Raw genomic sequence first — 56,934 nt, forward strand, 5'->3', positions numbered from 1 at the left:
GCCAACACAAGCAATCCGGATGATTCGACGACGTTGACCTCGGACAACCTGGTAACGCTGACCGCGACCATCACCGACAAGGAGGGCGACAGTGCCCTGGCGACGCTGAACATCGGGCAGAACCTGGTGTTCAAGGACGACGGCCCGAGCATCACCACCACCGGCGTGGAGCCGACGCTGACGGTGGACGAGACGGTACTGGCGACCAACGATACCCAGAGCTTCGCTGCCAACTTCAATTCGGCGTTTGGCGCCGATGGGGCCGGCACCCTGACCTATGCGCTGGGCGTGGTGGCCGGGGCCTCCGGGTTGATCGACACGGCCTCGGGCCAGGCGGTGAACCTGTCGCTCAACGGCACCGTGGTCGAAGGGCGTACAGCCCTCAATAACCTGCTGGTGTTCACGGTCAGCGTCGCCACCAATGGCAGCGTCACGCTCGACCAGGCCCGCGCCGTGGTGCATGCCGACCCAAGCAATCCCGATGATTCGAGGAGTTTGACCTCGGACAACCTGGTGACGCTGACCGCGATCAAGACCGACGCAGACGGCGACAGCGCCCTGGCAACCCTGAACATCGGGCAGAACCTGGTGTTCAAGGATGACGGCCCGGCACTCAGTTTCGGCAACCTGATCGGGACCGGTAGCGTCCTGGCGCAATCCGGATTCTGGAATATGGCGACGGGAGCCGACGGGCTGGGTGCGGCCGGTCTGGACATCTCGTTGGTCAATAACCAGTTCACCCTCGTCAGGCCCGACAACACGACCACGACCGGGACCGGCACGCTCACCGAGCAGACGCCATCACCGGACGCCAATGGCGCGTACCAGTTCGCGGGAACCTTGACCGGTGATTTCGACAACAACGCTGCAACGGCGAATACCACCGTCGACTACACGCTGACCGCCTATGCCGATGGTCACTATGCACTGGATCTGGTGCAGGGCTTCAGTTCGACGATCGTGCTCAGCAGTGCCGACGGCTCGCTCGCTGCCGGCGGCCCGGATYCGGTGCGCACCTTGTTGATTCCTCAGACGAATGACCCGGCTATTCCTTCGACATCCGAGGAGATCGTGTTCTTTTCCGCGAAGGCRCTGGCCTCGACCGCGGACATCCTSAGCGGCATCGGGCTCGGAGCCCCCGACCCCACCGAAGCCGCGCTACAGACCAACCCCCTGCCGTCGTACATCGACCCTGCATCCATGAACGTCAGCACGTCCGGCATCGGCGTCGGCAACAACGTCTTCCAGGGCGATAACCTGGCGGCCATCAGCGCCGCCGATGAAAGCATGAAGGTCTTCATCGACAACTCCGTGGCGGGTTACAACACGGCGACCGAAGATCTGTACTACAGGATCTACTACGCCGATGGCACGTTTTCGAACCAGGTCGAGGTGAACACCCTGACGCCAGAGGCTGGCGGGCAGGTGTCCTTCCTCATCCAGAAGGAGGGTACGTCACTGATCGACGCTGTTCAGCTGACGATGGGCCGGGGCGATGTCAAGATCCCGGTGATCCAGTTCATTCAGCAGAGCGAGAGTCTGGCCAGCGATGTCCAGCTGGCGTTCAGCGCAACGCTGACGGACAAGGATGGGGACTCGGCGACCAGTGCGTTTGCCGCCAATTTGTTCGCCAACGACCCGACCAACGCATCCTTCGACTTCTCGCTGGCGGGCACGATCGGTAAGCAGGATGCGTTCAACATCGACCTGTCAGTCAATGACAACCTGTACCAGGTCACCGGCTTCGATACGGGTTCAGGCGTGCAAGACAAGCTGGTGCTCAACGGCGACCCGAACGCCGTTGTCCAATCGATCAACAACGCCGGCGCAGATAGCGTCGTGACGGTTGCCGAGACTGGCGGACAAACAACGACCATCACCGTGGTCGGGGCCCATGTTGAGAATACCGACATCTTTTTTGGCAGCGCCTGAGGCTTTGCGCGTGTGAACGGATGCGAGGGTGGCCCAGGAAACCACCCTCGCATTCTTTTTGCGGTTCCGATACGAGATCCCCATGATCGCTACGCTGTGAACTGGCGAGCAGCACAAGGCTTGAAAAGCGCGGCGGGTAGGTACGGGTGGACGTGGCAGATTTTACGAAAACGACATCAGTATTGCGGGGCACTCTGTCCCGGGATACCGACAAGGACGGCAAAACGGTGACGGTCTACTCCCTGAAAGTGAGGGGCAGACCGTTTTGTATCGACTTGAAACTCATTCCAGTTCCACCCAGGCGGACTCGGTCGGTGCTTCGTTGGTGAGCCCGTGTTTCAGCGCATACATCAGCAAGTCGATGCGGTTGATGAGATTAAGCTTTTGATAGATGTTGCTGAGGTGGTTGTGCACGGTGTGCTCGCTGATCCCCAGGCGCCCGGCGATGCTCACGTATTTGGCGGACGGTTCGCCCACGATGGCGCGAATCAGTTCTCTCTCGCGCAGCGTCAACCGCGCCTGTTTTGCCCGCTCCAGATTGCATTTTATGGGTATTTGCCCGGTCGCGGCATAACCGGAAAGGCCGCCAGCCCAAGCTCTATCCATTGCGAAGTCGCTATGGTGGACCTTGAGGATGGCCTGGATAATTGATTCCGTCGGGTCTTCCGCCAGCACGATGCCGCGAGCGCCAGCCTCTATCGCCTGGGCAGCGGGGACAACTTCATACAGGCCCTTGAGCAGCAGCACTTTCATTTCGGCGCTACGGGTGAGTCCCGCGACGACATCCAGAGGATTCAGCGCATCCGGAAAGAAACTGAAAAAAATCACATCGGGCCGCAGCTGATCGGCAAGATCCAGCGCCTGGGTATAAGTGGTGGCTTGCGCTGTCACTTCCATCCGGGGTTTTCTGGCATTGATCAAATCGTGAAGGCCCATGAGTACGAGGGGACGACAATCGATCAACATCACGCCAATTGACTCTCTTTGGTCAGTCATGATCTTCCTGACCCTCTTGAAAAACCAGTGAAGGCCTCCCCCCGCAGGACTTTGCGAGGCAGAAACTTGGCCACTTGGGCGGTGCGATTGAAGGACGGAATTGAACGCAGGGAGGCCGTAATGAAGCCCTCCCAGGCATTGGCAACCATCGACCCCGGGACCATTTCCATCAACAGCACTGGCACGTGGGGCGAACGTTTCCAGAAGGCAGTCAAAGCCCGGGAGAGAAGATCAATACGAATAATTATCAGTGGTTTACACATGATGATGTGCTCCCTCCCGCCTCTCAACTGATTCTAGGTCAGCTCGGAGCGCTTCCAACCTACCCATCCGTCAGTGCTCGATCCAGTCCCGGTGCGGACAGGCCTGACCGATGTTCTCGAGACGGGGAGTAACCCTCGAAAATCAAGGTATTAGGCCTGCCATAGATGGCCAGTGGCCAAGGTCGGATCCACATCATGATCGTCAATTAATCGACGAGTGGCGTTAACTTGGGAGCGCTAATATCGAATTAGTCAATTTGTCGGCGATATCTGGCTGGTTAGCCACCTTTTTTTGTGCACGAGGTCTCGTTTTCAGTAACGCCTTCGCATATTCAGATTGAGCGTTGGGGAAGGCTCTCAAGGGAATGCCATGGCTGGCCGATAACATGGGCAGTCAAGAGCCTCTTCGTCTCTTTCGGTCGATGCATATGCTGATTGGCGATGAGAAAGTGTGTTGATGGCTAAGGGCTACCAGCTATCATCTGCGCGCCAAAACAGGGGCTGCGAAGCTGAGTCCGTCCGTGTATTTGCCTTTGGGTTCTTCTTCTTAAATTGCCTGGAAATCTTCGATGCTGTCGTATCACCAAAAGCGTTTTCTGATCGTCGATGATTTCTCGGACTTCCGCAGTTCGGTCAGGTCGATGCTGCGTGAACTGGGCGTCAAGGAAGTGGACACTGCCGATACCGGCGAGCAGGCGCTGAAAATGTGCTCGCAGAAAGCCTACGATTTCATCTTGCAGGACTTTCACCTGGGTGACGGCAAGAAGAACGGCCAGCAGGTGCTCGAAGACCTGATGGAAGAAAAGCTGATCAGCCATGAATCGGTGTTCGTCATGGTCACCGCCGAAACCAGCCAGGCCATGGTGCTCAGTGCGCTGGAGCATGAGCCCGATGCCTACCTGACCAAGCCGTTCAACCGTTCCAGCCTGGCCCAGCGCCTGGAGCGCCTGGAGCAACGCAAGACCCTGCTCAAGCCGATCCTTCAGGCCCTCGACCGCGGTAAGCCGATGGAGGTGCTCAACGCCTGTATCGCCCTGTGCAAACAAGACATCCGCTATTCGCCACTGTGCCTGCGCTTTCGCGCCGATGCCCTGCGCGACCTGAATCAGAACGAAGCGCTGGAGCGTCTCTACGACAGCATCATCGCCGACCGCCCGTTGCCATGGGCGTTTGCCGGGTTGGGCAAGTTGTTGTTCAAGCGTGGCCAGGTCGGGCAGGCCAAGGGCATTTATGAAAAAGCCCTGAAAGTCTTCCCGATGATGCCGTCGCTGTATGACGGCATGGCGGATGTACTGGTCGCCGAAGGGGATACCAAGGGTGCGCAGCGCGTCCTGGAAGAGGCGATTCGCCTGTCGCCGCTGGCGGTGCGTCGCCAGGCATTGCTCGGCAAGCTGGCGATGACCAACGAGGACTTCGACACGGCGGCCAAGGCCTATCGCCAGGCAGTGAGCCAGGGCGCGCAGTCACGGTTCAAGGATGCTGAAAGCAACCTCGGCCTGGCCCATGCGTTGATCAGCAAGGGCAGCGAACGGGGCCTGGACACGCGGACCCGCCTGGAAATCAACACCACATTGAGTGCCGTGGCCAAGGAGAACCCCTCCGATCCGGGCCTGCAAATCCGGGCGCGCCTGATGAAGGCCACTAGCCTGTTGCTCAACGATGCAGAGACGGCCGACAAGCTCACCGAACAAGCCTTGTTGCGTCTGGACGGCATGGAGCAATTCATGAGCGCCGAAGCGGCCTTGCTGGTGGCCAAGCAGCTGAAACTGCTCGGGCAGACCGAAGCCGGCACCGCGATGCTGAAAAACTGCGTGGAAATCTACGGCGACGATCCGGTGGTCATGAAGGACATCGCCAAGCAGACCGACGACCCGAGCATCCTCAATTCCGGCAACGCCGCCGCGGAACTCAACCGTCAGGGCGTGCGCGTGTACAAGACCGGCAATCTGGTGGAGGCCCGGCAGGTATTCCGCAAGGCCCTGGCGATGCAACCGAAGAACATCAGTATCGCCCTGAACATGGCGCAGTCATTGCTGCATGGCACCGATACCAGCGTTCCTTCGGCGGAGCTGGAGGAGTGTCGGACCTGTCTGAAAATGGTCGGCCTGATGCCCGACACCGACGCGCGTTATCCGCGTTACCAGAAGCTGAAAAGCAAGGCGCTTGGCCAATGAATGACAACGAGCAGGCACTGGATTTCTCCACGGTGATCGCCTCTACCGTGCACGACATGAAGAACTCGCTGGCCATGCTGATGCAGGCTCACAGCCAGTGGCTGGGGCAATTGCCGGAGTCGGCGCGGCAAGCGCCGGAGCAGGGCGTGATGGACTTCGAATTCGCCCACCTCAACGGCATGCTGGTGCAGTTGTTGGGGCTGTACAAGCTCGGCGTCAACCAGATGCCATTGCAACCGGCCTACCATGAACTGGACGACTTCATCGAAGCGCAACTGGCCTGTCATCAGGAGGTGTTCGCCAGCCGCGGCATCATGGCCACCTATGAAGTGGACCCGCTGAGCCCTCTGGGTTTCTTCGATCGTGAGTTGATCGCGTCGGTATTGGCCAACTGCATCAACAACGCCATTCGCTTTGCACGGCATGCCGTTCTGATCAGCGTCAGCGACGATGCCGGGCAACTGGTGTTGACCATCAATGACGATGGCGAGGGGTATCCGGCGCAGATGATCGAGCGTCAGGCCGATTACGTGCAGGGGATCAATCAAAGCACCGGCAGCACCGGGCTGGGCCTGTACTTTGCCGGGCGAATTGCCGCGCTGCATCAACGCAACGGCGTGGGTGGGCGTACAGAAATCAGCAATGGCGGGCCGTTGGGCGGTGGAGTGTTTCGCCTTTACCTGCCCTGACCGGCAGCATATTTTTCGACGCTGCTTGAAATTCCGAACACGTGGAGCCTATTTTGTACGGTCGCCGTTCGCGGCCCGCACAATAACAAGGATAGCGTCATGACGACCGTTGGCCTGAGTTCACTCGCGCAGCGATTGACGGGCATTGATCAAGTTGAATGTGTCACGCCGGATTTGAATGGCGTTCCACGGGGCAAAGTGATGACCGCCGAGGGTTTTCTCGACGGTCGACGTTTGCAGATGGCGCGGGGTGTGCTGCTGCAATGCATCATGGGCGGATATCCGCCGGCGCGGTTTTACGGCAGCGACGATGGCGACCTCGCGTTGATCCCGGACCCTGCACAAATCCACCGCTTGCCCTGGAGCCATCCACCGCGGGCCTTGGCCATTTGCGATGCGGATGAACTGGGCACCACCACCAGCTCCAATCTGTCGACCCGTGGCCAGCTCAAGGCGGTGATTGCCCGTTACGCGGCTCGCGGCCTGGCACCTGTGGTGGCGACCGAGCTCGAGTTTTTTGTCTTCGCCCCCAACACCGATCCGACCCTGGCTTTTCAACCGCCACTGGGGCTGGACGGTCGCCGCGAAGACGGTCAGTCGGCGTTCAGCGTCAGTTCCAACAACGGCTTGCGGCCGTTCTTCAATGAAGTCTACGAGTGCATGGCGGCCCTGGGGTTGCCCCGCGATACCTTCATGCACGAAATGGGCGTCAGCCAGTTCGAGATCAATCTGCTGCACGGTGATCCGCTGTTGCTGGCCGACCAGACGTTCCTGTTCAAGCACCTGCTCAAGGAAGTGGCCCTCAAGCACGGCCTGAGCGTGGTGTGCATGGCCAAGCCGTTGGCGCATACGCCGGGCAGTTCGATGCATATCCACCAGAGCGTGGTCGAGATCGATTCGGGACGTAATGTGTTCAGCGACGAGGCGGGCCAGGAGACGGCCACTTTCCGCCACTTCATTGCCGGTCAGCAAACGTGCATGGCCGATTTCACCGCGTTGTTTGCGCCGAACGTGAACTCCTATCAGCGCTTGTGCCACCCTTACGCCTCACCGAATAATGCCTGCTGGTCCCACGACAACCGGGCGGCGGGCTTGCGCATTCCGGCCAGTTTGCCGGTGGCCCGTCGGGTCGAGAACCGCTTGCCGGGGGCCGATGCCAACCCGTACCTGGCGATTGCCGCAAGCCTGGCGGCGGGGTTGCATGGCATCGAGAAGGCATTGGAGCCGAGCGCGCCGATCCAGGGTGAGTTCGACGTGCCGGATAATCTTTCGTTGCCGTGTACCTTGCATGCGGCGCTTGAGCGTCTGAAACGTAGCCAGTTGGCCAAGGAACTGTTCGGCACGGAATTCATCGAAGGCTACATCGCTTCGAAGACCCTGGAACTGACCAGTTTCCATGATGAAATTACTCCCTGGGAAAGGCGTGTTTTAGCAACCCAGGCCTGACGTCCCGTCGACATCCGGCTATCGTTTAGCGATAGCCGATTCTCACTGCAAGGAGCCGCTCGGAACGCCGATGCGCCAAATCTGGAAATCCTTTCGAGCGCTGTATTTCGCCTCGCTGATGATGTTGATCGGCTCGGGCCTGTTGAGTACTTACCTGGCGTTGCGCCTGGCTGCCGACCATGTCGACAGTCTGTGGGTCGGTGCGCTGATGGCTGCCAACTATTTCGGCCTGGTGCTGGGAGGCAAGATCGGTCACCGGTTGATTGCCCGGGTCGGGCATATCCGGGCCTATTCGGCGTGTGCCGGGATCGTTGGCGCGGCGGTGCTCGGCCATGGCCTGGTGGACTGGTTGCCGGCCTGGCTGTTTTTGCGGGTGATCGTCGGCCTCGGCATGATGTGCCAGTACATGGTGATCGAGAGCTGGCTCAATGAACAGGCCGATGCCAATCAGCGCGGCATGGTCTTCAGCGGATACATGATCGCTTCGTACCTGGGGTTGGTGCTGGGGCAGTTGATTCTGGTCATGCACCCAGGGCTGGGGCTTGAATTGCTGATGTTGGTCGCCCTGTGCTTCGCGCTGTGCCTGGTACCCGTGGCCCTGACCCGGCGCATTCACCCGGCACCTTTGCACCCGGCACCGATGGAGCCGCGCTTCTTTATCAAGCGTGTGCCACAGTCCTTGAGTACGGTATTGGGCGCAGGGCTGATCATCGGTTCGTTCTATGGTCTTGCGCCGTTGTATGCCTCTCAACAGGGGCTGACCACCGAGCAGGTCGGTCTGTTCATGGGTAGCTGCATTTTTGCCGGGCTGTTGGTGCAGTGGCCGCTGGGCTGGTTATCCGACCGTTATGACCGGGCCTTGCTGATCCGCTGTTTTGCCATGTTCCTGGCGGTCGCGGCGTTACCGCTGGCGATCTTGCCCAAGGTGCCGCTGGAGGTGTTGTTCGCCGTCGGCTTCCTGTGCTCGCTGGTGCAGTTCTGCCTGTACCCGCTGGCGGTGGCGTTCTCCAATGACCATGTCGAGGGGGATCGCCGGGTGTCGCTGACGGCGATGCTGCTGGTGACCTACGGTGTCGGTGCCAGTATCGGGCCGCTGGCAGCCGGGGTGCTGATGAAGCTGTTCGGCAGCCAGAGCCTGTATGCATTCTTCACGTTCTTTGCGTTGGTGCTAGTCTGGCGGATCCGGCCGAAAGCCGTGACCAACCTGCATCAGGTGGACGATGCACCGTTGCACCACGTGGCAATGCCGGACAGTATGTCCAGTTCGCCGCTGGTGGCTGCGCTGGATCCGCGGGTCGATGAACAGGTGGTGCAGGACCAGATGTGCAATCCGGTGAATCCGGAACCGCCAGCCGAATCAGGACCTGAATCCGATCAGCCGCCAGAAGACCCTGACTCCGGCCGCGAGCAAAGCTTTACCGAAGCCAGGCCTTAATACCGGGGCACAAAAAAAACGGGCAGTCACCGCAAGGGACTGCCCGTTTTCTTGTTGGCGCTCTATCACATGTCGTCTTTGTCGAAGCGGCGTGCTTCGCGTTGCAACTGGTAGACAAAGCGTTCGACCTGACGCTGCACCAGCCCGCTCATGTTGTGAAAGCGAACGCCGGCGAAGGTGGTGGAAATCCTTTCTTCGAAGTGCAGATAACGCAACTCGACCGGTGCGGTCATCTTGCCGAAGGGCAGGTCGGCGTTGAAACGGTCGTAGACCTGACCCAGTTGCAGGCTGCCGGTGATGTCGCCGTCGAAGCGCAGTTTGCAGCCGGTAGCGGAAATATCCAGCAGCTTGCCGCTGATCGGCGCCTTGAGCTTTTCGCCGTCCAGGTTGACGTTGACCAGCTGTGCCAGCTTCAGCGCGGCGCGGAACGCATTGCGGCGCTGGTGGTACACCACTTCATGGGGCAGGGGGCCGCGGTAGCAGCGGCTGCCACCGGATTCGTCGATTTTCAACTGGCCGTTGCTTTCCCAGGCAATGCGTACGCCTTCGTGGAAGCCTTCGACCCTGAACGGCTCGCCCGCCAGCAGGTAACGCTCGCCATCACGGGGAATCATTTCGTCCAGGGCAATCATGTTGCTGTCACGGTCCAGGTCCACCAGGTAGCTCTGGAAGCGCTGGCTGCGCTCATGGAACGTGATGATCAGCGGGTCATGGCTTTCGAGCAGCTGGCGCAGGTTGCTGGAGATTTCCAAGGGCGTGGAGAGCACCTTGGGTGGCTGCGGAGCATCATCCACGGATAAGGCATTGGACACGGTTAATCAATCTCCAGACAAAATTTGACTACGGCAGACTAGCAGTTTGCCAGTATGTTGCGCGTCTTGATAGAGCGAGGGCGTTGACCGCTTCATGCCTGACTGAGCGGGCGCGGCTTGGCAAGCTTGGAGAATGTTCCGCTGGCATCGTAAAGCGCCGGGGTTTCACCGCCGGTGAGGATTTTCAGCTGGGTGGCTGTAGCGGCCTGCTGAGTGAGGATCGACTGGCCGTTGTTGGCGTTGATGGCCTGGCACTGGGCCAGGAGATCGGTCAGCACGTCACTTTGCGCCAGCAACTGCTCGCCAATGCTCGACTGGCCGGCCAATTGCTCAAGGCCGCTGCGGTTGGTCGGCAGGTTGAGGCTGGCGAGGATTTCACTGCGCTTGCGGCCATGCTGTTCGAGCAAAACGATCAACGCCTGTTTCTGCGCCAGGATGTTCTCGAGCAATGGCATGTCGCGGCCATGCAATGCGAGGGATTCGGTCTGCAGTAACTCCAGCAGGTGTTGCGCTGGGGCAAAGTCGTCGGTGATCAGTTGCAGTAGATGAGTGTCGTGCATGGCTGGCCTTGGGTTTTAAGCGTCCAAAAGCCTGGCGCCGGCGGTGGCCTAGCGCTGGGCTTCGAAGTTGAGCAGTTTGCTGGCTACACGGTTGCTGTCGACTTTATAGCTGCCATCGGCAATCGCTGCTTTCAACTCGGCCACGCGGGCGTTGTCGACGGCAGGCTGATCGCGCAGCTTGTCAGTGACCTTCTGCAACTGTTGAGCCTCATTGCTGAGATGTACCGATTCCCCGCTTTTGACGGTGCCGGCCTGTTCGGCCGCGGACTCCAGCGGCGCGGATTTGCCGGCTTCGGCGCTTTCCTTGCTGGCGCTGGTACGTGTACTGCCCGTCAGGGACGAGGAGCTGTTCAAACGGCTGAAATCGATGACCATGATAAAAAACCTCTGGGAATTTGGACGCTTGCCATGGTTTCGGCCATTCCCTGGAAAACTTTAGGCTCATTTATCAATGAACCTTGCGCGCGTCAGCGCTTGCCCTGCATGGAGCACAGTCTAGGGAACAGCCGCGGCAAGCGCCACATTCAGATGAACAGAGCGCCTTACATGGACACTTCCACCTGCCCCGGTGCCATGACCTGCGCCTTGATGACTCGTTGGGAGTTGAGGTTTTTCACCCGGATTTGCTCGCTCAGGCTGCCGTTTGACAGCGCTTCGCCCGGCATGCGCACGCTGAGGGTGCCGCTGCGGGCGGTTATCACCACTTGATCGCCCTTGCGAATGACTTCGGCCTGCTCGATGTTCACCAGGGTAATTACCTGGTCGGCGACCATTGGTCGGGTCAGTCGCTGGCCGATCGCCTGATCGAGGGAGGTCAGGTAGCCCTGGCTGATGAGGCTGATATCGCGCTCGCGCAGGATCACGTCTCCAGGTTCGACAATGGCGGCGCGGCGCAGTGGCCGGGCGCTGGTCACGACCTCGCGAAACAGGCGGACTTGAGCGGGTACGAACACTGTCCAGGGGGAAGTACCCTCGCAGCGAACCTTGACCGTGACCCGTCCCAGCGGCTTGGGACTCTCGAGCGTTGCTGTCAATTCCTTGTCGCACATGGGCATGTGCATGCGCGGATCGAGCGGGTTGACCTGGATCTCGTAGCGACCTTCCGTTTGACTGGTAGCCAGATAGTCTTCTACGGTGAATTCAAGAAAGCCCTGAGTGACGCCGATAAGCATGTCAGGCAAGGTAACCGCGTCAGCAAGGGCAGGGCTGCCAGCGTTGAACAGGCAAACAGCCGCCAGCACGCCGGGCAATTTGCGGTAGGGTGTGGTCAGGCGTCGAAAAAATGTCGGTTCTGTGTTCATAACGATTAAAAAAGCAAGCGCCGTGCCGTTTAGTGATGAAGGCGCGTCGCAACAACACTTGGCGTTGGTGTAGGAGTCTGGGCATGGCTGGTGTAATGGATTCGGTAAACCAGCGCACGCAACTGGTGGGGCAGAATCGCCTTGAGCTGTTGTTGTTCCGTCTCGACGGCCAGCAACTGTACGGGATCAACGTGTTCAAGGTTAGGGAGGTGCTGCAATGCCCCAAACTGACGCTGATGCCCAAATCCAGTCCTGTCGTGTGCGGCGTGGCGAACATCCGGGGGGCGACCATTCCGATCCTTGATCTGGCGATGGCGACCGGCTCCGGCGCGTTGAAGGACAAGAACAACCCCTTCGTGATCATCACGGAGTACAACACCAAGACCCAGGGGTTCCTGGTCCGTTCGGTGGAGCGCATCGTCAACATGAACTGGGAGGAGATCCATCCGCCGCCCAAGGGCACCGGGCGCGATCACTACCTGACGGCGGTGACGCGGGTCGACAATCAGTTGGTCGAAATCATCGACGTCGAAAAGGTGCTGGCGGAAGTGGCTCCGACGCCGGAAGCGATTTCCGTTGGTGTGGTGGATGTCGAAACCCAGCACAAGGCGCTTTCGTTGCGCGTGCTGACGGTCGACGACTCGTCGGTGGCGCGCAAGCAGGTCACGCGTTGCCTGCAAACGGTCGGCGTCGAAGTGGTGGCGTTGAACGACGGTCGGCAAGCGCTGGACTACCTGCGCAAACTGGCCGACGAGGGCAAGAAGCCGGAAGAAGAGTTCCTGATGATGATCTCCGACATCGAGATGCCGGAGATGGACGGGTACACGCTGACGGCGGAAATCCGCAACGACCCGCGCATGCAAAAGCTTCATATCATCCTGCATACTTCGTTGTCGGGGGTATTCAATCAGGCGATGGTCAAGAAGGTCGGTGCCGATGACTTCCTGGCCAAATTCCGTCCTGATGACCTGGCATCCCGGGTAGTCGACCGGATCAAGGCAGCAGATATCAGCTAGAGGCCCGTGCCCCTGGCAGTCAACACGATTTAAGAGGCGGCATCATTGTCTACGGGTAATTTGGATTTCGAACAGTTCCGGGTATTCCTGGAAAAAGCCTGTGGCATTTTGCTCGGTGAAAACAAGCAGTACCTGGTCTCCAGCCGTCTCAACAAACTGATGGAACAGCAAGGCATCAAGTCTTTGGGCGAACTGGTTCAGCGCATGCAGACCCAGCCGCGCAGCGGTTTGCGCGAGCAGGTGGTGGACGCCATGACCACCAACGAAACCCTGTGGTTTCGTGACACCTACCCGTTTGAAGTCTTGAAGAACAAGGTACTGCCCGAAGCGATCAAGGCCAGTCCCGGCCAGCGCCTGCGCATCTGGTCGGCGGCGTGCTCGTCGGGCCAGGAGCCGTATTCGCTGTCGATGTCCATCGACGAATTCGAGCGGGTCAACATGGGCCAGTTGCGGATGGGCGTGCAGATTGTTGCCACCGACCTGTCCGGTACCATGCTGAACAACTGCAAGACCGGCGAGTACGATAGCCTGGCCATCGGCCGCGGTCTTTCGCCCGAGCGCCTGCAGCGTTATTTTGACCCGAAAGGGCCGGGGCGCTGGGCGATCAAGGCGCCTATCAAAAGCCGTGTGGAGTTCCGTTCATTCAACCTGCTGGACAGCTACGCGAGCCTCGGCAAGTTCGACATCGTGTTCTGCCGCAACGTACTGATCTACTTTTCCGCCGAGGTGAAGAAGGACATCCTGTTGCGCATCCACAGCACGTTGAAGCCGGGCGGTTACCTGTTCCTCGGTGCTTCCGAAGCGCTGAACGGTTTGCCGGATCATTACCAGATGGTCCAGTGCAGCCCGGGGATCATTTACCAGGCGAAGTGATGCAAAAGCGCCGCGCATAAAAATGGGAGTCCTCCGGGACTCCTTTTTTATGCGCGGCGCTTTTGCATCACGTAGGAGCTGTCGCAGGCTGCGATCTTTTGATCTTGATCTTGAAAAGCAAAATCAAAAGATCGCAGCCTTCGGCAGCTCCTACAGGGGGGAGTGTGCGTAGGACAAGCGGCAGAAAAGCGGCATCCGGCGGAAAACCGTTGCCGCTTTTCTGGCATTGCCGCGTTGCCATGGCCGGCAAAGCCCCGGTTTCCGGGTTTTTTTGAATTGGCATGGGGCTTGCTAAGTTGATCCTACGAAAAATCAGGTCACCCGAAGGTTTCCCGACATGAGCATCAGCTTCGATAAAGCGCTCGGTATCCACGAACAAGCCCTGGGCTTCCGCGCCCAGCGTGCCGAAGTCCTGGCCAACAACATCACCAACGCCGATACCCCGAACTACAAGGCTCGGGATCTGGACTTCTCGAAAGTGCTCGCCGAGCAGAACGAGAAAACCAAAGGCGGCACCTTCGCCTTGAACATGACCAACAACCGTCATATCGAAGCTGAGGGCCTGGGCAATGGCGACGAGTCGTTGCTGTATCGCACGCCGATGCAACCGTCGATCGACCAGAACACCGTGGACGCCCAGCTTGAACAATCAGCGTACGCGGAAAACGCGATCGGTTTCCAGGCCAGCTTCACCCTGCTCAACAGCAAATTCAAAGGGCTGGTGTCAGCCCTGCGCGGAGAGTAAGCCATGTCTCTATCCAGTGTTTTCAACATTGCCGGTAGCGGCATGAGTGCGCAGACCACGCGTTTGAACACCGTCGCTTCGAACATTGCCAACGCCGAGACCGTCTCGTCGAGCATCGACCAGACCTACCGTGCGCGTCACCCGGTATTTGCCACCATGTTCCAGGGCGGGCAGAGCGGCGGCAGCGATTCGTTGTTCCAGAGCCAGGACGCCGCCGGTCAGGGTGTTCAGGTGCTGGGTGTAGTTGAAGACCAGAGCAACCTCGAGGCGCGCTACGAGCCGAATCATCCGGCGGCCGATGCCAAGGGTTACGTCTACTACCCGAACGTCAACGTGGTGGAGGAAATGGCCGACATGATTTCCGCGAGCCGTTCGTTCCAGACCAACGCCGAAATGATGAACACCGCCAAAACCATGATGCAGAAGGTCCTGACCCTCGGTCAGTGATAAGGGGCGACTCAGATGAGTGTTACCGATTCCACCAGTGGTTTGAGCCTCAACGACATCCTGGCCAACTCTTCGATCAAGACCACCACCACGACTGACGGCCTCGCGTCGGCCACCGGCAGCGCCACGGGCAGCAAGGCCCTGGGCAAGGATGCGTTCCTGCAGTTGCTGGTTACGCAGTTGAAAAACCAGAACCCGCTGGAACCCCAGGACAACGGCGAGTTTGTCGCTCAGTTGGCGCAATTCAGCAGCCTGGAAGGCATCACCACGCTCAACGATACGGTGACCGGCCTGGCCAGCAACTACAACTCGTCCCAGGCCCTGCAGGCGTCGTCGCTGGTGGGCCGTTCGGTCATCGCTCCGGGCGACAAGGCCGTAGTCGATACCACCAAGAGCCTCAGCGGCACGGTAGTCGTGCCGTCTTCAGTGGCGTCCGCCACCCTGAAGATCACCGACTCGGCCGGCAAGACCGTGCGCACCATCGACCTCGGTTCGCAGAAAGCCGGCAACGCCAGCTTCATCTGGGATGGCAAGAACGATGCGGGTGAGACGGTAGCCGCTGGCACCTACACCTTCGGTGCCACGACCACCATCGATGGCAAGTCCGTCGCGTTGATCACTAATCTGCCGGCGACCGTCAACAGTGTGACCATCAGCCAGACCGGTGGTGAGTTGATGCTCAATCTGGCCGGGCTGGGCAGCATTGCCCTGTCCAAAGTACAAACCATTGGTATGTAGAGCCGACTAACACGGCATAAAGGAGTGGATGATGTCTTTTAATATCGGCCTTAGCGGTCTCTATGCAGCCAACAAACAACTGGACGTGACCGGCAACAACATCGCCAACGTCGCGACCACCGGTTTCAAATCGTCCCGTGCAGAATTCGAAGACGTGTACTCGGCGACCCGCCTGGGCACCGGCAGCAAGACCGTCGGCAACGGCGTGCGCCTGGCTAACGTTTCCCAGCAGTTCGGCCAGGGTGACGTGAGCAACACCGGCAACGTGCTCGACATGGGTATCCAGGGCAACGGTTTCTTCGTACTGAGCAACAACGGTTCGTTGACCTACAGCCGTGCCGGTACGTTCAAGACCGATAAGGAAGGCTACGTCACCAACAGCGACGGCACTGCCCGTCTGCAAGGTTACGGCGTGGACTCCAACGGCAAGATCGTCAATGGCGTGCTGACCGACCTGCGGATCGACACCTCCAACCTGGCGCCGAAGTCCACCAGCACCGTGTCGTCGACGATCAACCTGAACTCCACCTCGGCGGTGATCGACCAGACGGTTGCGGCGAACAAGTTCGACCCGTCCAAGACCGAGACCTTTACCAAGTCGTTCAGTACTCCGATCTACGATACGCAGGGTAACCAGCACACCATGGATCAATACATGGTCAAGACTGGCGCGAACACCTGGGACACCTACACCCTGATCGATGGCCGCAATCCCGATGGCAGTGATCCAACCGTCACTGATCCGATCGCTTCGACCATGTCGTTCGACTCCACCGGTAAACTGACCTCGGTGAGCACGCCAGTGGTGCCGCCAACCACGCCACCGACTTCGGTGATCAGCAGTGACCTGAAAATCACCAACTGGACCCCGGGCAGTGTCACCAATGGCGTCTGGACAGCCAACGGTGCCGCAGCCGATCCTGCAGGTCTGACTATCGCCATGGCCAACACCACCCAGTTCAACGCCGACACCGCGCGTTCGATTCCGGCGCAGAACGGTTACGCCACGGGCCAGATCACCAACTTGACCATTGATGGCAGTGGTGTGCTGCTGGCCAACTTCAGCAACAACCAGACCAAGCCGATCGGCCAGATTTCCCTGGCCAGCTTCACCAACGAGCAAGGCCTGCAGCCGGTAGGCGGCACCAGCTGGAAAGAAACCTACGCGTCGGGCATTCCGGGCTACGATGCGCCGGAGACCGGTACCCTGGGTTCGATCGTTTCCAACTCCCTGGAAGAGTCCAACGTCAACCTGACCAACGAACTGGTCGACCTGATCAAGGCACAGAGCAACTACCAGGCGAACGCCAAGACCATCTCCACCCAGAGCACCATCATGCAGACCATCATTCAGATGACTTGATGCTGGATTGAGCTGTGCAAGGAGCCCCTCGAAAGAGGGGCTTTTTTGTGGCCTGAGGTTTTATGCTGGATGTGATGGCCTCTTCGCGGGCAAGCCCGCTCCCACAGTTGATCGTGTTTATCTGGAAAGACTCGGTCCCCTGTGGGAGCGGGCTTGCTCCGGGCGGCGTTCCGACGAAAGCGTCAGATCAGTCACCCATTTCCTCGAGGCAAAAGAAAACCCCCGACCCGCCAGAGGCTGATCGGGGGTTTCGAGTAAGCGCCTTGCGGCGCTCACGGGCTCAGCTTATTGGCAAGCTTCGCAATCCGGCTCGTCGATGGCGCAAGCCTTTGGCACTGGAGCGGGACCTGCAGGAGCCGCCAGAACCGAGTCGTCACCGTGGTTGCCGCCGCTGGAAACAGCGTTCAGCTTGCCGGTGTTGATGGTCGACTTCTCGGTGCTGGTCGCGGCCAGGGCACGGAGGTAGTAAGTGGTTTTCAGACCACGGTACCAAGCCATGCGGTAGGTCACGTCCAGCTTCTTGCCCGATGCGCCGGCAATGTACAGGTTCAGCGACTGAGCCTGGTCGATCCACTTCTGACGACGGCTGGCGGCGTCGACGATCCACTTGGTGTCCACTTCGAAGGCAGTCGCGTAGAGCTCTTTGAGTTCTTGCGGGATGCGCTCGATCTGCTGCACCGAACCGTCGTAGTACTTCAGGTCGTTGATCATGACCGAGTCCCACAGGCCGCGAGCTTTCAGGTCGCGAACCAGGTACGGGTTGATCACGGTGAATTCGCCCGACAGGTTCGATTTCACATACAGGTTCTGGTAGGTCGGTTCGATCGACTGCGAGACGCCGGTGATGTTGGCGATGGTCGCGGTCGGTGCGATGGCCATGATGTTGGAGTTACGAATGCCTTTCTGTACACGGGCGCGAACCGGTGCCCAGTCCAGGGATTCGTTCAGGTCGACATCGATGTACTTCTGGCCACGGGCCTCGATCAGGATCTGTTGCGAATCCAGCGGCAGGATGCCTTTGGACCACAGCGAACCCTGGAACGTCTCGTAGGCGCCGCGCTCGTCAGCCAGGTCGCAGGAAGCCTGGATCGCGTAGTAGCTGACCGCTTCCATCGACTTGTCGGCGAACTCGACGGCAGCGTCGGAACCGTAAGGGATGTGCTGCAGGTACAAAGCGTCCTGGAAGCCCATGATGCCCAGGCCGACCGGACGGTGCTTGAAGTTGGAGTTCTTCGCTTGCGGCACCGAGTAGTAGTTGATGTCGATCACGTTATCGAGCATGCGCACGGCGGTGTTCACGGTGCGTTGCAGCTTGGCGGTGTCCAGCTTGCCGTCGACGATGTGGTTTGGCAGGTTGATCGAGCCCAGGTTGCAAACGGCGATCTCGTCCTTGTTGGTGTTCAAGGTGATCTCGGTGCACAGGTTCGAGCTGTGGACCACGCCCACGTGCTGCTGCGGGCTGCGCAGGTTGCACGGGTCCTTGAAGGTCAGCCATGGGTGGCCGGTTTCGAACAGCATGGACAGCATCTTGCGCCACAGGTCTTTGGCCTGGATGGTCTTGAACAGCTTGACCTTGCCTGGGTACTCGGTGAGGGCTTCGTAGTACTCGTAGCGCTCTTCGAAGGCTTTACCGGTCAGGTCGTGCAGGTCCGGTACTTCGGATGGCGAGAACAGGGTCCACTTGCCGTCGTCGAAGACACGCTTCATGAACAGGTCAGGGATCCAGTTGGCGGTGTTCATGTCGTGGGTACGACGACGGTCATCACCGGTGTTCTTGCGCAGTTCGATGAACTCTTCGATGTCCATGTGCCAGGTTTCCAGGTAGGCACACACAGCGCCTTTGCGCTTGCCACCCTGGTTAACGGCAACGGCGGTGTCGTTGACGACTTTCAGGAACGGCACGACGCCCTGGGACTTGCCGTTGGTGCCCTTGATGTACGAACCCAGCGCACGAACCGGTGTCCAGTCGTTGCCCAGGCCGCCAGCGAATTTCGACAGCATGGCGTTGTCGTGGATCGCATGGTAGATGCCCGACAGGTCATCCGGCACGGTGGTCAGGTAGCAGCTCGACAGCTGTGGACGCAGGGTACCGGCGTTGAACAGGGTCGGGGTCGAAGCCATGTAGTCGAAGGACGACAGCAGGTTGTAGAACTCGATCGCGCGGTCTTCTTTTTGCTTCTCTTCGATCGCCAGGCCCATGGCCACGCGCATGAAGAAGATCTGCGGCAGTTCGAAACGCACGCCATCCTTGTGGATGAAGTAACGGTCGTACAGGGTTTGCAGGCCCAGGTAGGTGAATTGCTGGTCGCGCTCGTGGTTGATCGCCTTGCCCAGTTTTTCCAGGTCGAAGGAGGCCAGCACAGGGTTCAGCAGTTCGAACTCGATACCTTTGGAGATGTAGGCCGGCAGCGCTTTGGCGTACAGGTCGGCCATCTCGTGGTGAGTGGCGCTCTCGGCCACACCGAGGAAGCCCAGGCCTTCGCCGCGCAAGGTGTCCATCAGCAGGCGCGCGGTCACGAACGAGTAGTTCGGCTCGCGTTCAACCAGGGTACGGGCAGTCATTACCAGGGCGGTGTTGACGTCGTTCAGGGCCACGCCGTCGTACAGGTTCTTCAGGGTTTCGCGCTGGATCAGGTCGCCGTCGACTTCTTCCAGGCCTTCGCACGCTTCGGTGACGATGGTGTTCAGGCGACCCATGTCCAGCGGCGCCAGGCTGCCGTCGGCACGGGTGATGCGGATCGACGGGTGAGCGTTGACCGCTTCTTCGGCCGGTGCGTGGGCAGCGCGTTCTTTCGAACGACCGTCACGGTAGATCACGTAGTCGCGAGCCACTTTCTGTTCGCCGGCACGCATCAGGGCCAGTTCGACCTGGTCCTGGATTTCTTCGATGTGGATAGTGCCGCCCGATGGCATGCGACGCTTGAAGGTCGCGGTGACCTGTTCGGTCAGGCGGGCAACGGTGTCGTGGATTCGCGACGAGGCAGCAGCGGTGCCGCCTTCAACTGCGAGGAACGCTTTGGTGATGGCGACGGTGATCTTGTCATCGGTGTAGGGAACGACAGTGCCGTTACGCTTGATCACACGCAGCTGACCTGGCGCGGTGGCGGACAGATCCGAATTCGAATCGGCGGCCTGCGGCAAGGTGCCCTGCGGGTTCTCGCGAGTTGTGTCGGTTTGCATGGGGGGGTGTCTCCACATTCTCTATGTTTGTTTGGGCACCATCACGGTGCCCACCGTTCCGTCCTGAAGCACTACAACCGGCGAGAGCCGGGCATAACAACTTCGGGACAGTAGGAAAAAGGCTAATGAGGCCGTCCTTGCCGAAGTCTTTGGCTACGAGCCTGGGCTCGAAACCGGATTCCTTTCGGGGGTGTCAGTCATGACTGCAACACCCGTACCGTTTTGGCCGCTCTGGCCTGAAAAAACGGTGCCATCCGCCAGTGCGGTTTGGGCTTGTAAGTTCACGCTTGGTTCAACCATAAACAGGCAATAAAGCGCTTGAGTTTCTGGTCTGAAATGTGGTTGGGCTTTTTAGTCAAAACCCTACATGTAGGGTTTTTTTTGCGCCGGGGTACAAGATAATGCGTTTTATGGGGGGGTGCAACATACTGCTTGTGGATAAACCTGTGCGTAAATTGTGTGTGAAAGAGGGAATCGGCGTGTAGGCCGCGACCTTGCTGGATCGAAGCTTTTTTCAGCGAATTTCAACGGGTGAAAACGCCAGGTCAGATTTTTAAGGGCGCGAACCCTACCACAAAAAACCCTGTTGTCCGAACGCATTTACCCGCTTGTGTTCTCGACGGGTGGCGTTTATACAATCGGCCCAGCGTGTATACATATTTATCCCCCCGAATCATTACAAAAAGACGGGCGGATCCTTCCTTATTAGTGTTTTTGGCAAGCAGAGGTCACCCGTGGAGCAAGAAGCCTGGCAGGTATTGATTGTGGAGGACGACCAGCGACTGGCCGAACTGACCCGCGATTACCTGGAAGCCAATGGCCTGCGTGTATTGATCGAAGGCAATGGTGCGCTCGCGGCGAATCGCATCATCAAGGAACAACCGGACCTGGTGATCCTCGACCTGATGCTCCCCGGTGAAGATGGTCTGAGCATTTGCCGCAAGGTCCGCGCCCGCTATGACGGCCCGATCCTGATGCTCACCGCCCGCACTGATGATACCGACCAGATTCTCGGCCTGGACCTGGGGGCTGACGACTACGTCTGCAAACCGGTACGCCCGCGCCTGTTGCTGGCGCGCATCCAGGCGCTGCTGCGCCGTAGTGAAACGCCCGAGGTCGCCCCGGAAAAACAGCGGCGTCTACAGTTCGGTCCGCTGATCGTCGACAACGCCTTGCGCGAAGCCTGGTTGCAGGGCAACGGCATCGAGTTGACCAGCGCCGAATTCGACCTGCTCTGGCTATTGGTGGCCAATGCCGGGCGCATTCTCTCAAGGGAAGAGATCTTCACCGCGCTGCGGGGCATCGGCTATGACGGTCAGGACCGCTCCATTGATGTGCGCATCTCGCGCATCCGCCCGAAGATCGGCGATGACCCGGAGCATCCACGGCTGATAAAGACCGTGCGCAGCAAGGGCTATCTGTTCGTTCCCGAGGCTTGCGTAGATCCGTCCCTGTGAACTCGATCTTCCTGCGTATCTATGGCGGCATGTGCGCCGCGCTGATTCTGGTGGCGGTGCTCGGTGTGCTGGCGTTGCACCTGCTCAATGAGGTGCGCAGCGAGCAATACCGCGAGCGCCTGGCCCACGGCACGTTCTCGCTGATGGCCGACAACCTGCAACCGATGAACCAGACTGAGCGCCACCGGGCCTTGCTGGTGTGGGAGCGGCTGCTGGGGATTCCGCTGGCGCTGAAAACCTTTGCCGAGACCGACCTCGACCTGACCCAGCGCACCCGTGTGTTGCGCGGCCAGGCATTGGTGGAGCAGACCGGGCCGCACGCGGCGAAGGTCTACAAGCTGGTCAGCGACAAGGAACAGTTGATGCTCACCGGGGAGGTGCAGCAGATCAGCGAGCAACTGGCCCGGGCGACCATCTACCTGTTGACCGATGAGCTGGTGCGCACCCCGGTCGCCGACCAGCCCTTGCGCCTGGCGCAATTGAAGGAAAGCAAGGGCTTCGGCTTCGACTTGCGCCTGGTCACGGTTGACCAGGCGGACATGGACGAAGACCAGAGCCGCCGGGTATCCGAGGGTGACACGGTGATGGCGCTGGGCAAGGGGGGCGATTCGATCCGGGTGTTTGCCGGCATGGTCGGCACGCCGTGGGTCCTGGAAATCGGCCCGCTGTATCAGATGAATCCTTATCCGCCGGAGTGGCTGGTGCTGATCGCTGCGCTGGGCCTGACGTTGATCGGTTTGATCGTCTATCTGCTTGTGCGCCAGCTCGAGCGACGCTTGCGTGGCCTGGAGGCCGCCGCCACGCGCATTGCCAAGGGCAGCCTGGAAACCCGCGTACCTGCTCGCGGTGCGGATTCGGTGGGGCGGCTGGCCTCGGCGTTTAACGGCATGGCCGAACACCTGCAGCAGTTGCTGGCGATCCAGCGTGAACTGGTGCGCGCGGTGTCCCACGAATTGCGTACGCCGGTGGCACGCCTGCGCTTTGGCCTGGAAATGATCGGCTCGGCCAGCACGCCGCAAGCCCTGGAAAAATACTGCCAGGGCATGGACCACGACATCGAGGACCTCGACCGGCTGGTGGACGAGATGCTGACCTACGCGCGGTTGGAACAGGGCTCGCCGGCGCTGAACTTTCAGCGGATCGATCTGGATGCCTTGGTCGACCAGGTGATCGAAGAACTGGCGCCGTTGCGCGCGGACGTCACGGTGCAACGCGGGTTATGCCTGTCGGCCGCCGACAACGACGACGCCTGGGTCGAGGCTGAGCCGCGCTACTTGCATCGGGCGATCCAGAACCTGGTGACTAATGCCATGCGCCACGCGCAATCACGGGTGACCATCAGCTATCAGGTGGGGCAGCAGCGATGCCGGGTAGATATCGAGGATGACGGGCCGGGCGTGCCGGAGTCGGCGTGGGAGAAGATCTTTACGCCGTTCCTGCGTCTCGACGACAGCCGCACCCGCGCGTCTGGAGGCCATGGGTTAGGCCTGTCCATTGTGCGACGGATCATCCATTGGCATGACGGTCGCGCGTTGATCGGCAAGAGCAAGAGCCTGGGCGGGGCGTGCTTCAGCCTGAGCTGGCCGCGCAATCAGGAGAAGCGTTGAGCCTTGTGTTGTCTGTTGCGGCCCCATCGCGAGCAAGCTCGCTCCCACAAGGATTTGTGGCGTGACATAGATCCAGTGTGGGAGCGAGCTTGCTCGCGATGGGGCCCGAACAGGCGCCAATAAACCTCAGGCCCTGATGCTGACCAGACTCAACAGCTGCCCATCCCTGACCCCGAACTGCGCATCCAGTTCGGTGCCATTGCGCCATTCGCTGGACAAGTCCGTGAGCAATCGCAACCGCACCTCGCCCGATTCACGCCACTCCAGCACTTCGGCGTGTTCGAAATAAAAGCGTTGCTGAACGATCGGATACAGCGCCTTGAACAGGCTTTCCTTGACCGAGAACGTCAGGGTGACCAGCAACGCCCGTTGATCGTGATCGCCCGCCGTCATGCGCTGTAGCTCCGGCGGATTGAGGATTTCCCCGGCCAGGCGTTCGGCCCGTTCGGCATTGAGCAGGTTTTCCAGGTCCATGCCCAGGCCGCGCCAATGGCTTTTGTTCGCCACGATCGCCGCGGCCCGGCCAGTGCTGTGGGTGATCGAGCCCGTGATATGACCAGGCCAGACCGGTGCCCGGTCTTCGCCGATGGCCGGAATGAAACTCAAGCCTTCCAGTCGCTGTAGCGCGGCCCGGGCGCACACTCGCCCGGCGAGAAACTCCGCCTGCCGTTTGGCCACCGAGCGCTGGATGCTCGCCGGCACTTCTACAGCGCTGCGCTGAAAGTCATCGCTGGCCAGTCGGGCGCTATCGAAGTGAGTACTCAGCAGGACCGTATCGGGCAGCACAAACGGCAGCGGCCAATGGTCATCGAGGGGTGTGCAGCAGGTGGGCAGGGCGGGGGTTGGATTCATATCAGGCATTTTGCCGGGTTGGCTTGAGGCTGGGTAGTGCAAAGCTTCTGACGAATTGGTAGTCGGCGCCGGACTTGTCCTTTGCAGGGTCGGATCTCCTGTTGAAACGTGTCGAAACATTCGGATGAGGGCGGTTCAGCCCAGGTTCAGAGTGCGTTCAGGGGGAGTTCAGGGCGCGGTGCGTAACCTTGCCCCGTACCCAAAAAACAAACGGCACATGAGGAAACTCCCCAATGACTGGATTCAAAAAACTGCTTCTGGCATTCACGGTTCTGGGCGCAAGCACCGCAGCTTTCGCATCCGACGACAACTTCGCCAGCCTTACTCTTGGACAGACCAGCGACAAGGTCAAAAAATCCCACGCCCTGAACGACAACCTCAATCACCCGAACGCCGATGGCGTAATCGGCAAGGACACCACCTGGGGTGTTCGTCTGGGCCAGCAAAATACCAAGGGCCGCTACTACGCCACTTACGACAATGTGTCGGGCACCCACAACGGCATTAAGCTGCGTCAGGAAAACCTTCTGGGCAGCTACGATCTGTTCTACCCGGTAAGCGGCACCACCAGGCTGTTCGGTGGCGCCACGGCCGGCCTGACAAAAATGACTCAGGAGTCTCCAGGCTTCAGCCGCGACAGCGATATCGGCTACGCAATCGGTGGCCAGGTGGGTGTGCTGCAACAGGTTTCGCAGAACACCTCGGTTGAACTGGGTTACCGTTACCTGCGCAGCAACGCGAGTACCGAGATGAGTGAGCGCGGCGGCAGCAAACAGGGTTCGCTGGACCTGACCAGCAGCGCCCAGACTTACCTGTCCGCCAACTACGCTTTCTGACAAGCGTTCCATGAACGGCCTGCGCCGGATCAGTCCGAATGACTGATCCGGCGTTGCCATGTTAGCTATTGAGGTGCGACGTTGCGCCTCTGGAGATGTTGATTTGCCCGGGAGAGCAATATGAAATTGCTGGTCGTCGAAGATGAAGCGCTGCTGCGTCATCACCTGCAAACCCGCCTGACGGAGAGCGGCCATGTGGTCGAGTCCGTGGCCAACGCCGAGGAAGCGCTGTACCAGACCGCGCAGTTCAACTTTGACCTGGCGGTGATCGACCTCGGTCTGCCGGGCATGAGCGGGCTCGACCTTATCCGCCAGTTGCGCTCAAGTGGCAAGAGCTTCCCGATCCTGATCCTCACCGCGCGCGGCAACTGGCAGGACAAGGTCGAAGGCCTGGCCGCCGGCGCCGATGATTACCTGGTCAAGCCGTTTCAGTTCGAAGAACTGGAGGCCCGCCTGAATGCCTTGCTGCGGCGCTCCAGCGGTTTCACCCAGTCGACCATCGTCGCTGGCCCCTTACTGCTGGACCTGAACCGCAAGCAAGCTTCCCTCGACGATCAGCCATTGGCATTGACCGCGTATGAGTACCGCATTCTCGAATACCTGATGCGCCATCATCAGCAAGTGGTGCCCAAGGATCGCTTGATGGAGCAGCTCTATCCGGACGACGACGAGCGTGATCCGAATGTGATCGAGGTGCTGGTCGGCCGTCTGCGCCGCAAACTGGAGGGGCCGGGCGGGTTCAAGCCGATCGACACCGTGCGTGGCCTGGGTTATCTGTTCAACGAGCGTTGCACTTGATCCGTTCGCTGCGCATACGCTTGATGCTCGCCGCCACGCTGTTGGCGGTGTTGTTCATGCTGGCGTTGCTGCCGGCGATGCAAGGCGCCTTCAGCCTGGCGCTGCAGGACTCCATCGAGCAGCGCCTGGCATCCGACGTGACCACGCTGATCTCGGCCGCCCGGGTGGAGAACAACAGCCTGCAGATGCCGGCGCAACTGCCCGACGAGCGCTTCAACCTCACCGACAGTCGATTGCTCGGCTACATCTATGACCGTGAAGGGCATCTGGTCTGGCGTTCGAAGGCGACCCAGGAAGAACGCATCAACTACAAGCCACGCTACGACGGACGTGGCAGCGAGTTTGCGCGGATCCGCGAAGCCAATGGCCAGGAGTTCTTCGTCTACGACGTCGAGGTCAAGTTGCTCGGGGGCAAAAGTGCAGCCTTCAGCATCGTGGCGTTGCAGCCGGTTCGCGAGTACGAACTGACCCTCGAAGGCCTGCGGGAAAATCTCTATCTGGGGTTTGGCGCGGCACTGCTGGTGCTGCTGGCGTTGCTGTGGATTGGTCTGACCTGGGGCTTGCAGGCATTGCGGCGCTTGAGCCAGGAACTGGACCAGATCGAAGGTGGCACCCGCGAAAGCCTCAGTGAGGAACATCCCCGGGAATTGCTGCGCTTGACCGGTTCCCTCAACCGTTTGCTGCACAGCGAACGTGAGCAGCGCAGTCGCTACCGCGATTCCCTCGACGACCTGGCCCATAGCCTGAAAACGCCGCTGGCGGTGTTGCAAGGCGTCAGTGAAGACATGGCCCAGCGTCCCGAGGATCGCGATCAGGCCTGGGTGCTGCAAGCCCAGATCGAACGCATGAGCCAGCAGATCAGCTACCAGTTGCAGCGCGCCAGCCTGCGCAAAAGCGGCCTGGTACGCCATCAGGTGCACTTGCGACCGGTACTGAAAAGCCTGTGCGACACGCTGGACAAGGTCTATCGCGACAAGCGCGTGCATGTCGCGTTCGACTTGCCCGATCCGTGCTATGTGCCGATCGAGCAGGGCGCTCTGCTGGAGATGATGGGCAACCTGCTGGAAAACGCCTATCGCCTGTGCCTGTGCGAAATACGCATCAGCGTGCGTGAAACCCTCAGTGGTACCGAGTTGTGTGTCGAGGACGACGGCCCTGGCGTACCACAGGATCAGCGCGCACGGATTCTCGAGCGCGGAGAGCGCCTGGACCGCCAGCACCCGGGGCAGGGCATCGGCCTGGCGGTGGTCAAGGACATCATCGAGAGCTACAGCGCCAAGCTGACCCTGGGGGATTCACCGATGGGCGGGGCGGTGTTCAGGATTCACTTTCCGGCAGTTTGAACGGGTATTTGATAGCGGTCTTTTACGGCCGCTAAAGGCATCAATCGTTAAACGACCGGCAACAAAGTTTTGTTGGCGTTCAGCCGTTTGGTGGCAGGTAATAGGCTTCGCCTCATTGACAACATGCACACGCAAAGCCTGTGTTGGTGCATGAGTGGATATGGGCTGAAGCGTTCCATGCCATCAAAGGAGATAAAAATGGAAAGGAAGAAAGTTTGGCTGACGTTTGACGACGGTCCTCGGCAAATCCAGACCGACACCGTGCTCGAAACACTGGCGCAGTTTGATATCAAGGCAACGTTTTTTGTTGTTGGCAATCTGGTTGCCAGGCATGGCGAGCGTATCAAGCGCATCCTCTGCGAAGGACACCGGATCGGTAATCACACTTACGATCATCTAAGGCTGGTTGGCCAGGACAAAGACACCATCATCGATCAAATCAAAATGACGGAGCAGGCACTGGCTCCCTACCAGCAGCCGGACCTGATCATGAGGCCGCCTTATGGCGCTCACGATGCGATGGTCGATCGCACTGTCGCCGAGTTGGGGTACCGGCAGGTTCTGTGGAGCGTGGATACCCTGGACTGGAACAGCAACTACCAACCGGGAGGCTGGGTATCCCATGGTGTTGAGCAAATAAGGAAAAGAAAGAACTCCATTGTGCTGATGCATGACATACACGCGACCACGGCCAACAATCTTGGCCGGTTCATCGAACAGGTAAACCAGCTAGGCGATGTGGACTTCGAATCACCGGCCACACTGGCGATTCCACCGGTCAGTCAGTTGAATATGTATGTGGTTGTAAAGGGCGATACATTGTCCAAAATTGCCAGAGAGTTTTATGGTGATGCTGCCAAGTACCCACTGATCTTCAATGCGAACAGGTCGGTGCTGGAGCATCCGGATAAAATTTACCCTGGCTTGTCGCTGATCATCCCGCCTCAGGAGTAAGCGTCCGCAAAACCTGGACGGGGTATTTCCGAGTGCGCTTGGGAGGACGCTAGTGATCACTGCGCAACGCGGGTGCTGAAACTTAGCTCTCCTGCGCCCGATAAGCCCCCGGCGTCAGCCCCGTCCACTTCTTGAACGCCCGGTGAAACGCCGACGGCTCGGAAAACCCCAACTGCTCGGCGATCTGTTGCAACGACAGGTCCGCGCGGCTCAGATGATAAATCGCGATGTCCCGGCGCAACTGGTCCTTCAATTCCTGAAAGCTCGAACCCTCTTCCCGCAAATGCCGGCGCAAGGTCTGTGGGCTGATGTGCAGATGGGCGGCTACGGCTTCCAGGTCGGGCCAGTGTGAACTGTCGCGACTGAGCAAGCGCCGCAGGCGGCTGCTCAAGCTGTCGCCATCGTCGGGGCGCGAGAGCAGGTCGGCGGGGGAGCGCTCAAGGAAATGCTTGAGGGTGCGTTCGTCCTGCAACAGCGGCATGGCCAGGTAGCGGCTGTGAAACAACAGGCTGCTCTGGGGCCTGGAAAACTCAAGCGGACAGGAAAACAACAGGTCGTATTCGGCGCCATGTTCGGGGCGGGGGTAGCTGAACGTGGCCTGTTCCAGGCGAATGCGCTGGCCGATCAGCCAGCTGCCGAAACGGTGCCAGATCACCAGCAGGCTTTCGCTGAGGAAATGATCCGGGTCCCAGAGTTGCGAGTCGTCCAGGCTCAGGCGCACCCATTCATCTTCACGGCTCAAGGTCAAACGCGGAGCCCCGGGGAATAGGCTATAAAACAATAAGCCGCGATGGAGTGCCTTATCCAGGTTGCGGCAGTGAATCACGGCATGGCACATCATCGCGAAGCTGCCCGGCCTGCTTGGGGCTTGCCCGAACCCCAGGTACTCGTCGTCCAGCGCCAGCCATAAGGCCTGGATCAGTTGGGTGAATTGCTCCGGAGCGATGCGTGCCCGGGGCTCGTCCAGCAACTCGGGGCTGATTCCCAGTTGCTGTAGCAGGCTTGAATAGTCGTAGCCGTGCCGACGCGCCCCCCCAAGGGCGGCGCGGGCGAAATGACTGGCGATGGTGCGTTCGCGCATGGCAGCAGATCTGACCGTTGATCGACGGATGGTAGCTGTGCACCGCGGGCGTGAACAGGGCGGATATCCGCCAAATAGCAGGACGACTTTTAATGGAAGGGCGGAAATCCGCCACATGCTTGTAACCGTCCGGTGTCAGGGAATTCGCTGCAACCCCGCAGATCAAAAGGCTTGCAGGGATTTTGCGGAAGGTGGCACGGGCCTTGCGATACATCGTGCAGATGCCTGCCGTTGCGCAGCTCGAAAAAACAAATCCCTCCAGTGCAGGAGGGTTCGCAATTGCGGTGTTGCGGGCAACAGATGGATGTTGTCACCTGGCACCCTTGAGGAACTTTGCAATGACGACTCGTCAGCCACTGTACAAATCCCTGTATTTCCAGGTGATCGTTGCAATTGTCATCGGTATCGCGCTCGGTCACTTCTACCCTCAGCTCGGTGTGGCCGTTAAGCCACTGGGTGACGGGTTCATCAAGCTGATCAAAATGATCATCGCCCCGATCATCTTCTGTACCGTTGTCAGCGGTATCGCTGGTATGCAGGACATGAAATCGGTCGGCAAGACCGGTGGTTACGCGCTGCTGTACTTCGAGATCGTTTCGACCATCGCCCTGCTGGTCGGTCTGGTCGTGGTCAACATCGTGCAGCCGGGCAATGGCATGCACATCGACGTTGCCACCCTCGATGCCTCCAAGATTGCCACTTATGTTGCAGCCGGTGCTGACCAAAGCGTCGTCGGCTTCCTGCTGAACGTGATACCGGCCACTATCGTCGGCGCCTTCGCCACCGGTGACATCCTGCAAGTGCTGATGTTCTCGGTGATCTTCGGTTTCGCCCTGCATCGCCTGGGTGCCTACGGCAAGCCGCTGCTGGACTTCATCGATCGCTTCGCCCACGTGATGTTCAACATCATCAACATGATCATGAAGCTCGCGCCAATCGGTGCCTTCGGTGCGATGGCCTTCACCATCGGTGCCTACGGTGTCGGCTCGCTGGTGCAACTGGGTCAGTTGATGGCGTGCTTCTACATCACGTGCCTGCTGTTCATCCTGATCGTGCTGGGCTCCATCGCCCGCTTGCATGGCTTCAGCGTGCTGAAAATGATCCGCTACATCCGTGAGGAACTGCTGATCGTGCTGGGTACTTCTTCTTCGGAGTCGGTACTGCCACGCATGCTGATCAAGATGGAGCGTCTGGGCGCGCAAAAATCTGTCGTGGGTCTGGTGATCCCGACTGGCTACTCGTTCAACCTTGACGGTACCGCCATCTACCTGACCATGGCCGCGGTGTTCATTGCCCAGGCAACCGATACGCACATGGACATCACGCACCAGATCACCCTGCTGGTGGTGTTGCTGCTGTCGTCCAAGGGCGCTGCGGGCGTAACCGGTAGCGGTTTCATTGTACTGGCTGCCACCCTGTCTGCCGTGGGCCACTTGCCGGTTGCCGGCCTGGCGCTGATCCTCGGCATCGATCGCTTCATGTCCGAAGCCCGTGCCCTGACCAACCTGATCGGCAACGCCGTTGCCACTGTCGTTGTGGCCAAGTGGGTCAATGAACTGGACACCGACGTACTGCAAGCCGAGCTGGCTTCGGGCGGTCGCGGCATTGCCGACGAGCCTAAAGACGATGTACTGGGCCACGTCGAAGAGGTAGCCCCGGTTAACGCCAAGTAAGCCTTGTTGTAATGAAAAACCCGCTTCGGCGGGTTTTTTCATGCCCGGTGTTTGAGCGTAACGGTCACTGCACGTGGCATATAAGGTGATTGCTGCAAAGCGATCAGCTGCCTAGGCTGTGGGCATCGTCAAGGGAGAACGTTCATGCTCGGTCCACTGGCATCACTCAAGGTTCTGGATTTCTCGACACTGCTGCCGGGGCCGTTCGCTTCGTTGCTGCTGGCGGACATGGGCGCCGAAGTGCTGCGCATCGAATCACCGACCCGCATGGATCTGCTGCGGGTGTTGCCGCCCCACGATCAAGGCGTGTCAGCCAGTCATGCCTACCTCAACCGCAACAAGCGCAGCCTCGCCCTGGACCTCAAGCAACCTGAGGCACTGGAGGTGATCAGGTCGTTGCTGCAGGACTACGACATTGTGCTCGAGCAGTTCCGCCCGGGCGTCATGGAGCGTCTGGGCCTGGGTTACGAAGCCCTGAAGGCGATCAATCCGAAATTGATTTATGTGTCGATCACCGGCTATGGCCAGACCGGTCCCTACAAGGACCGCGCCGGCCATGACATCAACTACCTGGCCCTGTCCGGGCTGGCGAGTTATACCGGCCGTGCCGACTCTGGGCCGCTGCCGTTGGGCATGCAGGTGGCGGATGTCGCCGGTGGTTCGTTGCACGGGGTGATTGGCTTGCTGGCGGCGGTCATTGCCCGGCAGCAAACCGGTCAGGGTCAGCACCTGGATGTCAGCATGACCGACTGTGCGTTCAGCCTGAATGCGATGGCGGGTGCCGGGTATCTGGCCTGTGGCGTCGAGCCGGGACCGGAAAATCAGGTGCTCAACGGCGGCAGTTTCTACGATTACTACCGCTCCCGGGATGGGCGCTGGCTGTCGGTGGGCAGCCTTGAGCCGGCCTTCATGAAACAGTTGTGTACGGCGTTGGGGCTGGAGGAGTTGGCCGGCCTTGGCCTGTCACCGCAACCGGCGCAGCAGAAACAGCTTAAAGACGCGCTGAAGGTCGAATTCGAAAAACATGACTTCGCCGAATTGTGCGCGCTGTTCGCCGAATTGGATGCTTGTGTCGAACCGGTGTTGAGCCTGGGAGAAGCGCTGTGTCATCCGCAGTTGCAGGCGCGGGAGTTGGTGGCCAAAGTGCCCCGTGGCGATGGCTCGTCCCAAGCGCAGATGGCTTGTCCGCTGAAGTTTTCGCAAGGGTTGCCTGAGCCCCGGTATATTGGCGCGGCGCTGGGGCAGCATACGGACCAGGTGTTGGGGGAGTTGGGGTTCAGTGCTGAGCGGATCGAACAGTTGCGTCGGGTCAAGGTGATTCTTTAGTGCCTGTCAGGCCGCCATCGCGAGCAAGCTCGCTCCCACAGGGGATCTGTGGCGTGACACAAACTCAATGTGGGAGCGAGCTTGCTCGCGATGAGGCCAGTGCAGTCACCAAAAAAACAACTACTCGACCCGCATTTCCCCACTGAACACCAGGGTATTACGACACCGCCGGCACAGGTACCGCCGTCCCTGCCGAACCAGGCTGTGGCGCTGGGCCGAAAACGGGAAGTCGCTGTCGGCGCACGGGCACTTGTAGATGTAGCGGGTCACGCTGCGGCGTTTGACATCATAGGTGTGGCAGCGGTTGGGCGGCAGTTCGTACACGCCGCGCATGATCAATTGCCACTCTTCGCCATGGGGCTGGATGCGGTCACCGAACAGCTGGTGGGCGATCAGGTGCGCGACTTCATGGGCCACGGTCTGCTTGAGGAAATCTTCGGTGTTTTCCCGGTACAGCTGCGGGTTGAAGCGCAGCAGGTTCTCGTGCAAATGCGCGACACCGGCTTTTTGCCCGCGCAGCTTGAGGCTCACCACGGGGCGCTTGAAAGGTCGTTTGAAAAAGGATTCGGCTAGTTGGAAACAGTCTTCGACGCGGGTATTGAGTTGCTCGGGCATGCTTGATGGATCTCCAGAGCGCTCAAGTATGCCGCAACCCTCGGACCTTGCGAATCGCCAGGTTGCCGAATGGTCGTGTGCGTTCTCGTTGCTGAAGAATGAAAAGGCCGCCTTGCGGCGGCCTTTGTCGGCAGTTCCGATGTTCAGTGATGAGCGTTTAGCTGGTGTAGACCGGGCCCACGCCGAGTCCCCAGACAATGACGGTGAACGCCATGATGGCGACCAGCACCACCAGGCCTACGGCGAGCACCGAACTTGAAAACAGGAAGCCCTCGTCAGATGGAATGTTCATGAACGTCGGCAAGCCCACGTACAGCAAGTACACCGTGTAGCAGATGGCGGCGGTACCGATGATCATCCCCAGCCACAAGTGCGGGTACAAGGCGGCGAGACCACCGATGAACAGCGGTGTAGCGGTGTAGGTGGCAAACGCAATGCAGCGGGCCAGGCTTGGGTTGGCGTCATAGGTGCGGGCCATCCAGTGGATGAACGCGCCCATTACCGCGACACCGCCGAGCATCGCCAGGTACGACATGATCGTCATCCATATCGCGCTTTCTACGGTCAGCATGACGGGAGGTCGGTTGCCGATGACCCAGCCGACCTGTGTGGTGCCAATAAAGGCAGACACTGCGGGAATCGCCGCCAGGATCAGTGTATGGGTCAGGTACATGTGGCTGATGCTTTCCTCCTGGTCGCCACGGATTTCCTTCCATTCTTGGTCAGGGTGGGTGAAGAGCCCCACTACGTGATGGATCATGCCAGTCACTCCTCTTGTTTTTACCGTCGCCCCCCAGCGGAGCGCCTACGGGCCAATGCGGCCAAGTAAGTCATAGGTCTGAATTTGTATGTGACCTTATGTCGCAGTATAGGGAGGAGTTTCCCCAGAGGGAGTAGGGGCTTTAGAGCAAATCGCGCTGTAAACGCAGTTGTTAATCGCCGCCGGGTCTGTGGCGAACGGCCCTTTTGGCCAGGCACTTCGCCCCTGAGGCGTTTTTGCGTAAAATGCCGGCCTTTCGTCACACCTCACGGATTTCGCGTCATGGGCACTCTCACGGTCAACCAGAACAAACTGCAAAAGCGCCTTCGCCGACTGGCCGGCGAGGCGGTTGCCGATTTCAACATGATTGAAGACGGTGACAAGGTCATGGTCTGCCTGTCAGGTGGCAAGGACAGCTACACCATGCTCGATGTGCTGATGCACTTGCAGAAGGTCGCGCCGATCAAGTTCGAGATCGTGGCCGTGAACATGGACCAGAAGCAGCCGGGCTTCCCGGAGCACGTGCTGCCGGCCTACCTCAAGGAACTGGGGATCGAGTACCACATCGTCGAGAAAGACACTTACTCGGTGGTCAAGGAGCTGATTCCGGAAGGCAAGACCACCTGCTCGCTGTGCTCGCGCCTGCGTCGCGGCACGCTCTACACCTTCGCCGATGAAATCGGCGCGACCAAGATGGCTCTCGGTCACCACCGCGACGACATTGTCGAAACGTTCTTCCTGAACATGTTCTTCAACGGTTCGCTCAAGGCCATGCCACCGAAGCTGCGCGCCGACGATGGTCGTAACGTGGTGATTCGTCCGCTGGCCTACTGCAACGAAAAAGACATCCAGGCCTACTCGGACTTCAAGCAATTCCCGATCATCCCGTGCAACCTCTGCGGTTCCCAGGAGAACCTGCAGCGTCAGGTGGTCAAGGAAATGCTGCTGGACTGGGAACGCAAGACTCCGGGTCGTACCGAAAGCATTTTCCGCAGCCTGCAGAACGTGATCCCGTCGCAACTGGCGGATCGCAACCTGTTCGACTTTACGAGCCTGAAGATCGACGAAAGCGCCGCATCGCGCTTCGTCAATGTCGTCAACCTCTGATCTAGCTGTGGGAGCAGGCTTGCTCGCGAAATCGGTGTGTCTTCAGCATTGATGTTGGCTGACACTACGTCTTCGCGAGCAAGCCCGCTCCCACAAGGTTTTTCGTTTACCTCAGGAGAGGGCATGCGCGACTACAAGTGGCTGAACGAGTATTGCTTGAACCGCTTCGGTTCGGCGGCTGAACTGGAAGCCCATCTGCCCGTTCCCAAGACCCCGGCGCAACTGCGCAAGATCAGCGACGATCGCTACCTCTCGACGATGGCGTTGCGGGTATTCCGTGCCGGGCTCAAGCACAGCCTGGTGGATGCCAAGTGGCCGGCCTTCGAAGAAGTGTTCTTCAGGTTCGACCCGGAAAAAGTCGTGCTGATGAGCGCCGAGCACCTTGAGCGCCTGATGCAGGACACGCGGATCATACGTCACTTGGGCAAGCTCAAGAGCGTGCCGCGCAATGCGCAGTTCATACTGGACGTGGCCCATGAAAAGGGCAGTTTCGGTGCGCTGATCGCCGATTGGCCGGTGACCGATATCGTCGGGCTCTGGACCTTCCTGAAAAAGCGCGGACATCAGTTGGGCGGGCTGTCAGCCCCGCGCTTCCTGCGCATGATCGGCAAGGACACCTTTGTACCGAGCTATGACGTGGTGGCGGCGCTGAATGCTCAGGACATCATCGACAAGGTGCCGAGCAGTCTGCGCGACCTGGCGTTGGTGCAGGACGTGTTCAACCAGTGGCATGAGGAAAGTGGCGGGCGGCCGATGAGCCAGATTTCGATGATGCTGGCTTATACCGTCAATCATTGAGACCGAGTTGCCCCCTTCGCGAGCAAGTCGAAGGCGTCAGATCAGGCGACGGAGGGTTCGCCTTCACCCGCCAGCTTTCGGTTCAACTGATACCGCCACCGCACATACAACAGCGCCGAGCAAAACACCGCCAGGCTCGCGCCCATCTCCAGCAAACCGAAGATCTGCCGGTTCGGGTCATAGGCAGCCAATGCGCCCTTGATGAAATAAAGGTTCACCACAAAGCACATCCACGAATGCCCGCGAGGGCTGCCGATGATCATCCCCGGTGCCAGAATCAGCAGTGGCACCAGCTCGATCAACAGGATCACCCAGGGGCGTGCCCCGTGCAGGTCGGCAATCGCCAGGTAGTAAACACACAGCAATCCCACCAGGCCGAAAAAGCACAGCAGGCTGATGGCGCGCATCGCCTTGACCCGTGGTTCGAGCCATTCGAGGGCGGGCAGGATCTTCGGTTTCTTGGCCACCTCAGCTCTCCAGTTTCTGTGCGGTCTTGGCCAGGCGCATACCCAGCGCGCGGCACAGCGCCACTTCATGGGCATCCAGACCGCTTTTGCCGTCGGCACCGGCGTGGTGGCTTGCGCCGTATGGCGTACCGCCGCCCTGGGTTTCCAGCAGCGCCGATTCGCTGTAGGGCAGGCCGGTGATCAGCATGCCGTGGTGCAGCAACGGCAGCATCATCGACAGCAGCGTGGTTTCCTGGCCGCCGTGCAGGCTCGCGGTGGAGGTGAAAACACCCGCCGGTTTACCCACCAGGGCGCCGGTCAGCCACAGGTTGCTGGTACCGTCGAGGAAGTATTTGAGCGGTGCAGCCATGTTGCCGAAGCGGGTCGGGCTGCCGAGAGCCAGGCCGGCGCAGTTCTTCAGGTCGTCGAGGCTGGCATACAGCGCACCTTCGTCGGGAATCTCCGGGGAAACGGCTTCGCACTCGGTGGAAATCGCCGGCACCGTGCGCAAGCGTGCCTCAAGCCCTGCCTGTTCGACGCCACGGGCGATCTGCCGGGCCATTTCGTTGGTCGAGCCGCTGCGGCTGTAGTACAGAACCAGAATGTACGGTGCGCTCATGGCAACAGTTCCAGGATCTGCTCCGGTGGGCGGCCGATGATGGCCTTGTCGCCGACTTCGAGAATCGGTCGCTCCATCAGTTTCGGGTGGGCGGCGATGGCGGCGATCAATTGCGCTTCGCTCAGGCTGCTGTCGGCCAGGTCGAGGGTCTTGTACTCGTCCTCGCCGGTGCGCAGCAATTGCCGGGCGCTGATCCCGAGTTTACCCAGCAGGTTCTGGATCTGCGCGGCGTCCAGTGGGGTTTCCAGGTAGCGGACCACAGTCGGGGTCAGGCCACGGGCTTCAAGCAGTTCGAGCGCACCGCGGGATTTCGAGCAGCGCGGATTGTGATAAAGCGTCAGATCGGTCATGAGCGGGTCGCATCTTGCGTAAGGTGGCGGCTATTCTAACTGTGCAGCGCGCATTCCAGAACCGTGAGAGGCGATGGGTCGCAGGTGCATTCAATTTTTGACAAGGAACACGACATGACAAGGCGACTGGCAGCAGCATTGGCGATCATCGGAGCGTTGATGCTGGGGGGCTGCGGTAATGACTATGGCATCGACCAGGACGGTCATAAAATCGCCTCTGACCGCCTGGACGGAAAATGGCTGGTCCTCAACTACTGGGCAGAATGGTGCGGGCCTTGCCGTACGGAGATCCCGGAGTTGAACGCCCTGGCCGAGCAGCTCAAGGACAGGAAAATCGGTGTGTTCGGGGTCAACTTCGACAACGTTCAGGGGCAAGAGCTGAAGAGCGCGAGCGAGAAACTGGGGATCAGGTTCACCGTGCTGGCCCAGGACCCTTCCGAACTGTTCGAGCTGCCGCGCAGCGAGGCGTTGCCGGTGACCTACATCATCGATAACAAGGGCAAGGTACGTGAGCAGTTGATGGGTGAGCAGACGGCGGCGGGGGTGATGGCCAAGCTTGAGGCGTTGCAGGCGAAAAATTAAAGCAAAAAGATCGCAGCCTGCGGCAGCTCCTACATGGATTGTCGTACACCCTGTAGGAGCTGCCGCAGGCTGCGATCTTTCAGGGGATCAGCCCTCCTCAAGCCACCAACGCAGCGGCTTGCCTTCGGCTGGCCAGAAGCGCATCTGCTCGATCGGGGAGACGTCCCAGCGCTGGACATTTTCCAGCGCCTGGAGGAAGCGTTTTTCCTGTTCCATCAGCGCTGGCGCGCACAGTTTGCGGGTGCTGCCGATTTTGCCGAAGGTCAGCTTGTGGCCTTCGAGGGTGTACGGTGCGAACCAGTGGTTGCAGCCGCCATTGCCGTAGGCCCGGCCGTCTTCGCCGAGGGTGATGGTCAGGTGGCTGTAGTCCATCAACGGCCGCTCGCCGATCCACTCCAGAATGTAGCTGCGGTTCTGTTGCAGTTGCACCGGCTCGGCGGCGCAACCCAGCAGGCTGGCGCCGACCATGGCGCTCAGAGCGAGGCGTTTCATCACGCAGGCTCCTGGCATTTCGGGCACAGGTGTTTCTCGCCGACGCTGGTCCAGCCCAGCTCGGCAATCCGCGCGGTGGCGGCAGGCTTTTCGGCCTTGTTGCCCAGCTTGGCATCGACGGCGAACTCGAAGCTCAGCTCTTTGGCGCAGCTGTCACAGTTCACTTGCCAGGTGTGGATGGCCAGTTCGCCGAACACCGGGCCACTGGCTACCGCGACCCATTGGCCGGGCGGGTTGATCAGGTGGCGAACCGTTTCGACGGTCAGGCGCATGGACAAGTCCTTGGCACCCTTGAGGGTCACGACCAGCACGTCATTGTTGCGAATCGAACCACCGTTGCCGGTGACTTGATAGCGCCCCGGCACCAGGGCGCGGCATTCGGTGAGGGTGTGTTGCGGGTTCATCAGGCTGTAGCGGAAATCGTGTTCGACCATGGGTCCTCCAAATATGCGCGATATGCTAGCACGGGCTTGCACGCCGCATCGCGCAGGCAGATGACCTTCGATCCGTTTCAGTCTCCCGTCACCAGGTTTTCCGGGGTGCCCGCCGTCCAGGCTGCAATGTTGCGCAACGTGGTGGCGGCAATCGCATCCAGCGCTTCGCGGGTCAGGAAGGCCTGGTGCGCGGTGACGATCACGTTAGGAAAGGTCAGCAGCCGTGCCAGCACATCGTCTTGCAGTGGCAGGTCGGAGCGGTCCTCGAAGAACAACTGCGCTTCTTCCTCATACACATCCAGCCCCAGGTAACCCAGGCGACCGTCTTTCAAGGCATCGATCAGCGCCGGGGTGTCCACCAGGCCGCCACGCCCGGTATTGATCAGCATCGCACCCGGTTGCATGTGCGCCAGGGACTCGCGGTTGATCAAGTGCTTGCTCTGCTCGTTGAGCGGGCAGTGCAGGCTGATGATCTGCGATTCGGCCAGCAGTTGCGGCAGGCTCAGGTAGCGAGCGCCGAGGGCTTCGACCTGTGGGTTGGGGTAGGGGTCGTAGGCCAGCAACTGGCAACCAAACCCGCTCATGATTTTGGCGAAGGTGGCACCAATCTGACCGGTGCCGACCACGCCGACGGTCTTGCCCACCAGGTCGAAACCGGTCAGCCCCTGCAGTCTGAAGTCCCCGTCTCGGGTGCGGTTGTAGGCGCGGGGCAAGCGGCGGTTGAGTGCGAGGATGAGCGCTACCGCATGTTCGGCCACCGCGTGGGGGGAATAAGCCGGGACGCGTACGATGGCCAGTCCCAGACGTTTTGCCGTCGGCAAGTCGACATGGTTGTAACCGGCCGAGCGCAGGGCGATCAGGCGCGTGCCTCCAGCGGCCAGGCGTTCGAGCACTGCCGCGCCGAGGTCATCATTGATGAACGCGCAGACCGCTTCATACCCTTGGGCGAGCGCTACCGTGTCGAGGCTCAGGCGCGCAGGCTGAAATTGCAGCTCGATGCCGGCCGGCTGCCCGGCCGCGAGAAAACTGTCGCGGTCGTAGTTCTGGCTGCTGAAAAGAATCGTACGCATGCGGTGCTCCTTGAAGGTGGCCTGCGCCGTTGAGCAAGCCGGCATTCGACAGTCGTCAGGTTAGCTCGCCGGCAACCCTTGGCGATTGCGCTGCATCAAGCATTCATGCGCGCCTGGGCAGCCAGGCGATTGATTGCCCGGTCGAGCTCATCCAGTGCCACGCTGGCTTTCGGGTCCTGTTGCTTGAGCAGGGTTTCGCTGCGTTGGCAGGCCGCACGCAATTGCGGTACGCCGCAGTAACGCGTCGCGCCATGCAGGCGATGGACCCGTTCGATCAGGGCGTTGTGGTCGTTGCTTTGCTGAGCGAGGCGGATGGCTTCTCGGTCGGCTTCCAGGGACGCGAGCAGCATCGCCAGCATGTCTGCAGCCAGGTCAGCCTTGCCAGCGGCCAGGCGCAATCCTTCGTCGTGGTCGAGTACCATCAGGTCATGGGCACCCGCATGCCCATCGCCTGCGCGCTCCGGGCTGTGATTGCGCAGCGCCAGGCCGCTCCACTTGAGCACCACCTGGGCCAATTGCCGCTCGCTGATCGGTTTGGTCAGGTAGTCGTCCATGCCGCTTTGCAGCAGCGCGCGTTTTTCGTTGGCCATGGCGTGGGCAGTGAGCGCCACGATCGGCAGCGGTGTGCAATGGCGCTCGCTTTCCCACTGGCGGATTGCCTCGGTGCTCTGGCGGCCGTCCATGCCGGGCATTTGCACGTCCATCAGCACCAGATCGAATGTCTCGTTTTGCACTGCCTTGATGGCGGCATAACCGCTTTCCACCGCGAGCACCTTGGCGCCCATGTCTTCGAGCAGGGTCTGCACCAGCATCAGGTTGGCCGGATTGTCGTCGACGCAAAGCACCTTCGGGGCACGGCTGGACAACGGTTCGCCCGGCTCGCTGCGTATCGGTCGCGGGTTGATCAGGTCAGACAGGGCGCGTCGCAGCTTGCGGGTGCAAGCCGGTTTCGCCTGGAGCTGGCTGTGGGGGTTGGGCACGGAAAGATGGAACAGCGTCTGTTCCGTAGTCGGGCACAGCACCAACACCTTGCAGCCAAGATGCTCGAGGTCCCAGATGTGCTGGTTGAGGCGTTCCGGCGGCATGTCGTTACTGGTGATGCCGAGCACGGCAAGCTCGATCGCCTGGTCGGTCTGGTGGGCGGCGGTGACACCATTGGTCAGGTTTTCAAGGGTATTGAACGGTGTGGTGCTGAGGCCGCAGTCTTCCAGTTGATGCTGCAACGCCTGCCGCGCCAGCTCGTGGTTTTCCAGTACCGCCACCCGTCGCCCGAGCAAGGGCGCGCAGGGCAGGTCTTCGGCATCGTCGCGGGTTTTCGGCAGGCTCAGGCTGATCCAGAATTCCGATCCTTCCCCAGGCGTGCTGTCGACGCCGATCTCACCGCCCATCTGTTCGACCAGGCGCTTGGAAATCACCAGGCCCAGGCCAGTACCGCCGGGTTGCCGCGACAGCGAGTTGTCGGCCTGGCTGAAGGCCTGGAACAGGGCGCGCACGTCCTGGTTCGACAGACCGATGCCGGTGTCCTGAATGCTGATGCGCAACTGCACGGTGTCTTCGTGTTCTTCTTCGAGCATGGCGCGGGCGACGATGGTGCCTTCGCGGGTGAACTTGATCGCATTGCTCACCAGGTTCGTCAGGATCTGCTTGAGCCGCAGCGGGTCGCCCACCAGTGACAGTGGCGTGTCCCGGTACACCAGGCTCACCAGTTCCAGCTGTTTGGCGTGGGCGGCCGGGGCGAGGATGGTCAGGGTGTCCTGGAGCAGGTCGCGCAGGTTGAACGGAATATGGTCAAGCACCAGCTTGCCGGCCTCGATTTTCGAGAAGTCGAGAATCTCGTTGATGATCCCCAGCAGACTGTCGGCGGACTTTTCGATGGTACCCAGGTAGTCGAGCTGGCGTGGGGTGAGCTCGCTTTTTTGCAGCAGGTGGGTGAAGCCGAGAATGCCATTGAGCGGTGTGCGGATTTCATGGCTCATGTTGGCCAGGAATTCGGACTTGATCCGGCTCGCTTCCAGGGCTTCCTTGCGCGCCAGGTCCAGCTCGATGTTCTGGATCTCGATGGTTTCCAGGTTCTGGCGCACGTCTTCGGTGGCCTGGTCGATGCTGTGCTGCAACTCTTCCTGGGCATTTTGCAGGGTGCCGGCCATGCGGTTGATGCCCGAGGCCAGCTCGTCCAGCTCCTGACTGCCGAGGGGCGGCAGGCGGGTTTCCAGATGACCGTCCTTGAGCTGGGCCACGGCCTGCTTGATCTGGCTCAGCGGCTGATTGATCGTGCGCCCCATGCGCAGGGCCAGCAGTGCCGCACCCGTCAGTCCCGCAATGATCAGTATCAGGCTGGCGAACAGGCTGCGGTAGCCCCGCAACAGCATGCTGTTATGGGACAGTTCCAGTTCGACCCAGCCCAGCAGGCGGTCGGCTTCTTCGGGAATCACGTCCCCGGCCAGGTTGCGGTGTTTGCCGAATACCGGCAGCAAATAGCGGGTCGCATCGTTGCCACTGCGGCGCAGCATCTGCGTGCCACTGCCGGAGGGGGTCTGGTTGAGCATGGTCGGGCCGGCGTGGGCCAGTAGCGTGCGATCAGGAGCCAGGAAGGTCACGGCTCGTACGTCGGTTTGTTCCAGGGCCTGGGTGGCAATGCGTTCGAGCAGTTCGTTGTCCTGATGGCCCATGGCGGGAGCCGCCAATGGCGCCAACTGCTCGGCGATCATTTCGCCACGCTGCATGAGCTGGATGTGCAGGTCCGCCTGTTGCATCCAGGTAAAATACCCCCCCAGCACCAACGCCATCAGGCTGGTTGGCAATAGGGTCAGCAACAGCACGCGGCCTTTGATTCCCAGTTTCTTGAGCACGCATCTCTCCTGCATCCCGCTATTTATAGAGCTGTACATGCATCCGCCATGCACCACTTGCGCAGTGTAGCGATTTGCTCGCGGGCAATCCTCGTAAAAATGGTGCCGTCATTCGTCGGCCCGAATGACTTAATGGCGATATGGACAAACGGTGGGTTGCCCCTGGCGAGGCAATCTTGAATAATTGCTCAACTGAGAATTATTTGCAGATAGTCATGGCTCCCATCACTGCCGCTCTCCCCCGAATCCTGTCCATCGAAGACGACCTTGTGCTCGGCGCCTACGTGCATGAGCATCTGGACCGTAGCGGTTTCCAGGTGACCTGGTGCCAGAACGGCCGGGAAGGCCTGGATATTGCCCGCAGGGAAGCTTTCGACGTGGTGCTGATGGATATTCTGCTGCCAGGCATGGACGGCCTGGCGGTGCTGACCCAATTGCGCCAGAGCCATTCCACCCCGGTGTTGTTGATGTCGGCCCTCGGTGCCGAGGCCGATCGCATCAGCGGCTTTCGACTGGGGGCCGATGATTACCTGCCAAAGCCCTTCAGCATGGTGGAGTTGGGGGTACGCATCGAAGCCATTCTGCGGCGGGTGGCACTCGACCGCCGTCCCGCACCCGCGGTGCCGGCCCCATCGATGGACAGCCTGCGTTTCGACGATGAAAGCTACGAGGTCTTTTATGGCGAACAGGCCGGTGGCTTGACCCGCAGCGAGTATCGGTTGCTGGAGACGCTGCACCGCAGCGCCGACGAAGTACTGAGCAAAGCCTTCCTTTATCAACAGGTGCTGCAACGCGGTTACGCGGCCCATGACCGCAGCCTGGACATGCACATCAGCCAGATCCGCCGCAAGCTCAAGGCCATTGGCTACACCGAGCGCGAAGTACGCACGGTATGGGGCAAGGGCTACATCCTGAGCCACGCTGATGAAGTGTAACTTGCCCGGCAGGCATTCGCTGTTCTGGAAACTGGCCTGTCTATTGGTCGCTTTCTGCCTGCTGATGATCTGGCTGAGTTGGTCCTGGGGCCGTTACATGGAGCAGCGCAACCAGTTCCTCTCCGATGAGGCCCGCGGCACCCTGGCGCGCTACGCCGCCGAAGCCGAGCAGGTCTGGCAGCAGCGCCAGAGCGCTGGTGTCGATGACTGGCTGCAAGGCATGCATCAGCGGGAAAAAGGCTGGGTCGGTGTCATCGGTGGTGATTTGCAGTCCTTGAGCAACCAATCGCTGACGGACAAGGAAGTCGAACGCCTGACCTTTTTGCGCGGCCTCGATTGGCCCATCCACAAGAAAGGTCGGCCGTGGATGCGCATACCGTTTCCCGGTGACCCGTCCGCCGGCAGCCTTGTGATCGAGCTGCCCAAGCGCTTTGTACCCGGGCGTTATCGGGTGTTCTGGCGGGTGATCACCAACGGCGTGATTCCGGGATTGTTCACCTTGCTGCTATGCGTCGGGCTGTATCGCCTGTTGGTGGTCCCGCTCAATCACTTGCGCGCGCAGGCCAATGCCTGGCGTGCCGATCAACTGAACGTACGGCTGTCGGCCCGGACCACCAATCGATCGGATGAGCTGGGTGAGTTGGGTCGGGCGTTCGATCACATGTCCGAACGCCTGCAAAGTACTGTAGCCCTGCAGCAGCAACTGCTGCGCGACCTGTCCCACGAATTGCGCACGCCCTTGAGCCGACTGCGGGTGGCCAGTGAAAGCGAGCAGGGGCTGGAGCCATTGCGCGAGCGCATCGGGCGTGAGGTCGATGGCATGCAGCGCCTGGTGGAAGACACGCTGCAACTGGCGTGGCTCGATACCGAGCGCACCCGATTGCCCGACGAAGCGATCCAGATCCAGGCCCTGTGGGAAATGCTCACGGAAAACGCCTGCTATGAAAGTGGCTGGCCCGATACGCAGTTTCAATGCACGGTGGATTCATCCTGCTGGGTTCGCGGTCATCTCAACACCCTGGCCCAGGCATTGGAAAACATTCTGCGCAATGCGATTCGGCATTCACCGGCCGCAGGCATTGTCCAATTGGGTGGTCGTCGTGATGGCGATTTCTGGCACCTGTGGCTGGAAGATCACGGCGGCGGCGTGGCGCAAGCGGATCTGGAGCGGATCTTCCTGCCGTTCACCCGGCTCGACGGTTCGCGGCCGGGGGACGGTGGATTCGGGCTGGGCTTGAGTATCGCCCGCAATGCGGTGCAGCGTCAGGGCGGACAGCTGTGGGCGCAGAACACCGGGACCGGGTTGCGCCTGAATATGCGCTTGTTGGCGGATGTTAATAGCGCCAGTGCCGACGCCTTCGCGAGCAAGCCCGCTCCCACATTGGGCGTGTTCCAACCGCAAAACGTATGATCACCCCGGTACCCTGTGGGAGCGGCGGTGCGGCGATCCGACTTGCCCGCGAAGAGGCCCTCATGTTCACCGCAAAATATCTGCTTATTCCCATAAACCATAAGCACCACACTTTGCGTGATATGGCCTGGGAACGTTTGCCGGTATGATAGTCGCCCCCGCAGTCTGGATTGCGAATACGCCATGACCTTGCAGTACCCAACCATCGCCGATTGCGTCGGCAACACTCCGCTGGTCCGTTTGCAGCGCCTGCCCGGCGCCACCAGCAATACCCTATTGCTCAAGCTCGAAGGGAACAACCCGGCGGGTTCGGTCAAGGACCGGCCGGCGCTGTCGATGATCACCCGCGCCGAACTGCGCGGGCAGATCCACGCCGGCGATACGCTGATCGAGGCGACCTCGGGCAACACCGGGATCGCCCTGGCCATGGCCGCTGCGATCAAGGGTTACAAGATGATCCTGATCATGCCGGACAACTCCAGTGCCGAGCGCAAGGCAGCCATGACGGCCTATGGCGCCGAGCTGATTCTGGTCAGTCAGGAGCAGGGCATGGAAGGCGCCCGTGATCTGGCGCAGAAAATGGAAGCCGAAGGTCGCGGCAAGGTGCTGGACCAGTTCGCCAACGGTGATAACCCCGAGGCGCACTACACCACCACCGGCCCGGAAATCTGGCGCCAGACCCAGGGCACCATCACCCATTTCGTCAGCTCCATGGGCACCACCGGCACCATCATGGGTGTGTCGCGCTACTTGAAAGAGCAGAACGACAACGTGCAGATCATCGGTCTGCAACCGATGGAAGGCTCGGCGATCCCGGGTATCCGCCGCTGGCCTCAGGAATACCTGCCGAAGATCTACCAGGCCGACCGCGTGGACCGGATCGTCGACATGGCCCAAAGCGAAGCCGAAGACGTGACCCGTCGTCTGGCCCGCGAAGAAGGCATTTTCTGTGGCGTGTCCTCGGGCGGTGCCGTGGCGGCCATGCTGCGCCTGTCCAAAGAAGTTGAAAACGCGGTGATCGTCGCGATCATCTGCGACCGTGGCGACCGTTACCTGTCGACCGGCATTTTCGACGCGCCCAACTGATGGCCAAACATGAAAGAGGCCTGCGCTTCCAGCCCACTGGCGGCAGCAAGGCCCCGCAAGTCCCGACCGGCAAAAAGCAGCGCCTGACCATCGAGCGCCTGGCCAATGACGGTCGCGGTATCGCGTTTTTCGAAGGCCGCACCTGGTTCGTCATCGGCGCATTGGCCGGTGAAGAGATCGAGGCGCGGGTGCTCGGTGCCCACGGCAAAGTGGTCGAGGCGCGTACCGAGCGGGTGTTCAAGGCCAGTGAGTTACGCCGGCCTGCACCGTGCGCCCATGCCGGCCGCTGCGGCGGTTGCAGCGTGCAGCATCTGCCCCACAACGAACAGCTTGCCCTGAAACAGCGCATGCTCGCCGAGCAGTTGTCGAGGGTCGCGGGCGTCGAACCCGAAGAGTGGGCAGCGCCATTGAGCGGTGCGGAATTCGCTTACCGGCGTCGTGCCCGAGTCGCTGTGCGCTGGGACATGAAGGCGAAAAAACTCGAAGTCGGTTTCCGTGCCGCCGGCAGCCAGGACATCGTGGGCATCGATGACTGCCCGGTGCTGGTACAGCCCTTGCAACCGATCATGGCCCGCTTGCCCCAGATGCTGCGGCGCTTGAGCAAACCCCAGGCGCTCGGGCATGTGGAGTTGTTCAGTGGCTCGACGCTGGCTGTGTTGCTGCGGCACATGGCACCGTTGTCCGACGCCGACCTGACGATCCTCAAGGAATTCTGTGCGTTCCATGAAGCCCAGTTGTGGCTGCATGGCGACGGCGAACCGCAACCGGTCGAGGCCGATCAGTCGTTGGGCTATCGCCTTGAACAGTGGGACCTGGAGTTGGCGTATCGTCCAGGGGATTTCATCCAGGTCAACGCCGCCGTTAACGAAGCGATGGTCGCCCAGGCGCTGGACTGGCTGAAGCCGACAGCGGATGAGCGGGTACTTGACCTGTTCTGTGGCCTGGGCAACTTTGCCTTGCCGTTGGCCAAGGCCGCTCGTGAAGTGGTGGCGGTCGAAGGCGTGCAGGTGATGGTCGATCGGGCCGCGGCGAATGCGGCTAGCAACAATCTGCATAACGCGAAGTTTTTTCAGGCCGATTTATCCCAGCCTTTGACAGGCGCCGAATGGGCCGCCGAAGGCTTTTGTGCGGTACTCTTGGACCCACCGCGTGACGGTGCTTTCGAGGTCGTGCGCAAGCTCAAGAGCCTTGGCGCCGAGCGATTGGTGTATGTGTCGTGCAACCCTGCAACTCTGGCGCGCGACACGGTCGAATTGATCAAGCAGGGCTACCGGTTAAAACGTGCCGGGATTCTCGATATGTTTCCTCAAACGGCACATGTCGAGGCCATGGCGTTATTTGAAGCGAGCTAGGATGCTCGTCTGGTCCGACTGGCCCGCCCGTGCAGCCGCGCACCCAGCCCGACGTGGGCGCACGGGCAACGAAGGTCAGCGATTTGACGCATTGAATCTGCGTCGTAGGGAAGGTAAGCAAGATGGTACAGGTGAGAGCACACCAGCCGATCAACACCGACGGCAGTATCAATCTCGAGGCTTGGCTCGATCATGCGGTCAGTGTCGATCTGGCACTGGATCGCGAAGCCTTGAAAGAGGCCTGCGAGTACGCTCGGGAGGCCGAACAACAAGCCAATGCGGCACAGAATCTGTGGTCGGAAGGTAACTCGACTTTCCGTACCGGGCTTGAGATCGCCGAGATCCTCGCCGATCTCAAGCTCGACCAGGACTCCTTGGTCGCCGCGATCCTGTATCGAGGCGTGCGCGAAAATCAGATCAAGTTGCCGGCCGTCAGCCAGCGCTTCGGTCCGGTGGTGTCCAAGCTCATCGACGGCGTGCAGCGCATGGCCGCGATCAGCGACAGCCTGAGCCCGCGCAAATCCCTGGTGCTGGGCACTCAGGGCCAGGTGGAAAACCTGCGCAAGATGCTGGTGGCCATGGTCGACGACGTTCGCGTCGCCCTGATCAAGCTGGCCGAACGCACGTGCGCGATCCGCGCGGTGAAAACCGCCGACGACGAAAAACGCAACCGCGTGGCCCGTGAAGTCTTCGACATCTACGCACCGCTGGCCCATCGCCTGGGTATCGGTCACATCAAGTGGGAACTGGAAGACTTGTCCTTCCGTTACCTTGAGCCCGACCAGTACAAGCAGATTGCCAAGTTGCTCCATGAGCGGCGACTGGATCGCGAGCGTTTCATCAGCGACGTGATGAGCCAGCTGAAAAACGAATTGCAGGCCACCGGTGTCGATGCCGACATCAGCGGCCGGGCCAAGCACATCTATTCGATCTGGCGCAAAATGCAGCGCAAGGGTCTGGAGTTCAGCCAGATCTACGACGTGCGTGCCGTTCGCGTGCTGGTGCCGGAAATGCGCGATTGCTACACCGCGCTCGGCATCGTTCACACCCTGTGGCGACACATCCCGAAAGAGTTCGACGACTACATCGCCAACCCCAAGGAAAACGGCTATCGCTCGCTGCACACGGCGGTAATCGGGCCCGAGGGCAAGGTGCTGGAAGTGCAGATCCGCACCCATGCGATGCACGAAGAAGCCGAACTCGGCGTTTGCGCGCACTGGCGCTACAAGGGCACCGACGTCAAGTCCGGTTCCAATCATTACGAAGAGAAAATCTCCTGGCTGCGCCAGGTGCTCGAATGGCACGAAGAGCTGGGCGACATCGGTGGCCTGGCGGAACAGCTGCGGGTCGATATCGAGCCGGACCGGGTCTATATCTTCACCCCGGACGGTCACGCCATCGACTTGCCGAAGGGCGCGACCCCGCTGGACTTCGCCTACCGCGTCCACACCGAAATCGGTCACAACTGCCGTGGCGCCAAGATCAACGGGCGCATCGTGCCGCTCAACTACAGCCTGCAAACCGGTGAACAGGTCGAGATCATCACCAGCAAGCACGGCACCCCGAGCCGCGACTGGTTGAACCCGAACCTGGGCTACGTCACTACGTCGCGGGCACGGGCCAAGATCGTTCACTGGTTCAAGTTGCAGGCTCGTGACCAGAACGTCGCGGCCGGTAAAACGCTGCTTGAGCGCGAGCTTAATCGCCTCGGTCTGCCGGCGGTGGATTTCGACAAGCTGGCCGACAAGGCCAATATGAAAACCGCCGAAGACCTGTTCGCGGCCCTCGGTGCTGGCGACTTGCGCCTGGCGCAACTGGTCAACCTGGCGCAGCAACTGGTCGAGCCGGAGCGTGGCAACGAACAGCTTGAACTCATACCGCGCAAGGCCACTGGCTACAAACCGGGCAAGCGCGGCGATATCCAGATCCAGGGCGTCGGCAACCTGATGACCCAGATGGCCGGCTGCTGCCAGCCGCTGCCGGGAGATGCCATCGTCGGTTACATCACCCAGGGCCGCGGGGTGAGCATTCACCGCCAGGACTGCGCCTCGGTGCTGCAACTGAGCGGGCGTGAGCCAGAGCGGATCATCCAGGTCAGTTGGGGCCCGGTGCCGGTGCTCACCTATCCGGTGGACATCGTCATCCGCGCCTACGACCGTTCCGGGTTGCTGCGTGACGTCTCGCAGGTCTTGCTCAATGAGCGAATCAACGTGCTGGCGGTCAACACTCGCTCGAACAAGGAGGACAACACTGCGTTGATGTCCCTGACCATCGAGATTCCGGGGCTGGATGCGTTGGGGCGGTTGTTGGGGCGGATTTCCCAGTTGCCGAACATCATCGAAACCCGGCGTAACCGTACGCCATGATCGGCACCCTTGTAGGAGCTGCCGCAGGCTGCGATCTTTTGATCTTGTTTTTTAACATCAAAAGATCGCAGCCTGCGGCAGCTCCTACAGGGGCCTGCGTCTAAATGAGATTGTCGATGCACAGCCTTGAAGACCTGCTTCACCTGATGAACCGCCTGCGCGACCCGCAGTACGGTTGCCCGTGGGACATCAAGCAAACTTACGCCACCATCGTCCCCCACACTCTGGAAGAAGCCTACGAAGTCGCCGACGCCATTGAGCGCGGTGATTTCGATCACTTGCAGGGTGAGCTCGGTGACCTGTTGTTCCAGGTGGTGTATTACAGCCAGTTGGCCCGGGAAGAAGGGCGCTTCGAGTTTGATGGCGTGGTCGACAGCATCACCCGCAAGCTGATCCGTCGTCACCCCCATGTGTTCCCTGCGGGCGATCTCTATGCGCCACTGGATGTCCCGCGCCTGAGCGAAGAGCAGGTCAAGCAGCGTTGGGAAGAGATCAAGGCCGAGGAGCGCGCAGAGAAGTCCTCGGCGCCCGAACAGCTGTCATTGCTCGATGACGTCCCCGCTGCATTGCCGGCGTTGTCACGTTCGGCGAAATTGCAAAAGCGCGCGGGGCAGGTCGGGTTCGACTGGCCGGACGCCTTGCCGGTGCTCGACAAAGTGCGTGAGGAGCTCGATGAAGTCCTTGAAGCCATGTCGGAAAATGATCCCGAGGCCGTGGCCGACGAGATCGGTGACCTGCTGTTCTCCGTGGTGAATCTGGCGCGGCATCTCAAGGTTGATCCGGAAACCGCACTGCGTGGCGCCAACGGCAAGTTTGAAAGACGCTTTCGTTTTATCGAACAGGCATTGCGCGACACCCGCCGTCCCATGGAAGATTGTACCCTCGAAGAGTTGGACGCCTTGTGGGGCGAAGCCAAACGTCAGGAAAAGAATTTGCCCAGCTGCGGTTGAGCAGTGGCCTAAGTGAGTAATAAGCACCATGAGCATTTCCCTTCGCGACCAGTTGCTCAAAGCAGGGCTGGTCAACCAGAAGCAGGCCAAGCAGGTCAGCAAAGACAAGCAGAAACAGCAACGCCTGGCCCACAAAGGCCAGATCGAACTGGATGACTCCCAACAGCGGGCGGCACAGGAAGCCATGGCCGAGAAGGTCAAGCGCGACCAGGAGCTCAACCGCCAGCAGCAGGAAAAGGCCGAGGCCAAGGCCCGTGCCGCGCAGGTCAAGCAATTGATCGAAGTCTCGCGCCTGCCGAAATTGACGACCGAGGATTACTACAACTTCGTCGACGACAAGAAGGTCAAGCGCATCTGCGTCAACAACCTGATGCGCAACAAGCTCAGCAGCGGTTCTCTGGCCATCGTGCATCACGCCGGCGGCTACGAAGTGATTCCGCGCGAGGCGGCGCTGAAGATTCAGGAGCGTGATCCGCAACGCATCGTGCAGTTGAATGTGCAGACCGAAGAAGTCAGCGTCGAGGACGATCCGTACGCGGCCTACAAGATCCCTGATGATCTGATGTGGTAAATAGTTCGCCAGTACTAAATATTTGCTAGTACTTTGCAGGATTAAAAATTTGAACCCGAAAGCTCGTATCGATACGATCTTTCGGGTTTTCTTTTGCCAAAAATAATCGCTCTTGAATGAGTGGTTAGCTGTTTGGCGGGAGGAACTAATGGAATGAATTTAAATGGATAAGGATATCTTTGATGCTGGTAAGTATCGCTTCGTTACGTCAACCCACTTTCAAATCGCAGTTGTCGCACCCGCGAATGCCCGAACAATCCATTCTCGATTATCTGGACAGTGAACTGGCCGAGCGCGCTTACCTGGTGCGCCGAAAAATCAAGATCGCTGCTAAGACCGCCCGTGAGAAACATGGTGAGACTGCGTGTGTTTTCTTTACCCTGCCTGAGTTTTTCTGGAATATTCCCTGGCACCAGATCCGCAGTGAAGAAGAACTGCACGAGCTGAGTTCTGCATACCTGGAGAAGGTACCTGAGTGTGTGACGCTGTTGATCAGCGAACTACCAATGGAGCAATACGGCAAGATCGTTTTGCTGGCGGGAAGCTGTGCGACGCTTATCAAGGTAGGAGAGGGGGAGTCGAGTTACTACGATGTTATCAATTACATGCTGACAATTACCAACAAGGAATATGAGGTCGATATGCCATTGATGTCGATGTGGCCGAAACGCTACGTATCAGGTATCGATTTCGGCAACCATGTTGGCGATGAAGACGGCTATTGGTTATTTAAGTTGTTTGACGAGGTTGTAGTCAGGGTAAAGGCAGTGAGTAGTGTGCGGGCCGAGCATAGTTATTTTGGTGGATATGAAGGGATGTTTATTAACAGCCTCGTTCCGGGCTGCCCATTCAGTATCAATTTATGTCTCGATTATGCAGAGTTGAAAGACGGTGAGCGGGACAAGGAAATTGAACTGACGGGGGCGAAGATCGATTTTCTGATTGCCTGCGGCATGAAATTCAACTACGGCAAACTGCATCCGTCTTCGCTCCAGTACGCGATCCGTAATGACGGCGCGGGCGACGGTGAATGCGAGGTGGTGAAACTTGAAGCGGGGCGGATCGTCAGTGTTGTCCCTGCGCTGGTGATCGACGACTCCCTTCATTTGGCGGCTGTTCACATTACCTGAGCCAAGTGGCCCGGTTGCAGCCTGCCCCTGCGTGGGGGGGCAAGCTGCAAGTCTGTAGAGTCTGTCCTCAACCGGTTGCGAGCTCGCGTTTGCGCTCGAGCATTTCCAGTTCGGCCCTGTAGTTTTGCGCGTCGGTCTCGGAGTGGAACATCCCGACCAGCAGGTCTTGTTGATGCACGTCCCAGATCCGGATACCGGCGGCTACACCCTCGTGGGATTTATGTGAATCGTCGCGTTCAGTTACTTTTACAGTCATCTGCTAGCTCCAATCTCTGTTATCTGCAGCAAGGCGTGTGCAGGACTCTGTTATAGAGTTTGGTAGCTTGCTAAGTAAATGATTGGGTTTGGTAAGGGTTTTTTGCAAAAACGGCAACAGTGCTGCAGCCCGCGGAATCCGCGACATTCAGTCGCAGGGCATTTGGTTTCATGACAAAAGCTTCATCTTCAGAGGGTTTTCTCAAGGCAAAAAAACGCCCCGAACCAGTCGGGGCGTTTTCTTGCGCGGCGTTATGGCGGGGTATTACTTGCCCTGCCAGCGCTTCAGTACCAGGGTGGCGTTGGTGCCACCGAAACCGAAGCTGTTGCTCATCACGGTGTTGATGGTGGCGTTTTCGCGGGTCTTGGTCAGCACCGGCAGGTCGGCCACTTCAGGGTCCAGCTCGTCGATGTTGGCGGAGCCGGCAATGAAGTTGCCTTCCATCATCAGCATGCAGTAGATCGCTTCATGAACGCCGGCGGCGCCCAGGGAGTGACCCGACAAGCTCTTGGTGGAGCTGATGGCCGGTGCCTTGTCGCCGAACACTTCACGCACACCTTTCATTTCCGCGACGTCGCCGACCGGGGTCGAGGTGCCGTGGGTGTTGAGGTAGTCGATCGGGGTGTCGACGGTGGACAGCGCCTGCTGCATGCAGCGGATCGCGCCTTCGCCACTAGGGGCAACCATATCGTAGCCGTCGGAGGTCGCGCCGTAGCCAACGATTTCCGCATAGATCTTGGCGCCGCGGGCCAGAGCGTGTTCCAGCTCTTCAACCACGACCATGCCGCCACCGCCGGCGATGACGAAACCGTCACGGTCAGCATCGTAGGCACGGGAGGCTTTTTCCGGGGTGTCGTTGCGCTTGCTGGACAGGGCGCCCATGGCGTCGAACAGGAACGACTGACTCCAGTGCTCTTCTTCACCGCCACCGGCGAAGACGATGTCCTGCTTGCCCATCTGGATCTGTTCCATGGCGGTACCGATGCAGTGAGCACTGGTGGCGCAGGCAGAAGCGATGGAGTAGTTCAGGCCCTTGATCTTGAACGGAGTGGCAAGGCATGCCGAAACGGTGCTGCTCATGGTCCGCGTGACGCGGTATGGGCCGACGCGCTTGACGCCTTTCTCGCGCAGGATGTCCAGCGCTTCCATCTGGTTCAGGGTCGATGCGCCACCGGAACCGGCGATCAGGCCGGTACGCGGGTTGGACACCTGTTCTTCGGTCAGGCCGGAGTCGGTGATGGCGTCTTTCATGGCCAGGTAGGCATAAGCTGCCGCGTGGCCGACGAAGCGATAGATCTTGCGATCGATCAGTTCTTCAAGGTTGAGGTCAATGGAGCCGGAAACCTGGCTACGCAGACCCATTTCGGCATATTCCGGGTTGAACCGGATGCCAGGGCGGCTTGCACGCAGGTTAGCGGAGACGGTCTCTTTGTCATTGCCCAGGCAAGAAACGATGCCCAGACCAGTGATAACGACGCGGCGCATGCGGATAACCCTTAGAAGTTGTCAGTGGAGGTGAACACGCCGACCCGGAGGCCTTCGGCGGTATAGATTTCGCGACCGTCGACAGTGACCGAACCGTCGGCGATGGCCAGGTTCAGCTTGCCCTTGAGGACGCGCTTGATATGAATGTTATAGGTGACTTTCTTGGCGGTCGGCAGGACCTGGCCGAAGAATTTCACTTCGCCCGAACCCAGCGCACGGCCACGGCCCGGCAAGCCTTGCCAGCCCAGGAAGAAGCCTACCAGTTGCCACATGGCGTCGAGGCCCAGGCAGCCCGGCATCACCGGATCGCCTTCGAAGTGGCAGGCGAAGAACCACAGGTCCGGATTGATATCCAGCTCGGCGACCAATTCACCTTTGCCGTACTTGCCACCTTCTTCGCTGATCAGGGTGATGCGATCAACCATCAGCATGTTCGGGGCGGGCAGTTGCGCGTTACCAGGGCCGAACAGCTCACCGCGACTGCAGCGCAGCAGGTCTTCCCGGGTAAAGGCGTTTTGTTTGGTCATGCGAGCTCCTCAATAGTCCCATGCGGCAGGTGGGGCAAATCTTCCCGGCCGATCGAAGCGTTCATGCCTCGAACCGGCAGCCTACTCATAGACTATTGCGTTGTGGTGAAAGTCACAGCACCAAGGACATGAATGTACACTTGTGCACTGAAATTTTTATTCAAGCCCCTTTTCGGGCCTGTTCGGGTGCCTAAGACTGCCGCACTTTCGCCTTTCACGCCAGTCACAGATGGTCGAAAGGCCTGTACTACTGCACCCAACGTTGCAGAATTTGCTGCAGATCAGTCCGTTTGAACGGCTTGGCCAGGTAATCGTTCATCCCCGCCGACAGGCAGGCTTCGCGATCGCCCTGCAAGGCGTTGGCGGTCAGGGCGATGATCGGCAGGTCGGTGCAACCGGGTAGCTTGCGGATTTGTCGGGTGGCTTCATAGCCATCGATGATCGGCAAGCGGCAATCCATCAGGATCGCTTCGAAAATCAGGCTTTCGGCACTGCGTACCGCCTGCGCGCCGTCGGCGGCGACACTGACCTTGAAGCCCAGGCTGCGCAACATGGCTTCGATGACCGTCTGGTTAACCGGGTTGTCTTCGACCAACAGCACATTGCGCCCTTCGCCGTTGCTGTTGCGCGATTGCGCGCGAGGGGGCAACAGCGGTTGTGTCTGCTGGTGCAGTGCCAGGGGAATTTCCAGGGTGAACACCGAACCGCGGCCTTCCTCACTCTGCGCGCGCAAGGTGCCGCCCATGCGTTCGGCCAGGGTACGGGCTATCGGCAGGCCCAGCCCCGTGCCGCCGTAGCGTCTCGAGATAGAGCTGTCGGCCTGCTGGAAAGCGTTGAACATCAATTCCAGGCTTTGCGCCGGGATGCCGATGCCGCTGTCGCGCACGGTGCAGGTGAACCACAGCAACTCGTGGTCCAGCGACTGCCACTGCGCCTCGATGGTGACGCGGCCCTTTTCGGTGAACTTCAGCGCGTTGCCAACCAGGTTGACCAGTATCTGCCGGATACGCGTCGGGTCGCCCTTGACCTGCAAGCCGCGCATGTCGTCGGGGATCATCAGTTGCAGGTCCAGACGGCGTTGCACGGCGCTGTGCTGGAACGACTGGGCGCAACTGCCGATCAGATCGGCGAGGTTGAACGCAATGTGCTCCAGTTCCAGCTCTGAACGTTCGATCCGCGAGAAATCCAGGATGTCGTTGATGACCTTGAGCAAGTGCTCGGTGGACTCCGAGGCCAGCGCCGCGTACTCCACCTGTTCCTCGGTCATGTCGGTGGTTTCCAGCAACTGCAGCATGCCCAGTACGCCATTCATCGGCGTGCGCAGTTCATGGCTCATCATGGCGAGGAAATCGGATTTTGCGTTGTTGGCCTTTTCCGCTTCTTCACGGGTCTGGATCAGTTGCGCCATGGCCTGATGCTGTTCGCGGCTGGCCTGCTCGAGACCGCTGGCGAGGTTGTTGATGTGTTGCGACAGCGCCCCCAGCTCGGTGTCGTCGACTATGGGCAGCGGTGTCTTGTAGTCGCCTTCCTGGATCGCCTTGACGGCATTGCCGATATCACGGATCGGTTGCGACAGGCTGCCCGCCAGGCGCCGGGCCACGAGGAAGGTAAACAGCAGGGCAAACAGCGCCAGGATGGCCGCCTTGAGCACGATTTCCTGTTGGCGCCGGCTGAAGGCGTCGTTGGACAGCCCGACGATCACCCGGCCCAGATAGTCTTCTGTGGGGGCGGCAGTGGCGGTTTTGCTGCTCTGGAAAAAATCATTGTGCAACGCGATGCGCTGGAGCCGTATCGGTGCCTGGAACACTTCGAGTTGTAGCGCGCGATTGTGGTGTTCGTTTGGTTGTTCGACGTACACCAGAACCCGGTTGGCGCTGTCCTGGATTTCCAGAAAGCTCACGTTGGGTGTGGCCAGCGTCGCCTTGAGCAAGGTTTCGAGCACTTCGATGTTGCCCGAAATCACTCCGTATTCGGTGGCCGGGGCCAGTTGATTGGCGATCAACTGCCCGGTGTGGGTGATTTCCTGACGCAGATCCTGAATGCGCACGAACGTGAAGAAACTGATCAGCAACAAGGTCAGCAGCAGCGCAGGGCCAAGGCTGATGAGTTGGGTGCGGGTGTTGATGTCCCAGCGACGGCGCAAGCTCATGGGCGGCGTTCTCCTTCAGCCAGCAGTGTGGCGACAGACGTTTCGTCTATCTGTTCGATGCCCAATGAACGTGCCACCTGCGGATTGCTCGCGACCTTGAATCGATGGGGATAGAGCGTGCGCGGCCAGGTGGCAGGTGGCCGGTCGAGCAATTCGTCGAGGACCGCCAGCCAGTCGCTCTGGTCGCTATAAGTGCTGGCCAGGCTCCCGGCCTTGACGAATCCGGCGTTGGGTCCGATCAGCGCCACTTGCCGCGAGTAGCTGCTCAGCAGCAGGTTCTTTGCGGTTTGCGGGTTGTACAGGTCGGCATCGTCCAGACCCAGCAACACGTCGCTTTTGCTTAGCAGTGCTTGTAGTGGACGACTGTCGTGAATGTTGTCCCAGCGCTGGGTGACCACTTCAAGACCCAGGGGGAGGGCGGCCTGACGCAGCTCATTCAAGAGGAATTCACTGTGGGTGTCGTAGAGCACGCCGATGCGTCTGGCCTGAGGCAACAGGGTGCGGGTCAAGCGTAACTGGCGGTCCAGTGGCGGATCGCTCCATAGCAGGCAAAGGCGCGCAGGCAACGTGTTGTTCAAGCGTTGCCGGGCTTGCAGGCGGCTGATGCGCAATACGAGAGTCGCCGGGCCCTGGGTGTTCTGCAGGCGCCAGTCGAGGCTGGGCAGGTCGAGCAGTATCAAGCGGATGTTTTCCGGCA

The 56,934-nt window shown here is 59.9% G+C and carries 52 protein-coding genes (1 of these 52 only partly in view); 30 read left to right on the forward strand and 22 right to left on the reverse strand.

From position 1 onward, the window contains the following. Nucleotides 1-1,932, forward strand: a 1,932-nt coding sequence (locus tag ASD95_RS29360) for a DUF5801 repeats-in-toxin domain-containing protein (protein WP_236709732.1), incomplete at its 5' end; no start/stop codon positions are given. 282 nt (nt 1,933-2,214) lie between these two features. Here ASD95_RS29360 and ASD95_RS09660 read toward each other — a convergent pair. Beyond that, a complete protein-coding gene (locus ASD95_RS09660; protein WP_056728079.1) occupies nt 2,215-2,928 on the reverse strand; it encodes a response regulator transcription factor in 714 nt (237 codons plus the stop codon). Between the two features lie 832 nt (nt 2,929-3,760). Here ASD95_RS09660 and ASD95_RS09665 point away from each other — a divergent pair. The 4 genes from ASD95_RS09665 (at nt 3,761) to ASD95_RS09680 (ending at nt 8,935) form a co-directional block, all read left to right on the forward strand. Next, nucleotides 3,761-5,365 carry a tetratricopeptide repeat-containing response regulator gene (locus tag ASD95_RS09665; protein ID WP_056728077.1) on the forward strand — a complete coding sequence of 535 codons (1,605 nt, stop codon included), beginning with the start codon at nt 3,761-3,763 and terminating at the stop codon, nt 5,363-5,365. Further along, a complete protein-coding gene (locus ASD95_RS09670; RefSeq protein ID WP_056728076.1) occupies nt 5,362-6,054 on the forward strand; it encodes a sensor histidine kinase in 693 nt (230 codons plus the stop codon). The genes ASD95_RS09665 and ASD95_RS09670 overlap by 4 nt, the downstream gene beginning before the upstream one ends. A gap of 201 nt (nt 6,055-6,255) precedes the next feature. Next, a complete protein-coding gene (locus ASD95_RS09675; protein WP_177336496.1) occupies nt 6,256-7,500 on the forward strand; it encodes a glutamine synthetase family protein in 1,245 nt (414 codons plus the stop codon). A 70-nt stretch (nt 7,501-7,570) separates the two neighbouring features. Next, nucleotides 7,571-8,935: an MFS transporter gene (locus tag ASD95_RS09680; RefSeq protein ID WP_056728072.1), complete on the forward strand. Its 1,365-nt coding sequence runs from the start codon at nt 7,571-7,573 to the stop codon at nt 8,933-8,935. A 65-nt stretch (nt 8,936-9,000) separates the two neighbouring features. Here the strand turns inward: ASD95_RS09680 and ASD95_RS09685 are convergent, their stop codons facing one another. From ASD95_RS09685 to flgA, 4 genes are all read right to left on the reverse strand, one after another. Next, nucleotides 9,001-9,747 (reverse strand): flagellar brake protein, encoded by a 747-nt coding sequence (locus ASD95_RS09685; RefSeq protein ID WP_056728070.1) that lies wholly within the window; start codon nt 9,745-9,747, stop codon nt 9,001-9,003. A gap of 92 nt (nt 9,748-9,839) precedes the next feature. Continuing rightward, on the reverse strand, nt 9,840-10,307 hold the full coding sequence (locus ASD95_RS09690; protein ID WP_056728067.1) for a flagella synthesis protein FlgN: 468 nt from the start codon (nt 10,305-10,307) through the stop codon (nt 9,840-9,842). 48 nt (nt 10,308-10,355) lie between these two features. After that, the gene (gene flgM, locus ASD95_RS09695) at nt 10,356-10,682 is read right to left on the reverse strand and encodes a flagellar biosynthesis anti-sigma factor FlgM (RefSeq protein WP_056728065.1); all 327 of its coding nucleotides are present in this window, start codon (nt 10,680-10,682) and stop codon (nt 10,356-10,358) included. A 167-nt stretch (nt 10,683-10,849) separates the two neighbouring features. Beyond that, the gene (gene flgA, locus ASD95_RS09700) at nt 10,850-11,608 is read right to left on the reverse strand and encodes a flagellar basal body P-ring formation chaperone FlgA (protein ID WP_056728063.1); all 759 of its coding nucleotides are present in this window, start codon (nt 11,606-11,608) and stop codon (nt 10,850-10,852) included. 83 nt (nt 11,609-11,691) lie between these two features. On the opposite strand from flgA, the gene ASD95_RS09705 reads away from it, so the two are divergent. From ASD95_RS09705 to flgE, 6 genes are all read left to right on the forward strand, one after another. Continuing rightward, the gene (locus ASD95_RS09705; protein ID WP_056728060.1) at nt 11,692-12,624 is read left to right on the forward strand and encodes a chemotaxis protein CheV; all 933 of its coding nucleotides are present in this window, start codon (nt 11,692-11,694) and stop codon (nt 12,622-12,624) included. A 45-nt stretch (nt 12,625-12,669) separates the two neighbouring features. Next, a complete protein-coding gene (gene cheR / locus ASD95_RS09710; protein WP_007980127.1) occupies nt 12,670-13,497 on the forward strand; it encodes a protein-glutamate O-methyltransferase CheR in 828 nt (275 codons plus the stop codon). 337 nt (nt 13,498-13,834) lie between these two features. Next, nucleotides 13,835-14,242, forward strand: coding sequence for a flagellar basal body rod protein FlgB (gene flgB / locus ASD95_RS09715; RefSeq protein WP_056728058.1), 408 nt, complete (start codon nt 13,835-13,837; stop codon nt 14,240-14,242). 3 nt (nt 14,243-14,245) lie between these two features. Then, nucleotides 14,246-14,689 (forward strand): flagellar basal body rod protein FlgC, encoded by a 444-nt coding sequence (gene flgC, locus ASD95_RS09720; RefSeq protein ID WP_007980123.1) that lies wholly within the window; start codon nt 14,246-14,248, stop codon nt 14,687-14,689. A 15-nt stretch (nt 14,690-14,704) separates the two neighbouring features. Then, a complete protein-coding gene (flgD, locus tag ASD95_RS09725) occupies nt 14,705-15,427 on the forward strand; it encodes a flagellar hook assembly protein FlgD (RefSeq protein WP_056728055.1) in 723 nt (240 codons plus the stop codon). 31 nt (nt 15,428-15,458) lie between these two features. Beyond that, complete coding sequence (flgE, locus tag ASD95_RS09730; protein ID WP_056728052.1) at nt 15,459-16,790, forward strand: flagellar hook protein FlgE; 1,332 nt, start codon at nt 15,459-15,461, stop codon at nt 16,788-16,790. 285 nt (nt 16,791-17,075) lie between these two features. On the opposite strand, the gene ASD95_RS09735 is transcribed toward flgE, so the two are convergent. Next, nucleotides 17,076-19,970 carry a ribonucleoside-diphosphate reductase subunit alpha gene (locus tag ASD95_RS09735; protein ID WP_056728050.1) on the reverse strand — a complete coding sequence of 965 codons (2,895 nt, stop codon included), beginning with the start codon at nt 19,968-19,970 and terminating at the stop codon, nt 17,076-17,078. Between the two features lie 734 nt (nt 19,971-20,704). On the opposite strand from ASD95_RS09735, the gene ASD95_RS09740 reads away from it, so the two are divergent. Both ASD95_RS09740 and ASD95_RS09745 read left to right on the forward strand, forming a co-directional pair. Beyond that, nucleotides 20,705-21,427 carry a winged helix-turn-helix domain-containing protein gene (locus ASD95_RS09740; RefSeq protein WP_056728048.1) on the forward strand — a complete coding sequence of 241 codons (723 nt, stop codon included), beginning with the start codon at nt 20,705-20,707 and terminating at the stop codon, nt 21,425-21,427. Further along, nucleotides 21,424-23,034, forward strand: coding sequence for an ATP-binding protein (locus ASD95_RS09745; protein ID WP_056728045.1), 1,611 nt, complete (start codon nt 21,424-21,426; stop codon nt 23,032-23,034). The genes ASD95_RS09740 and ASD95_RS09745 overlap by 4 nt, the downstream gene beginning before the upstream one ends. Nucleotides 23,035-23,160: 126 nt before the next feature. Here ASD95_RS09745 and ASD95_RS09750 read toward each other — a convergent pair whose 3' ends face one another. Further along, on the reverse strand, nt 23,161-23,886 hold the full coding sequence (locus tag ASD95_RS09750; RefSeq protein WP_201783895.1) for a 4'-phosphopantetheinyl transferase family protein: 726 nt from the start codon (nt 23,884-23,886) through the stop codon (nt 23,161-23,163). Between the two features lie 233 nt (nt 23,887-24,119). Between ASD95_RS09750 and ASD95_RS09755 the strand changes: the two genes are divergently transcribed. The 4 genes from ASD95_RS09755 (at nt 24,120) to ASD95_RS30270 (ending at nt 27,817) form a co-directional block, all read left to right on the forward strand. After that, a complete protein-coding gene (locus ASD95_RS09755) occupies nt 24,120-24,722 on the forward strand; it encodes a hypothetical protein (RefSeq protein ID WP_056728041.1) in 603 nt (200 codons plus the stop codon). A gap of 120 nt (nt 24,723-24,842) precedes the next feature. Then, nucleotides 24,843-25,520: a response regulator transcription factor gene (locus ASD95_RS09760; protein ID WP_056728039.1), complete on the forward strand. Its 678-nt coding sequence runs from the start codon at nt 24,843-24,845 to the stop codon at nt 25,518-25,520. Continuing rightward, nucleotides 25,517-26,863 carry an ATP-binding protein gene (locus ASD95_RS09765; protein ID WP_056728037.1) on the forward strand — a complete coding sequence of 449 codons (1,347 nt, stop codon included), beginning with the start codon at nt 25,517-25,519 and terminating at the stop codon, nt 26,861-26,863. The genes ASD95_RS09760 and ASD95_RS09765 overlap by 4 nt, the downstream gene beginning before the upstream one ends. 198 nt (nt 26,864-27,061) lie before the next feature. Further along, nucleotides 27,062-27,817, forward strand: a complete 756-nt coding sequence (locus tag ASD95_RS30270; protein WP_056728035.1) for a polysaccharide deacetylase family protein — start codon at nt 27,062-27,064, stop codon at nt 27,815-27,817. 82 nt (nt 27,818-27,899) lie between these two features. On the opposite strand, the gene ASD95_RS09775 is transcribed toward ASD95_RS30270, so the two are convergent. Beyond that, the gene (locus ASD95_RS09775) at nt 27,900-28,898 is read right to left on the reverse strand and encodes an AraC family transcriptional regulator (RefSeq protein ID WP_056728033.1); all 999 of its coding nucleotides are present in this window, start codon (nt 28,896-28,898) and stop codon (nt 27,900-27,902) included. A 338-nt stretch (nt 28,899-29,236) separates the two neighbouring features. Between ASD95_RS09775 and ASD95_RS09780 the strand changes: the two genes are divergently transcribed. Further along, a complete protein-coding gene (locus tag ASD95_RS09780; protein WP_056728032.1) occupies nt 29,237-30,571 on the forward strand; it encodes a dicarboxylate/amino acid:cation symporter in 1,335 nt (444 codons plus the stop codon). A gap of 144 nt (nt 30,572-30,715) precedes the next feature. Next, nucleotides 30,716-31,897 (forward strand): CaiB/BaiF CoA transferase family protein, encoded by a 1,182-nt coding sequence (locus ASD95_RS09785; protein WP_056728029.1) that lies wholly within the window; start codon nt 30,716-30,718, stop codon nt 31,895-31,897. A gap of 120 nt (nt 31,898-32,017) precedes the next feature. Here the strand turns inward: ASD95_RS09785 and ASD95_RS09790 are convergent, their stop codons facing one another. Beyond that, complete coding sequence (locus ASD95_RS09790; protein WP_046043022.1) at nt 32,018-32,512, reverse strand: SprT family zinc-dependent metalloprotease; 495 nt, start codon at nt 32,510-32,512, stop codon at nt 32,018-32,020. A gap of 157 nt (nt 32,513-32,669) precedes the next feature. Then, nucleotides 32,670-33,272 (reverse strand): Yip1 family protein, encoded by a 603-nt coding sequence (locus ASD95_RS09795; RefSeq protein WP_056728028.1) that lies wholly within the window; start codon nt 33,270-33,272, stop codon nt 32,670-32,672. 282 nt (nt 33,273-33,554) lie between these two features. Between ASD95_RS09795 and ttcA the strand changes: the two genes are divergently transcribed. Next, entirely contained in the window at nt 33,555-34,379 is an 825-nt protein-coding gene (ttcA, locus tag ASD95_RS09800; RefSeq protein ID WP_008051493.1) for a tRNA 2-thiocytidine(32) synthetase TtcA, read from the forward strand. Between the two features lie 123 nt (nt 34,380-34,502). Continuing rightward, complete coding sequence (locus tag ASD95_RS09805) at nt 34,503-35,177, forward strand: DNA-3-methyladenine glycosylase I (protein ID WP_056728025.1); 675 nt, start codon at nt 34,503-34,505, stop codon at nt 35,175-35,177. Between the two features lie 41 nt (nt 35,178-35,218). Here ASD95_RS09805 and ASD95_RS09810 read toward each other — a convergent pair whose 3' ends face one another. Genes ASD95_RS09810 through arsC form a run of 3 tightly spaced genes read right to left on the reverse strand, consistent with a single transcriptional unit; the run spans nt 35,219 to nt 36,592 of the window. After that, complete coding sequence (locus ASD95_RS09810) at nt 35,219-35,644, reverse strand: DUF2069 domain-containing protein (protein ID WP_056728024.1); 426 nt, start codon at nt 35,642-35,644, stop codon at nt 35,219-35,221. 1 nt (nt 35,645) lies between these two features. Further along, nucleotides 35,646-36,242, reverse strand: coding sequence for an NAD(P)H:quinone oxidoreductase (wrbA, locus tag ASD95_RS09815; RefSeq protein WP_046043016.1), 597 nt, complete (start codon nt 36,240-36,242; stop codon nt 35,646-35,648). Further along, entirely contained in the window at nt 36,239-36,592 is a 354-nt protein-coding gene (gene arsC / locus ASD95_RS09820) for an arsenate reductase (glutaredoxin) (protein ID WP_056728022.1), read from the reverse strand. Before arsC ends, wrbA begins: the two co-directional genes overlap by 4 nt. Before the next feature lie 114 nt (nt 36,593-36,706). Between arsC and ASD95_RS09825 the strand changes: the two genes are divergently transcribed. Continuing rightward, the gene (locus ASD95_RS09825) at nt 36,707-37,174 is read left to right on the forward strand and encodes a TlpA disulfide reductase family protein (RefSeq protein ID WP_056728020.1); all 468 of its coding nucleotides are present in this window, start codon (nt 36,707-36,709) and stop codon (nt 37,172-37,174) included. An 87-nt stretch (nt 37,175-37,261) separates the two neighbouring features. Here ASD95_RS09825 and ASD95_RS09830 read toward each other — a convergent pair whose 3' ends face one another. The 4 genes from ASD95_RS09830 to ASD95_RS09845 form a co-directional block, all read right to left on the reverse strand. Beyond that, on the reverse strand, nt 37,262-37,666 hold the full coding sequence (locus ASD95_RS09830; protein WP_056728018.1) for an META domain-containing protein: 405 nt from the start codon (nt 37,664-37,666) through the stop codon (nt 37,262-37,264). Beyond that, complete coding sequence (locus ASD95_RS09835) at nt 37,666-38,100, reverse strand: hypothetical protein (RefSeq protein ID WP_056728017.1); 435 nt, start codon at nt 38,098-38,100, stop codon at nt 37,666-37,668. Before ASD95_RS09835 ends, ASD95_RS09830 begins: the two co-directional genes overlap by 1 nt. Before the next feature lie 77 nt (nt 38,101-38,177). Continuing rightward, nucleotides 38,178-39,170: a 2-hydroxyacid dehydrogenase gene (locus ASD95_RS09840; RefSeq protein ID WP_056728015.1), complete on the reverse strand. Its 993-nt coding sequence runs from the start codon at nt 39,168-39,170 to the stop codon at nt 38,178-38,180. Between the two features lie 95 nt (nt 39,171-39,265). Beyond that, a complete protein-coding gene (locus ASD95_RS09845) occupies nt 39,266-42,019 on the reverse strand; it encodes a response regulator (RefSeq protein ID WP_056728013.1) in 2,754 nt (917 codons plus the stop codon). Between the two features lie 215 nt (nt 42,020-42,234). Here ASD95_RS09845 and ASD95_RS09850 point away from each other — a divergent pair, with 215 nt between their 5' ends. The 8 genes from ASD95_RS09850 to ASD95_RS09885 all read left to right on the forward strand — a co-directional run bounded on the left by ASD95_RS09850 (nt 42,235) and on the right by ASD95_RS09885 (nt 51,820). Beyond that, nucleotides 42,235-42,954: a response regulator transcription factor gene (locus tag ASD95_RS09850; RefSeq protein ID WP_056728012.1), complete on the forward strand. Its 720-nt coding sequence runs from the start codon at nt 42,235-42,237 to the stop codon at nt 42,952-42,954. Beyond that, nucleotides 42,944-44,365, forward strand: a complete 1,422-nt coding sequence (locus tag ASD95_RS09855) for a sensor histidine kinase (RefSeq protein ID WP_056728011.1) — start codon at nt 42,944-42,946, stop codon at nt 44,363-44,365. The genes ASD95_RS09850 and ASD95_RS09855 overlap by 11 nt, the downstream gene beginning before the upstream one ends. A gap of 183 nt (nt 44,366-44,548) precedes the next feature. Continuing rightward, a complete protein-coding gene (gene cysM, locus ASD95_RS09860; protein WP_056728010.1) occupies nt 44,549-45,451 on the forward strand; it encodes a cysteine synthase CysM in 903 nt (300 codons plus the stop codon). Next, nucleotides 45,451-46,803: a 23S rRNA (uracil(1939)-C(5))-methyltransferase RlmD gene (rlmD, locus tag ASD95_RS09865; RefSeq protein WP_056728009.1), complete on the forward strand. Its 1,353-nt coding sequence runs from the start codon at nt 45,451-45,453 to the stop codon at nt 46,801-46,803. The genes cysM and rlmD overlap by 1 nt, the downstream gene beginning before the upstream one ends. Before the next feature lie 122 nt (nt 46,804-46,925). After that, nucleotides 46,926-49,169, forward strand: a complete 2,244-nt coding sequence (gene relA / locus ASD95_RS09870) for a GTP diphosphokinase (protein ID WP_056728008.1) — start codon at nt 46,926-46,928, stop codon at nt 49,167-49,169. Nucleotides 49,170-49,285: 116 nt separating this feature from the next. After that, nucleotides 49,286-50,119, forward strand: coding sequence for a nucleoside triphosphate pyrophosphohydrolase (gene mazG, locus ASD95_RS09875; RefSeq protein ID WP_056728007.1), 834 nt, complete (start codon nt 49,286-49,288; stop codon nt 50,117-50,119). Between the two features lie 28 nt (nt 50,120-50,147). After that, the gene (locus ASD95_RS09880; RefSeq protein ID WP_056728006.1) at nt 50,148-50,690 is read left to right on the forward strand and encodes a DUF2058 domain-containing protein; all 543 of its coding nucleotides are present in this window, start codon (nt 50,148-50,150) and stop codon (nt 50,688-50,690) included. A gap of 182 nt (nt 50,691-50,872) precedes the next feature. Beyond that, nucleotides 50,873-51,820, forward strand: coding sequence for a hypothetical protein (locus tag ASD95_RS09885; RefSeq protein WP_056728004.1), 948 nt, complete (start codon nt 50,873-50,875; stop codon nt 51,818-51,820). Nucleotides 51,821-51,887: 67 nt separating this feature from the next. Here the strand turns inward: ASD95_RS09885 and ASD95_RS09890 are convergent, their stop codons facing one another. The 5 genes from ASD95_RS09890 to ASD95_RS09910 all read right to left on the reverse strand — a co-directional run. Continuing rightward, entirely contained in the window at nt 51,888-52,076 is a 189-nt protein-coding gene (locus ASD95_RS09890) for a hypothetical protein (RefSeq protein ID WP_056728002.1), read from the reverse strand. 264 nt (nt 52,077-52,340) lie between these two features. After that, nucleotides 52,341-53,561 carry a beta-ketoacyl-ACP synthase I gene (gene fabB / locus ASD95_RS09895; RefSeq protein WP_046042997.1) on the reverse strand — a complete coding sequence of 407 codons (1,221 nt, stop codon included), beginning with the start codon at nt 53,559-53,561 and terminating at the stop codon, nt 52,341-52,343. Between the two features lie 11 nt (nt 53,562-53,572). Further along, a complete protein-coding gene (gene fabA, locus ASD95_RS09900; RefSeq protein ID WP_003227150.1) occupies nt 53,573-54,088 on the reverse strand; it encodes a 3-hydroxyacyl-[acyl-carrier-protein] dehydratase FabA in 516 nt (171 codons plus the stop codon). Between the two features lie 247 nt (nt 54,089-54,335). Next, nucleotides 54,336-56,237 carry an ATP-binding protein gene (locus tag ASD95_RS09905; RefSeq protein WP_056728000.1) on the reverse strand — a complete coding sequence of 634 codons (1,902 nt, stop codon included), beginning with the start codon at nt 56,235-56,237 and terminating at the stop codon, nt 54,336-54,338. Further along, nucleotides 56,234-56,934, reverse strand: partial view of an ABC transporter substrate-binding protein gene (locus tag ASD95_RS09910; protein WP_056727997.1) — the 3' portion only. Its footprint extends 232 nt past the window's final position; only the last 701 of its 933 coding nucleotides appear in the window; the start codon falls outside the window, past its right edge; it ends in the stop codon at nt 56,234-56,236. Before ASD95_RS09910 ends, ASD95_RS09905 begins: the two co-directional genes overlap by 4 nt.

This window comes from Pseudomonas sp. Root71 (assembly GCF_001429045.1).
In the GTDB taxonomy this organism is placed as follows: Bacteria; Pseudomonadota; Gammaproteobacteria; order Pseudomonadales; family Pseudomonadaceae; genus Aquipseudomonas; species Aquipseudomonas monachiensis.

Excerpts from the sequence above, each read along its gene's own strand:
- ASD95_RS09755 (WP_056728041.1), top strand. The coding sequence starts at position 24,120 with ATGACTGGATTCAAAAAACTGCTTCTGGCATTCACGGTTCTGGGCGCA.
- ASD95_RS09790 (WP_046043022.1), bottom strand. The coding sequence starts at position 32,512 with ATGCCCGAGCAACTCAATACCCGCGTCGAAGACTGTTTCCAACTAGCC.
- ASD95_RS30270 (WP_056728035.1), top strand. The coding sequence starts at position 27,062 with ATGGAAAGGAAGAAAGTTTGGCTGACGTTTGACGACGGTCCTCGGCAA.
- flgA (WP_056728063.1), bottom strand. The coding sequence starts at position 11,608 with ATGAACACAGAACCGACATTTTTTCGACGCCTGACCACACCCTACCGC.
- flgE (WP_056728052.1), top strand. The coding sequence starts at position 15,459 with ATGTCTTTTAATATCGGCCTTAGCGGTCTCTATGCAGCCAACAAACAA.
- ASD95_RS09850 (WP_056728012.1), top strand. The coding sequence starts at position 42,235 with ATGGCTCCCATCACTGCCGCTCTCCCCCGAATCCTGTCCATCGAAGAC.
- ASD95_RS09705 (WP_056728060.1), top strand. The coding sequence starts at position 11,692 with ATGGCTGGTGTAATGGATTCGGTAAACCAGCGCACGCAACTGGTGGGG.
- ASD95_RS09785 (WP_056728029.1), top strand. The coding sequence starts at position 30,716 with ATGCTCGGTCCACTGGCATCACTCAAGGTTCTGGATTTCTCGACACTG.
- cysM (WP_056728010.1), top strand. The coding sequence starts at position 44,549 with ATGACCTTGCAGTACCCAACCATCGCCGATTGCGTCGGCAACACTCCG.
- ASD95_RS09680 (WP_056728072.1), top strand. The coding sequence starts at position 7,571 with ATGCGCCAAATCTGGAAATCCTTTCGAGCGCTGTATTTCGCCTCGCTG.
- ASD95_RS09675 (WP_177336496.1), top strand. The coding sequence starts at position 6,256 with ATGACCGCCGAGGGTTTTCTCGACGGTCGACGTTTGCAGATGGCGCGG.
- ASD95_RS09855 (WP_056728011.1), top strand. The coding sequence starts at position 42,944 with ATGAAGTGTAACTTGCCCGGCAGGCATTCGCTGTTCTGGAAACTGGCC.
- flgM (WP_056728065.1), bottom strand. The coding sequence starts at position 10,682 with ATGGTCATCGATTTCAGCCGTTTGAACAGCTCCTCGTCCCTGACGGGC.
- ASD95_RS09840 (WP_056728015.1), bottom strand. The coding sequence starts at position 39,170 with ATGCGTACGATTCTTTTCAGCAGCCAGAACTACGACCGCGACAGTTTT.
- ASD95_RS09735 (WP_056728050.1), bottom strand. The coding sequence starts at position 19,970 with ATGCAAACCGACACAACTCGCGAGAACCCGCAGGGCACCTTGCCGCAG.
- relA (WP_056728008.1), top strand. The coding sequence starts at position 46,926 with ATGGTACAGGTGAGAGCACACCAGCCGATCAACACCGACGGCAGTATC.
- ASD95_RS09805 (WP_056728025.1), top strand. The coding sequence starts at position 34,503 with ATGCGCGACTACAAGTGGCTGAACGAGTATTGCTTGAACCGCTTCGGT.
- ASD95_RS09780 (WP_056728032.1), top strand. The coding sequence starts at position 29,237 with ATGACGACTCGTCAGCCACTGTACAAATCCCTGTATTTCCAGGTGATC.
- ASD95_RS09880 (WP_056728006.1), top strand. The coding sequence starts at position 50,148 with ATGAGCATTTCCCTTCGCGACCAGTTGCTCAAAGCAGGGCTGGTCAAC.
- ASD95_RS09825 (WP_056728020.1), top strand. The coding sequence starts at position 36,707 with ATGACAAGGCGACTGGCAGCAGCATTGGCGATCATCGGAGCGTTGATG.
- fabB (WP_046042997.1), bottom strand. The coding sequence starts at position 53,561 with ATGCGCCGCGTCGTTATCACTGGTCTGGGCATCGTTTCTTGCCTGGGC.
- ASD95_RS09885 (WP_056728004.1), top strand. The coding sequence starts at position 50,873 with ATGCTGGTAAGTATCGCTTCGTTACGTCAACCCACTTTCAAATCGCAG.
- flgC (WP_007980123.1), top strand. The coding sequence starts at position 14,246 with ATGTCTCTATCCAGTGTTTTCAACATTGCCGGTAGCGGCATGAGTGCG.
- ttcA (WP_008051493.1), top strand. The coding sequence starts at position 33,555 with ATGGGCACTCTCACGGTCAACCAGAACAAACTGCAAAAGCGCCTTCGC.
- flgB (WP_056728058.1), top strand. The coding sequence starts at position 13,835 with ATGAGCATCAGCTTCGATAAAGCGCTCGGTATCCACGAACAAGCCCTG.
- ASD95_RS09890 (WP_056728002.1), bottom strand. The coding sequence starts at position 52,076 with ATGACTGTAAAAGTAACTGAACGCGACGATTCACATAAATCCCACGAG.
- ASD95_RS09835 (WP_056728017.1), bottom strand. The coding sequence starts at position 38,100 with ATGGTCGAACACGATTTCCGCTACAGCCTGATGAACCCGCAACACACC.
- ASD95_RS09830 (WP_056728018.1), bottom strand. The coding sequence starts at position 37,666 with ATGAAACGCCTCGCTCTGAGCGCCATGGTCGGCGCCAGCCTGCTGGGT.
- flgD (WP_056728055.1), top strand. The coding sequence starts at position 14,705 with ATGAGTGTTACCGATTCCACCAGTGGTTTGAGCCTCAACGACATCCTG.
- ASD95_RS09760 (WP_056728039.1), top strand. The coding sequence starts at position 24,843 with ATGAAATTGCTGGTCGTCGAAGATGAAGCGCTGCTGCGTCATCACCTG.
- arsC (WP_056728022.1), bottom strand. The coding sequence starts at position 36,592 with ATGACCGATCTGACGCTTTATCACAATCCGCGCTGCTCGAAATCCCGC.
- ASD95_RS09665 (WP_056728077.1), top strand. The coding sequence starts at position 3,761 with ATGCTGTCGTATCACCAAAAGCGTTTTCTGATCGTCGATGATTTCTCG.
- ASD95_RS09690 (WP_056728067.1), bottom strand. The coding sequence starts at position 10,307 with ATGCACGACACTCATCTACTGCAACTGATCACCGACGACTTTGCCCCA.
- ASD95_RS09795 (WP_056728028.1), bottom strand. The coding sequence starts at position 33,272 with ATGATCCATCACGTAGTGGGGCTCTTCACCCACCCTGACCAAGAATGG.
- rlmD (WP_056728009.1), top strand. The coding sequence starts at position 45,451 with ATGGCCAAACATGAAAGAGGCCTGCGCTTCCAGCCCACTGGCGGCAGC.
- fabA (WP_003227150.1), bottom strand. The coding sequence starts at position 54,088 with ATGACCAAACAAAACGCCTTTACCCGGGAAGACCTGCTGCGCTGCAGT.
- ASD95_RS09750 (WP_201783895.1), bottom strand. The coding sequence starts at position 23,886 with ATGAATCCAACCCCCGCCCTGCCCACCTGCTGCACACCCCTCGATGAC.
- ASD95_RS09905 (WP_056728000.1), bottom strand. The coding sequence starts at position 56,237 with ATGAGCTTGCGCCGTCGCTGGGACATCAACACCCGCACCCAACTCATC.
- ASD95_RS09660 (WP_056728079.1), bottom strand. The coding sequence starts at position 2,928 with ATGACTGACCAAAGAGAGTCAATTGGCGTGATGTTGATCGATTGTCGT.
- ASD95_RS09670 (WP_056728076.1), top strand. The coding sequence starts at position 5,362 with ATGAATGACAACGAGCAGGCACTGGATTTCTCCACGGTGATCGCCTCT.
- mazG (WP_056728007.1), top strand. The coding sequence starts at position 49,286 with ATGCACAGCCTTGAAGACCTGCTTCACCTGATGAACCGCCTGCGCGAC.
- ASD95_RS09775 (WP_056728033.1), bottom strand. The coding sequence starts at position 28,898 with ATGCGCGAACGCACCATCGCCAGTCATTTCGCCCGCGCCGCCCTTGGG.
- wrbA (WP_046043016.1), bottom strand. The coding sequence starts at position 36,242 with ATGAGCGCACCGTACATTCTGGTTCTGTACTACAGCCGCAGCGGCTCG.